The organism is Pseudomonas sp. LAMO17WK12:I5, assembly GCF_900215165.1.
Lineage (GTDB): Bacteria > Pseudomonadota > Gammaproteobacteria > Pseudomonadales > Pseudomonadaceae > Aquipseudomonas > Aquipseudomonas putida_A.
In genome coordinates, this window is the sequence record NZ_OBDS01000003.1 from 113064 (window position 1) to 170382 (window position 57319).

The following is a 57319-nucleotide window of genomic DNA, read 5'->3' on the forward strand; positions in this document are numbered from 1 at the left end:
GGGGATGAAGTCATCCAGGTCGTCTCGGTCAGCGCGCAGGTTGTCGTTTTTCATTTGGGTTCTCACAAAATTCCTGGATGTACGAAACCTGTGGGAGCGAGCCTGCTCGCGAATGCTGTCAGCCACCAACAATGGCGCCTGACCCACCGCATTCGCGAGCGGGCTCGCTCCCACAATTCAGATTTGTGTGCAGTTTAGAGGGAATGTTGGATTCCTTCGGACAAATAAAAAACGGGAAGCCCCAAGGCTTCCCGTTTTTCATTGCCAGGCGAAATCAGATGACCTGAACGATCGCATCCGTGACCGCTTTGATGTTGCTCTGGTTCAGTGCCGCGACGCAGATGCGGCCGGTGTCCAGGGCGTAGATGCCGAACTCGTTGCGCAGGCGATGCACCTGTTCGGTGGTCAGGCCGGAGTAGGAGAACATGCCGCGCTGACGGCCGACGAAGCTGAAGTCACGCTGCGGGGCTTTTTCGGCCAGCAGGGCGACCATCTGCTCGCGCATGCCGCGAATGCGCAGGCGCATTTCTGCCAGTTCCGCTTCCCACTGGGCGCGCAGTTCCGGGCTGTTCAACACGGCGGCGACGATGCTGGCACCGTGGGTCGGCGGGTTGGAGTAGTTGGTACGGATCACACGCTTGACCTGCGACAGCACGCGCGCGCTTTCCTCTTTCGATTCGCTGACGATCGACAGGGCGCCAACGCGCTCGCCGTACAGCGAGAACGACTTGGAGAACGAGCTCGATACGAAGAAAGTCAGGCCCGATTCAGCGAACAGTCGAACAGCCGCGGCGTCTTCGTCGATGCCGTCGCCGAAACCCTGGTAAGCCATGTCGAGGAACGGTACGTGACCTTTGGCCTTGACCACGTCCAGCACGTTTTTCCAGTCGGCCGGGGTCAGATCGACGCCGGTCGGGTTGTGGCAGCAGGCGTGCAGCACAACGATCGAGCCGTTCGGCAGGGCGTTGAGGTCGTCGAGCATGCCGGCACGGTTCACGTCGTGGGTGGCGGCGTCGTAGTAACGGTAGTTCTGCACCGGGAAGCCAGCGGTTTCGAACAGCGCGCGGTGGTTTTCCCAGCTCGGGTCGCTGATCGCCACAACGGCGTTCGGCAGCAGTTGCTTGAGGAAGTCGGCACCGATTTTCAGCGCGCCCGTACCGCCGACAGCCTGAGTGGTGACGATGCGACCGGCAGCGATCAGCGGCGAGTCGTTACCGAACAGCAGCTTTTGCACCGCCTGGTCGTAGGCCGCGATGCCGTCGATCGGCAGGTAGCCACGGGAGGCGTGCTGAGCAGCGCGAATGGTTTCGGCTTCGATCACCGCGCGCAGCAGGGGAATTCGCCCCTCTTCGTTGCAGTAAACACCTACACCCAGGTTGACCTTGGTGGTCCGGGTATCGGCGTTGAATGCTTCGTTGAGGCCCAGGATTGGATCGCGGGGTGCCATTTCGACAGCGGAGAACAGGCTCATTATTACGGCGGCTCTGAATGGAGAGTGGAGGGACGTGTCGCGCTCCAGCCGAATGCACTAGAGCGGTGCACAAACGGGGAGCTAGTATAGAGGCCATCACTGAGCAATGGCGACAGGCGATTCAGCTTTTCCAGCAAGTTTTTCCGATTATTTCTTGACCGTTAGTCGATTGACTCTGTCAGAGACTTTACCGGATGTAGGACGTTTGCCTTGAAAGGCGAGGCAATCGGCTCCACATTGAGCACAATCTTCGTTTTTCCTTGGGCGACAACGGTCGTTTGCGGTCATCCCCGCGGCTCGGCTGTTTTCTGCGCGAGCCGCGATCCCAGAGGTGTGTATGTCCGAATTCCAGCTAGTCACCCGCTTCGAGCCCGCCGGCGATCAACCAGAAGCGATCCGCCAATTGGTCGAGGGTATCGAAGCCGGGCTGGCGCACCAGACGCTGCTCGGTGTGACCGGCTCGGGCAAGACCTTCAGCATCGCCAATGTCATCTCGCAGGTACAGCGCCCGACGCTGGTGCTGGCGCCGAACAAGACCCTCGCCGCGCAGCTGTATGGTGAGTTCAAGGCGTTCTTCCCGAACAACGCGGTCGAGTATTTCGTTTCCTACTACGACTACTACCAGCCCGAAGCCTATGTGCCGTCGTCCGACACCTTCATCGAGAAGGATGCGTCGATCAATGACCACATTGAGCAGATGCGTCTGTCCGCGACCAAGGCGTTGCTCGAACGCAAGGACGCGATCATCGTTACCACGGTCTCGTGCATCTACGGTCTCGGTAGCCCGGAAACCTATTTGAAGATGGTGCTGCACGTCGATCGCGGCGACAAACTCGATCAGCGTGCTTTGCTGCGGCGTCTGGCCGACCTGCAGTACACCCGCAACGACATGGATTTTGCCCGCGCGACTTTCCGCGTGCGCGGCGACGTGATCGATATCTATCCGGCGGAATCCGATCTGGAAGCGATCCGCATCGAACTGTTCGATGACGAGGTCGAGAGCATCTCCGCGTTCGACCCGCTCACCGGCGAAGTCATCCGCAAGATGCCGCGCTTCACCTTCTATCCGAAGAGTCACTACGTGACGCCGCGCGAGACTCTGCTCGACGCCATCGAACACATCAAAGTCGAATTGCAGGAACGTCTCGAATACCTGCGCAGCAACAACAAACTGGTCGAGGCCCAGCGCCTCGAACAGCGCACCCGTTTCGACTTGGAAATGATCCTCGAACTGGGTTACTGCAACGGCATCGAAAACTACTCGCGCTACCTGTCCGGACGTCCGGCCGGTGCCGCGCCGCCGACGCTGTATGACTATCTGCCGGCCGACGCCTTGCTGGTGATCGACGAGTCTCACGTCAGCGTGCCGCAAGTCGGCGCGATGTATAAGGGTGACCGTTCGCGTAAAGAAACCCTGGTCGAATACGGCTTCCGCTTGCCGTCGGCACTGGACAACCGGCCGATGCGCTTTGACGAGTGGGAAGGGGTCAGCCCGCAGACGATTTTTGTCTCGGCAACTCCGGGCAACTACGAGGCCGAGCATGCCGGGCGCGTGGTCGAACAAGTGGTGCGTCCGACCGGTCTGGTCGACCCGCAGGTTGAAGTGCGTCCGGCGCTGACTCAGGTCGACGATTTGCTCTCGGAAATCACCAAGCGCGTGGCGGTCGAGGAGCGGGTGCTGGTCACCACGCTGACCAAACGCATGGCCGAAGACCTCACCGATTACCTCGCCGACCACGGCGTGCGCGTGCGTTACTTGCACTCGGACATCGACACCGTCGAACGGGTCGAGATCATCCGCGACCTGCGTCTGGGCACCTTCGATGTGCTGGTGGGGATCAACCTGCTGCGTGAAGGTCTGGACATGCCGGAGGTGTCGCTGGTGGCGATTCTCGATGCGGACAAGGAGGGCTTCTTGCGTTCCGAGCGCTCGCTGATCCAGACCATCGGCCGGGCGGCGCGGAACCTCAACGGCCGGGCGATTCTCTACGCCGACCGCATCACCGGCTCGATGGAACGGGCGATTGGCGAAACCGAGCGTCGTCGCGACAAGCAGATCGCCTTCAATCTGGAAAACGGCATCACCCCGAAGGGGGTGTTCAAGGACGTCGCCGACATCATGGAAGGCGCCACCGTGCCCGGCTCGCGCAGCAAGAAGCGCAAGGGCATGGCCAAGGCTGCCGAAGAAAATGCCAAGTACGAAGCCGAACTGCGCTCGCCGAGCGAAATCACCAAACGCATTCGCGCGCTGGAAGAGAAGATGTACCAGTTGGCGCGGGATCTTGAGTTCGAAGCGGCGGCGCAGATGCGCGATGAGATTGCCAAACTGCGCGAGCGGCTTTTGGCTGTCTGAGCTTCATCGCCTGACCGGGCCTCTTCGCGAGCAGGCTCGCTCCCACATTGGATCTGTGTCGTTCACAAATCCCCTGTGGGAGCGAGCCTGCTCGCGAATGGCGGCAACGCGGTCTTAATGAGACTCCCCAGCCTTCAGCCCTTGCGGCAATTTTCTGGTCAGCAAAATCGCCAGCATGCTGATCCCCAACGCAATCCCGACAAAATGAAACGCGTCGTTGTAGGCCATGATCAGCGCCTGCTGATGCACGATCTCACTCAACTTGCCGAGCGCCGCCGTGTCACTGCCAAACCGGTCTGTCATCGACGCCAGCCGCTCGGCCACTTGCGGATTGGTCGGCACAACGGCTTCACGCAAATAATCGAAGTAGGTTTTGGTGCGTGCATCCAATAGCGTGGCGAGCAGGGCGATGCCGATCGCGCCGCCGAGGTTGCGCAGGATGTTGAACAGGCTCGATGCCGACCCCGCGTCCTGCGGCAGGATGTACGCCGTAGCGATCAGCGAAATGGTGACCATGATCAGCGGCTGACCCAGCGCGCGGATGATCTGGATCTGATTGAACTGCGGCCCGGCGAAATCCGGGTTGAGCACCCCCGACGAAAAACTCGCCAGCCCGAACAGCCCGAAGCCCAGGGTGCACAGCCATTTCGGCGAAACGAACTTCATCAGCTTCGGCACCAGCGGAATCAGGAACAGCTGCGGCACGCCCATCCACATGATCACTTCGCCGATTTGCAGGGCGTTGTAATTCTGGATCTGCGCCAGGTACAGCGGCAGCAGATAGATCGAGCCGTATAAACCGACGCCCATGCCCAGGCTGGAAATGCTCGACAAACCGAAGTTGCGATTGCGCAGGATGCCGAGGTTGATCAGCGGATTGGGTTTGGAGATCTGCACGATGACGAAGGTGATCAGGCTCAGCAGGGCAATGCTGCCCAGGGTCACGATCAGGTTCGATTCCAGCCAGTCCTTGCGGTGGCCTTCTTCGAGAAAGACTTGCAGGCAGCCGAGGCCGACACCCAGCGTGAGAATTCCGGTGTAGTCGGTGCTTTTCAGCACTTCCCAGTGCGCTTCCTTCTTCTCCAGCCCGTACATCAGCCCGGCGATCATGATCAGCCCCGGAGGAATGTTGATGTAGAAGATGTATTCCCAGCCCCAGTTTTCCGTGAGCCAGCCGCCAAGGGTTGGGCCGATGGAGGGGGCGAAGGTCGCGGTCATGGCGAACATCGCCATGCCTTTGGCGCGGTGGTGTTCGGGGAGTTTGATCAGGGTCAGGGTGAACGCCAGCGGGATCAGCGCGCCGCCGGTGAAGCCCTGCATGGCGCGAAAGACGATCATGCTTTCGAGGCTCCAGGCCATCGAACACAGCAAGGACGAAATCAGAAAACCCAGCGACACCCACACCGCCAGGCGTCGCGCCGAGAGCAACTGCACCAGCCACGCGGTCAGCGGAATCATGATGATTTCCGCGACCAGATACGAGGTGGAAATCCACGAGCCTTCTTCCAGCGTCGCCGACAGCGCGCCTTGAATGTCTTTGAGCGAGGAGTTGGTGATCTGAATGTCGAGCACTGCCATGAACGCGCCAAGCATCACGCTCATCACCGCAATCCAGTCCCGCCGCGTCGGTTCGCCAACGGGGCGGATCAGCGAATCACCGGCCATTGTCTGGAGCGTCTTTGATGTTCACGGTGGCGGTGACCGACATGCCCGGGCGGATCTTGCCATGCAGCGGGTTGTCGGCCTTGAAGGTGAGTTTTACCGGAATCCGCTGCACGACTTTGGTGAAGTTGCCGGTGGCGTTATCCGGCGGCAGCAGGCTGAACTGTGCGCCCGAGGCGGCGAACAGGCTGTCGACCCGCGCGTCGATCGGCGTGTCGCTGTAGGCATCGAAGGTCAGCTCGGCTTTCTGTCCGGGCTGCATGTGGCCGATCTGGGTTTCCTTGAAGTTGGCCTGCACCCAGATGTCTTCGTCCGGGACGATCGACAGCAGATACGCGCCGGCCTGCACCACTTGGCCATTGCGTGCGGCGCGCTGGCCGACCAGGCCGCTGATCGGCGCGTGGATTTCGCTGCGAGTCAGGTTGAGTTCGGCCTGGGCGATGTCTGCACGGGCGTTGGCAATCTGCGCGTCGAGGCGTTTGATCTCGGCCGTCAGTGCGTTGACCTGCTGGCGCTGGCTCTGTGCATCTGCTTGGGCCTTGGCTACCTGTGAGCGGGCGATATGGGCGTCAGCGGAGAGGGTGGTCACCCGCTCCTCGGAAACGTAACCGGGTTTGCGCAGGGTTTCAGCACGCGATAAGTCCATCTGCGAGCGGCCAAGCGTGGCCTGGGTGGTCGCCACTTGCGCGTCACTGGCGGCGATCAGGCTCGATTGCTGAGTCAATTTGCTTTGTGCCTGCAAACGCTCGGCTTCGCGGGTGGCGAGGGCGGCATTGGCGCGGTCAACGGCCAGGCGGAAATCATTGGGTTCGAGGCGCACCAGCAACTGGCCTTTTTCCACATGCTGGTTGTCCTGCACCAGCACTTCGTCGATGCGTGCGCTCAATTGGCTGGAAACGCGGGTGATCTCGCCCTGGACATAGGCGTTATCGGTGCTTTCATAAGAGCGCCCCTTGAAAAACCAATAGGCGAAGAAGCCCCCGGCAATCAACAGCACCAGGAGCAGGAAAATAAACAGGCGACGCTTGAGTTGGGCAGGCATGAGGCAAACTGTAGTCGAGGAATTGTAAGGAAAGTTATCTGCGGCTGAATCTGGCATACCGCCGATAAACGGTAAATGCCGATGGCTGATATTCGGCCCGTCACCACGGTCTATGGGCGTTACAGACGCAAACTTGGCTTAAATGCCCTGCCCGCTGGAGCGGGGCGGGTGTCGCCTGTTACCATTCGCCGCTTGATTGTTTTGCTTTTCATTCTTTTCGAGACATGCCATGACCACCGTCCGCACTCGCATCGCGCCATCGCCTACCGGGGATCCCCACGTAGGTACCGCTTACATCGCATTGTTCAACTACTGCTTTGCCAAGCAGCATGGCGGTGAGTTCATCCTGCGCATCGAAGACACCGACCAGTTGCGTTCGACCCGCGAGTCCGAACAGCAGATCTTCGACGCCCTGCGCTGGCTGGGGATCGACTGGAGCGAAGGCCCGGACGTTGGCGGCCCGCACGGCCCGTACCGGCAGAGCGAGCGTGGCGATATCTATCAGAAGTATTGCCAGCAACTGGTCGACATGGGCCATGCGTTCCCATGCTTCTGCACCGCTGAAGAACTGGATGAGATGCGCGCCGAACAAATGGCGCGCGGCGAGACCCCGCGCTACGACGGCCGCGCGCTGCTGCTGTCGAAGGAAGAAGTCGCCGCCCGTCTGGCCGCCGGCGAACCGCACGTGATCCGCATGAAAGTGCCGACCGAAGGCGTCTGCGTGGTGCCGGACATGCTGCGTGGCGATGTCGAGATCCCGTGGGATCGCATGGACATGCAAGTGCTGATGAAGACCGACGGCCTGCCGACGTACTTCCTCGCCAACGTGGTCGACGACCACCTGATGGGCATCACCCACGTGCTGCGCGGCGAAGAATGGCTGCCATCGGCGCCGAAACTGATTCTGCTTTACGAATATTTCGGCTGGGAACAACCGGAGCTGTGCTACATGCCGCTGCTGCGTAACCCGGACAAGAGCAAGCTGTCCAAGCGCAAGAACCCGACCTCGGTGACCTTCTACGAGCGCATGGGCTTCATGCCCGAAGCGATGCTCAACTACCTCGGTCGCATGGGCTGGTCGATGCCCGACGAACGCGAGAAGTTCTCGCTGCAGGAAATGGTCGACAACTTCGACCTCAAGCGTGTGTCCCTCGGCGGGCCGATCTTCGACATCGAGAAACTGTCGTGGCTCAACGGCCAGTGGCTGCGTGACCTGCCGGTGGAAGAGTTCGCCGCACGCGTGCAGAAGTGGGCGTTCAATTCCGAGTACATGATGAAGATCGCACCGCTGGTGCAGGGGCGCGTGGAAACCTTCAGCCAGGTTGCACCGCTGGGCGGCTTCTTCTTTGCCGGTGGCGTGAACCCGGATGCCAAGCTGTTCGAATCGAAAAAGCTTTCCGGTGATCAGGTGCGTCAGTTGATGCAATTGATCCTGTGGAAGCTGGAAAGCCTGCGTCAGTGGGAGAAGGACAGCATTACCGCGACGATTCAGGCGGTGGTCGAATCTCTTGAGCTGAAGCTGCGTGACGCGATGCCGTTGATGTTTGCCGCGATTACCGGGCAGGCCAGTTCGGTATCGGTGCTCGATGCGATGGAAATCCTCGGCCCGGATCTGACCCGTTTCCGTCTGCGCCAGGCGATTGACCTGCTGGGTGGCGTGTCGAAGAAAGAAAACAAAGAGTGGGAAAAGCTGCTGGGCGCGATTGCTTAAGCACGTCTGACTCTGCGGTTACCGCCGAAGGCCGGGATCGTTTGATTCCGGCCTTCGGCGTTTTTCCCCCGGATTTTCGGGGGGAGGGCGGTAAGTGATTGTTATGCCGACAAAAAACTTTGAAATTTTTCAAAAATAAGTTTGACAGGCTTTCGATACGCCCTTAAGATTCGCCCCGTACTCAGCGATGACATCAACGATGAGGGGCTATAGCTCAGCTGGGAGAGCGCTTGCATGGCATGCAAGAGGTCGACGGTTCGATCCCGTCTAGCTCCACCAATTTACACTTCGAAGCCTGGCCACACCGGCTCCGAAGCGATCAACACTCAGCGTTGATCAGTTGTATAGAAGGGTTTGCGTCCCCTTCGTCTAGTGGCCTAGGACACCGCCCTTTCACGGCGGTAACAGGGGTTCGAGTCCCCTAGGGGACGCCAGTTTTACAGAAGCGATGTTGCAAGATGTCGCTCCGCCGCGAGGCGAAAAATCCGGGGCTATAGCTCAGCTGGGAGAGCGCCTGCATGGCATGCAGGAGGTCAGCGGTTCGATCCCGCTTAGCTCCACCAATTTTACAGTTCAAGGTCTGGCCACACCGGCCTTGAATCAGATCAGATCTCAGCACTGATCAGCTGTATAGAAGGGTTTGTGTCCCCTTCGTCTAGTGGCCTAGGACACCGCCCTTTCACGGCGGTAACAGGGGTTCGAGTCCCCTAGGGGACGCCACGATTACCCGCTCTGCGGGATTTATAAGGGTCATTCAATTATTGAATGGCCCTTTTGTTTGTCTGGCGTTTGGCCAACTCTCCTTTTCCTTACACTGTGCTTCAGACCAGCGGTCATATCCTCGACTTGCGGAATATTATTATGCGAATAATATTCTAGTCGTAATATTCGGAGGCAACGATGAACGATAAAAAAGCTCAAACCCGCGAACGCATCCTCAAGGCGGCCAGCGCCGCGCTGATGCAGCGTGGCCCGGCGGATCCAAGCGTGGGCGAAGTGATGGGCGCCGCCGGCCTGACCGTCGGTGGTTTCTATGCGCACTTCGAAAGCAAGGACGCGATGATGCTTGAGGCGTTCAAGCAACTGCTCAGCCGTCGACGCGACCTGATTGCCGACATGGACTCCGAGCTGACCGGCGAAGAGCGTCGCGCCTTGGTCGCTGCGTTCTATCTGTCACGCAAGCACCGTGATTCCAGCGATGCCGCGTGCCCGATTCCGGCTTCCATCGGCGAACTGGGGCGTCTGCCGGAATCCTTCCGCATCGCGCTGAACGAACACTTGGAACTGATGATTGCGCAGTTGGCGTCCAGCCCCGAGGACACCGACAAAGCATTGGCTGATGTGGCGTTGATGGTGGGTGGTCTGGCGCTGGCACGTGCGCTGGGCCCGGGCGATTTATCCGATCGATTGCTGCGCGCTGCCAAGTCGGCGGTGCGTTGACCTGAAGGCAACACGCCTGAGGAGAAAGCGATGAACACGTTGAAGTGGGTTCGTGGCGTTAATGGCACCTTGGGCTGGATTGCACCGCAACGAGTAGCAAGCAAAATGCGTCAGGCGTTCATGACGCCGCGCACGTTGCCGCTGCGTGATTGGGAGCTGCCGCTGCTGGCGAGTGCCGAACGCATCACGCTGCGCTTCGGCCTGTCGGCGCTGCGTTGGGGGCAGGGGCCGGCGGTGCTGTTGATGCACGGTTGGGAAGGGCGGCCCACCCAGTTTGCGGCGTTGATCACGGCGCTGGTTGAGGCCGGTTACACCGTCGTTGCCCTCGATGGCCCGGCCCATGGTCGTTCGCCGGGGCGTGAAGCCAACGTCGTACTGTTCGCCCGCGCCATGCTCGAAGCGGCCGCCGAATTGCCTCCTCTTCAAGCCGTCATCGGCCACTCCATGGGCGGCGCCAGTGCCATGCTCGCGGTGCAACTGGGCCTGCGCACCGAAACCCTGGTCAGTATTGCAGCCCCTGCACGAATTCTCGGCGTGCTGCGCGGTTTTGCCCGCTACGTCGGCATGCCACCGCGGGCGCGCTCGGCGTTCATCCGCCAGGTCGAGCAGGACGTCGGCATGCGCGCCGCGACCCTCGATGTCGCGCACTATCAACTGGATATGCCGGGCCTGATCGTGCATGCCGAGGACGACACCTTTGTCTCGGTCAAGGAATCGCAATTGATCCACGAATCGTGGTTCGACAGTCGCCTGCTGCGCCTGGAAAGCGGCGGCCACCAGCGGGTGCTGGCCGACCCTCGGGTGGTTGATGGAGTGTTATCACTGTTGGCGGGGCGCAGCCTTCAGGCGCTGCAATCGGCCTGACATCCGTTACACTGCCCCGGTTGAATCATCTGACCGGGAGTGGGGCATGGGCTGGGATCGGGCAACGCCGTTCACCATTGATCTGCAAGTAGGCGCCGAGGACATCGACGGGCTGGGTCACGCGAACAACGCGGTGTACGTGACCTGGCTCGAACGCTGCGCCTGGCGCCACTCGCAGCGTCTGGGGCTGGATCTGGTCGAATACCGGCGCCTGGATCGGGCGATGGCCGTGGTGCGTCACGAAATCGATTATCTGGCGGCGGCCTACGAAGGCGACGAACTGCAACTGGCGACCTGGATCGTCGATTGGGATCAGCGCCTGAAAATGACCCGGCACTTCCAGCTGATCCGCCCCAGCGACAACGCCACCCTGCTGCGCGCCCAGACCACTTTCGTCTGCATCGAACTGTCCAGCGGCAAGCCCAAGCGCATGCCGGCAGAGTTTATCGAGGGCTACGGCCCGGCGATCCTGTCCCTGGCCTGACCCGATCCCTGTAGGAGCTGCCGCAGGCTGCGATCTTTTGACTTTGATTTTTAAGGATCACAATCAAAAGATCGCAGCCTGCGGCAGCTCCTACAGGTGGTCGTGGGTTTAACCGGCTTAATCCAGTAAACTGCCGCACGTTTTTTCTTCCTGAGTAGTGTTTTCCCCATGCAAATTGCCCTGGCGCCCATGGAGGGGTTGGTCGACGACATCCTGCGCGACGTGCTGACCCGCGTTGGCGGCATCGACTGGTGCGTGACCGAATTCATTCGGATCAACGATCAGTTGCTCACCCCGGCCTACTTCCACAAGTTCGGCCCGGAGCTGCTCAACGGCGCCCGCACCCGTTCCGGTGTGCCGTTGCGCGTGCAATTGTTGGGTTCCGATCCGGTGTGCCTGGCGGAAAACGCGGCGCTGGCCTGCGAGCTCGGCTCGGAAGTGATCGACCTGAACTTCGGCTGCCCGGCCAAAACCGTCAACAAGTCCCGGGGCGGGGCGGTGCTGCTCAAGGAGCCGGAGCTGCTCAACAGCATCGTCGAACACGTGCGTCGCGCCGTGCCGGCACATATCCCGGTCACCGCGAAAATGCGCCTCGGTTTCGACAGCCCGGACGGTTCGCTGGTCTGCGCCACGGCGCTGGCCGAGGGCGGCGCCGAGCACATCGTGGTGCATGCCCGGACCAAGGTTGATGGCTACAAGCCGCCAGCGCATTGGGAGTGGATTCCGCGGGTGCAGGACGTGGTCAAGGTGCCGGTGTTCGCCAATGGTGATATCTGGAGCGTCGAGGACTGGCGTCGTTGCCGCGAGATCAGCGGCGTCGAAGACATCATGCTCGGACGCGGTCTGGTATCGCGCCCGGATCTGGCCCGGCAGATCGCTGCCGCGCGCGCCGGTGAAGAAGTGGTCGAGATGAGCTGGGCCGAGCTGCTGCCGCTGATTCAGGACTTCTGGCTGCAAGCCAAGGCGCAGATGACCGCACGGCAATCGCCGGGTCGCTTGAAGCAATGGCTGGCGATGCTGACGCGCAATTATCCCGAGGCCACCGAGCTGTTTACCGTGCTGCGTCGCGAGACAGAACCGGATCAAGTCTCGCGTTTGCTGGGTTTGCCGGTCGCCGCCGCAGCCTGAAAAAAATCTGCAAATACTCTCTTGAAATCATTTTGGCGGTCCCTATCTAAGGGTTACGCGATGCCGAATTCGGGTCGCGGAGACACAAAACCTTGCTGATTGTTTTCAGGAGATTTGAACCATGAGTACTGCATTTTCCCTGGCACCACTGTTCCGTTCCTCGGTGGGTTTCGACCGTTTCAACGACCTGTTCGAAACCGCGCTGCGCAACGAGCCAGGCAGCACCTACCCACCCTACAACGTGGAAAAACACGGTGACGATCAATACCGCATCGTCGTAGCGGCAGCCGGTTTCCAGGAAGAAGACCTGGAGCTGCAAGTCGAGAAGGGTGTGCTGACCATCAGTGGTGGCAAGCGTGATGCCAACGAAGGCGTGACCTTCCTGCATCAAGGCATTGCCCAGCGTGCTTTCAAGCTGTCCTTCCGCCTGGCCGATCACATCGAGATCAAGGCCGCCGATCTGAGCAACGGTCTGTTGAGCATCGACCTGTTGCGGGTGATCCCGGAAGAAGCGAAAGCCAAGCGCATCCCGATCAACGGAGCGCAAAAGCCGGTTCTGCAATAAGGCCGAGCAAGAAAAAAGGGCGCCACTGGCGCCCTTTTTTTGTGCTCGTCATTCGAGCATCTTTTTCAACGCCTCCAACGCCACCGGCCGACTGTGCAGATAGCCCTGATACAAATGGCAGCCCAGCCCTTGCAGGAACGCCAGTTGCTCCGGCGTCTCCACGCCTTCGGCAATCACCTCCAGTTCCAGGCTGCGGGCCATGGCGACGATGGCGCGGATGATCTCGGCGTCGTTGGGGTCGGTGGTTGCGTCGCGGATGAACGACTGGTCGATTTTCAGGGTGTCCACCGGCAGGCGCTTGAGGTAGGTCAGCGATGAATAGCCGGTGCCGAAATCGTCCATGGCGAAGCTCACGCCAAGTTTTTTCAGACGGCGCATTTTGCTGATGGTGTCTTCCAGGTTCTGGATGACGATGCCCTCGGTGATCTCCAGTTTCAGCAGCGAGCAGGGCAGGCCGTGGCTGCTCATGCTGTGTTCGATGCGTTCGACGAAGTCGTTCTGGCGGAACTGCCGTGGGCTGATGTTTACGCACAGGCTGAAGTTGAGCGGGTTGACCAGTTTCAGCGCGATCAATTGTTTGAACGCCTCACAGGCCTCATCGAGGATCCAGGTACCGACCTCCAGAATCAGCCCGCTGTCTTCCAGCACCTTGATGAATTCAGTGGGCGATTGCGCGCCGAGTTCCGGGTGATTCCAGCGCACCAGCGCCTCGGCGCCAATGATGCGGTTGTCCTGCGCATCGACCTGCGGCTGGTAATGCACGTTGAACTCGCCGCGCGATAACGCCAGACGCAGGTCGGTCTCCATGCGCAGCCGCTCGCTGGCCGCTTTCTGCATGGTGTTGTGGTACATCTGCGTGGTGTTGCGCCCGGAATCCTTGGCCCGGTACAGGGCGATGTCGGCGCGTTTGAGCAGGTCGGTCGGGGTCGAGCCGTGATCGGGAATCAGCGCCACGCCGATGCTCGGTGTCACCTGCAGGCGCTGGCCGTCGAGGAACATCGGCTCCGAGAGCAGTTCGCGAATGGTGTCGGCCAGTTCCCGCACTTGTGCGCTGACCTCGTTGCGCGTGCCTTCAAGGCCACTGAGCAGCACCACGAACTCATCGCCGCCGAGACGCGCCACCGTGTCCTCCATGCGCACGCTGGCTTCGAGCCGTGCGGTGATGATTTTCAGCACCGTATCGCCGACCGGGTGGCCCAGCGAGTCGTTGATGTGCTTGAAGTGGTCAAGGTCGAGGAACAGCAGCGCACCGCGCAGGTTGTGGCGCTTGAGCAGGGCGATCTGCTGGCTCAGGCGATCCATCAGCAGGGCGCGGTTGGGCAGATTGGTCAGCGGATCGTGATAGGCCAGATGTCGGATCTGTGCTTCAGCGTTTTTCAACAGGCTGACGTCCCGGGCGGTCAGCAGCAGGCACGCCGTTTCGTTGAGGGTGATCGGTTCGATCGACACTTCAACGGTCAGCAACTCACCGCGCTTGTTGCGCCCGAGCATCTCCTGATGATGAACGCGGCCCTTGATCTGCAGTTCGGCAAGCAGCGCCGAGCGTTGTTTCTCTTCGGCCCAGATGCCGATCTGGTACACGGTCTTGCCCACCACTTCTTCAGCACGATAACCGGTGAGGCGGCAGAAACCGTCGTTGACCTCCAGATAGCGCCCGGTGTCACGTTCGGTGATGGTGATCGCATCGGGGCTGGAGTGAAATGCTTTGGCGAATTTCTCTTCGCTGGCCTTGAGTGCGGCCTCGGAGCGCTGTTGTTGGGTGATGTCGCGCAAGGTGGTGACGATGCACGGCTGATTGCCGACGCTGATCTGCCGGCTGGAAATCACGCACGTCAGCGACTGGCCGTCCTTGTGCTGGACGATGATCGCGACATTGCTCAGACCCTGTTCGCGGATCACCCGCTCGATGCGTTGCAGACTCTTCGCCGAGGCGTCCCACAGGCCGATGTCCTCGGCGGTGCGCCCGATGACGTCGGCGGCGCTCCAGCCGAAGGTCTGGGTGAAGCTGTTGTTGATCTCGATGAACTCGCCGCTGTCCTGGCGGGTGACGCAGATCGGGTCGGGGCTGACCTGGAACAGCGTGGCGAATTTCTCTTCGGAGGCGACCAGGCGTTGCTCGCGCTCGACCTGATCGGTGATGTCCAGCAAGGTCCCGGCCATGCGCAGCGGCGCGACGTTTTCGTCGCGATAGAGGCGGGCGCGGCTTTCCAGGTAGCGCGAGCTGCCATCCGCCAGTTGCACGCGATAGGTCAGTTGATAGTTGCCGGCCGGGCCTTCGCGCAGGCTGCGGTAGGCGTCGCGCATGCTGTCGCGCTCCTCGCCGGGCACGCCTTCGAAGAACTCCTCGAATGATTCGTGAAACGGGATCGGCTCCAGCCCGTGCAATTGCGCGGCCCGCGCCGAGCCGTAGAGCATGCCGCTGGGGATGTGCCAGTCCCAGGTGCCGAGTTGCGCCGAGTCCAGCGCCAGATCAAGGCGTTCCTGACTGTCTTTCAAGGCGTGTTCGGCGGCTTTGCGTTCGGTGGTGTCGAGAAACGTGCTGAGCAGATACGGCTGGCCTTCGAGTTCGACCTTCTGCGCGCTGAGGATGCCGTCATGAATCTGCCCGTTGCTGGCGCGGAACTGCACTTCCATGCTGATCAATTCACCTTTGGCCTTGGTCTTTTTCACCAGCTCGGCGCGTTGTTCGGGGTGCACCCACAGGCCCAGTTCCAGTGTGGTGCGACCGATGGCGTCCTGGACCGGCCAGCCGAACAGACTTTCGAAATACTGGTTGGCTTCGGTGATCAGGCCGTCTTCCTGGCGCGTCAGCAGCACCATGTTCGGGCACAGGTGAAAAAGTGTGGCGAAACGTTTCTCCGAGCTGCTCAGAGCCTGTTCGCGCTGGCGCTGGTGGGTGATTTCGCGAATCACCCCGATCATTCGGGGCCGGCCGTTTTTGTCCGGCAGCAGGCTGCCGCTGATTTCCAGCCAATGCAGGCTGCCGTCGGGCCAGCGGATGCGGTGGTGCATCGCCTGTTCCAGCGGGGCGCCGGCAATCACCGCGTGGAAGGCGCGCACGGTTTTCGCCCGGTCTTCGGGCGGCAGCAGGTCGAGATATTCCAGGTCCTGGGGCAACGGTTGACGTGGATCGAAGCCGAACAGCGCCTGAGTGCCCCGTGACCAGCTGATCTGCCCGCGCTCGATGTCCCAATACCAGGCGCCGAGCCGGGCGCCGTTGAGTGCGGCGAGCAATTGCGGCGCACTCTCCCAGCTCTGCTCGGAACGTCGCGGATCAATGGCCTGAATACGCGGCATCGGCGGAATTCGGTCAACAGATTTCGGCATTGTTAACGGGCCTTGAGCTGATGGTGGCGTTAGGCACAGGGACAGCGGCTCTATAGGAGTAGCACAAGTTAGCCTGGAGTCCCTGGCAGATCGATTTGCGCATCCAGCAAGGCCATGAAAGCCCTTGCCGCATTCGACAGCGTCCGTTCGGTGTGCACGATATAGCCTAGCTGGCGACTGAGCTGTATGCCCGGCAAAGGTATGCGCGCCACCTGTTCATCAAGCATGGTGCGGGGCAGAACACTCCAGGCCAGACCAATGGAGACCATCATCTTGATGGTTTCCAGGTAGTTGGTGCTCATGGCGATGTTCGGCGTCAGCCCTTGGGCTTCGAACAAGCGTTGGACAATGTGATGAGTAAAGGTGTTGCCTCCGGGAAAAACCGCCGGATGACCGGCAATGTCCGCCAGGCTCACCGCGCCATTGCTGATCAGCGAATGTTCCGGCGCCACCACGAAATCCAGCGGGTCGTCCCACACCGGCGCGGCTTTGACCAGTGTGTGCGGCTCTGGCGCCAAGGTGATCACCGCCAGTTCCGCACGGCCATGGAGAATCTCTTCGTAGGCCACTTCCGAATCAAGGAACTGAATATCCAGCGCCACCTGTGGGTAGCGGCGGGTGAATTCCCTTAACACGGGCGGCAAGCGGTGCAGGCCGATGTGGTGACTGGTGGCCAGGGTCAGCCGACCGCTGACTTCGCCGGTCAGGTTGGTCAGGGCACGGCGGGTGTCGTCCAGCACGTTGAGAATCTGATAAGCCCGGGGCAACAGGGCGCGGCCGGCCTCGGTCAGGCCGACTTCACGACCGAGTCGGTCGAACAGCCGCACCTTCAATTGTTGCTCCAGTCCGGCGATGCGTTTGCTGATCGCCGGTTGCGTCAGGTGCAGGCGTTCACCGGCGCCGGAGAAGCTGCCGGTCTCGGCAATCGCGATAAAAGCGTTGAGGTTGGCCAGATCCATGAATCGTATTCCAGTTGGTTATCCAAAGCATAAAAAATATGAATTTGAGTTATTTAATCTAACCCCATAGGATCGGCCTCACAAGCCAAAGGGTTATTGATAAGCCCAGGGCATAGAAACAAGCTGATGAGGAACCGTCTGATGGCCGGCAAAACGCTCTACGACAAGCTCTGGGATTCGCATTTGGTCAAACAGCGCGACGATGGCTCGGCGCTGATCTATATCGATCGTCACATCATCCACGAAGTGACCTCGCCGCAAGCCTTCGAAGGCCTGCGTCTGGCCGGGCGCAAGCCTTGGCGAATCGATGCCAACATCGCGACCCCGGACCACAACGTACCGACCACACCGGAGCGCAAGGGCGGCATCGCCGCGATTGCCGACCAGGTCTCGCGTTTGCAGGTTCAGACCCTCGATGACAACTGTGATGAGTACGGCATTGTCGAGTTCAAGATGAACGACATCCGCCAAGGCATCGTCCACGTGATCAGCCCGGAGCAAGGCGCAACCTTGCCGGGCATGACCGTAGTCTGCGGCGACTCGCACACCTCGACCCACGGCGCGTTCGGTGCCTTGGCGCACGGGATCGGCACTTCCGAGGTCGAGCACGTGCTCGCCACCCAGTGCCTGGTCGCGAAGAAAATGAAGAACATGCTGGTGCGCGTCGAAGGTCAGTTGCCATTCGGCGTGACCGCCAAGGACATCGTCCTCGCGGTGATCGGCAAGATCGGCACCGCCGGCGGTAACGGCCATGCCATCGAATTCGCCGGCAGCGCGATCCGCGACCTGTCCGTCGAAGGCCGCATGACCATCTGCAACATGTCCATCGAAGCCGGCGCCCGTGTGGGCCTGGTGGCTGCGGACGAAAAGACTGTCGAATACGTCAAGGGCCGTCCGTTCGCACCGACAGGCGCGCAGTGGGATCAGGCGGTTGAAGCCTGGAAAGACCTGGTCTCCGACGCCGACGCCAAGTTCGACACCGTAGTTGAGTTGGACGCTGCACAGATCAAGCCGCAAGTCAGCTGGGGCACTTCGCCTGAAATGGTGCTGGCCGTTGATCAGAACGTGCCGGATCCGGCGAAGGAAATGGATCTGGTCAAGCGCGATTCGATCGTCCGCGCCCTGAAATACATGGGTTTGACCGCCAATCAGGCGATCACCGACATTCAGCTGGATCGCGTGTTCATCGGCTCCTGCACCAACTCGCGCATCGAAGACTTGCGCGCTGCGGCCGTGATCGCCAAGGGTCGCAAAGTCGCTTCGACGATCAAGCAGGCAATCGTCGTACCGGGCTCGGGTCTGGTGAAGGCGCAGGCGGAAGCCGAAGGTCTCGACAAGATCTTCCTCGAAGCCGGTTTCGAATGGCGTGAGCCGGGTTGCTCGATGTGCCTGGCGATGAACCCGGACCGTTTGGAGTCCGGCGAGCATTGTGCCTCGACCTCCAACCGTAACTTCGAAGGCCGTCAGGGCGCCGGTGGTCGTACCCACCTCGTGAGCCCGGCCATGGCCGCTGCGGCGGCGGTGAACGGTCGTTTCATCGACGTTCGTGAATTGATCTGAAGGAGAGCGCAGCATGAAAGCTTTTACCCAGCACACTGGTCTTGTCGCGCCTCTGGATCGTGCCAACGTCGACACCGACCAGATCATTCCCAAGCAGTTTTTGAAGTCGATCAAGCGCACCGGTTTCGGCCCGAACCTGTTCGACGAGTGGCGTTACCTGGATGTCGGCCAGCCGTATCAGGACAACTCCAAGCGCCCGTTGAACAAGGAGTTCGTGCTCAACGCCGAGCGTTATCAAGGCGCCAGTGTGTTGCTGGCCCGCGAGAACTTCGGTTGCGGCTCCAGCCGTGAACACGCGCCATGGGCACTGGAAGAATACGGTTTCCGCAGCATCATCGCGCCGAGCTACGCCGACATCTTCTTCAACAACAGCTTCAAGAACGGCTTGCTGCCGATCATCCTGAGCGACGCTGAAGTCGACGAGTTGTTCAAGCAGGTCGAGGCCGAGCCGGGCTATCAATTGCAGATCGATCTGCACGAGCAGACCGTGACCAGTCCGAGCGGCAAGGTGTACCGCTTCGAGATCGACGCGTTCCGCAAGCATTGCTTGTTGAATGGGCTGGACGATATCGGCCTGACTTTGCAGGACGGCGATGCGATTGCCGCGTTCGAGGCCAAGCATCGTGTGAGCCAGCCGTGGTTGTTCCGCGACGCGTGATTGATTCGAGATTGATGTAGTCAGGGCCGGCCTCTTCGCGAGCAGGCTCGCTCCCACACTTGAAATGCATTCCCCTGTGGGAGCGAGCCTGCTCGCGAAGACGGCCGCTCAAACAACACAAATGCAGGATGTGACCATGACCAGCACCGCCCAACACAGTCAGGTTGTACAAAAGCAATTCGGTGAACAGGCCGCCGCCTACCTGAGAAGCGCCGTTCACGCTCAAGGCACCGAATTCGCGCTGCTACAGGCTGAACTGGCCGGGCAGGGCGACGCCCGGCTGCTGGACCTGGGTTGTGGCGCCGGTCATGTGAGTTTTCATGTGGCGCCACTGGTCAAGGAGGTGGTGGCCTACGACCTGTCGCAGCAGATGCTCGATGTGGTCGCCGCTGCGGCGGTTGATCGCGGCATGAAGAACATTGCCACGGTCAACGGCGCCGCCGAGCGCCTGCCGTTTGCCGATGGCGAATTCGATTACGTGTTCAGTCGTTATTCGGCGCACCATTGGAGCGACCTCGGGGTGGCCCTGCGTGAAGTGCGTCGGGTGCTGAAACCGGGCGGTGTGGCAGCGTTCATCGACGTGTTGTCACCGGGCAGTCCGTTGTTCGACACTTACCTGCAAAGCGTCGAAGTGCTGCGCGACACCAGCCACGTGCGCGATTATTCTGCCGGCGAGTGGCTGCGGCAGGTCAGCGAGGCCGGGCTGCACACTCGCAGCACCACGCGTCAGCGCCTGCGTCTGGAATACAGCAGTTGGGTCGAGCGCATGCGCACGCCCGAGGTGATGCGCGCGGCGATCCGCCAGTTGCAGCAGTCGATGGGCAACGAAGTACGAGAATATTTTGAGATTGATGCCGACGGCTCGTTCAGTACAGATGTAATCGTACTGATGGCTGAGCGCTAAGAATTTTTCCGGGCGCGCCCTGAGTGGCGCACCGATTGAAGACACGAGGAAAGCATGAGCAAGCAGATTCTGATTCTCCCAGGTGACGGTATTGGTCCGGAAATCATGGCCGAAGCGGTCAAGGTGCTGGAGCTGGCCAACGACAAGTACAGCCTGGGCTTCGAGCTGAGCCATGACGTGATCGGTGGCGCGGCCATCGACAAGCATGGCGTGCCGTTGGCCGACGAAACCCTCGAGCGTGCCCGTGCTGCCGACGCCGTGCTGCTGGGCGCAGTGGGCGGCCCGAAATGGGACACCATCGAGCGTGATATCCGCCCTGAGCGCGGTCTGCTGAAGATTCGTGCGCAACTGGGCCTGTTCGGCAACCTGCGTCCGGCGATCCTCTACCCGCAACTGGCTGATGCATCGAGCCTGAAGCCGGAAATCGTTGCCGGGCTGGACATCCTGATCGTCCGTGAGCTGACCGGCGGCATCTACTTCGGCGCGCCACGCGGCACCCGCACCCTGGAAAACGGCGAGCGTCAGTCTTACGACACCCTGCCGTACAGCGAAAGCGAAATCCGCCGTATCGCCCGCGTCGGTTTCGACATGGCCATGGTTCGCGGCAAAAAGCTGTGCTCGGTGGACAAGGCCAACGTGCTGGCGTCCAGCCAACTGTGGCGTGAAGTGGTCGAGCAGGTCGCCAAGGATTACCCTGAAGTCGAACTGAGCCACATGTACGTCGACAACGCCGCCATGCAACTGGTGCGCGCGCCGAAGCAGTTCGACGTGATCGTCACCGACAACATGTTCGGCGACATCCTGTCCGACGAAGCCTCGATGCTCACCGGTTCCATCGGCATGCTGCCGTCGGCTTCGCTGGATTCGAACAACAAGGGCATGTACGAGCCTTGCCACGGTTCGGCCCCGGACATCGCGGGCAAAGGCATTGCCAACCCGTTGGCGACCATTCTGTCGGTGTCGATGATGCTGCGTTACAGCTTCAATCTGCACGATGCGGCCGATGCCATCGAGAAAGCCGTCAGCGTGGTGCTGGATCAAGGCTTGCGCACCGGTGACATTTATTCGGCCGGTTGCACTAAAGTCGGAACGCAGGAAATGGGTGACGCAGTAGTCGCCGCGCTGCGGAATCTGTAATCTCTCGGGCCCGCTGCGAAATTCAATACAAAGCAGCGGCCCACTTTTCAAGAAGGTGTAGTTGCGATGAAACGTGTAGGTCTGATCGGTTGGCGCGGCATGGTCGGTTCCGTGCTCATGCAGCGGATGCTGGAAGAGCAGGATTTCGATCTTATCGAGCCGGTGTTTTTCACCACTTCCAATGTCGGTGGCCAAGGCCCGTCCGTGGGCAAGGACATTGCTCCGCTCAAGGACGCTTACAGCATTGAAGAGCTGAAAACCCTCGACGTGATTCTGACCTGCCAGGGCGGCGACTACACCAGCGAAGTGTTCCCGAAGCTGCGCGAAGCCGGCTGGCAGGGTTACTGGATCGACGCGGCTTCCAGCCTGCGGATGAACGATGACGCCGTCATCATTCTCGACCCGGTCAACCGCAAGGTCATCGACCAGCAACTGGACGCGGGCACCAAGAACTACATCGGCGGCAACTGCACCGTCAGCCTGATGCTGATGGGCCTGGGCGGTCTGTTCGAGGCCGGTCTGGTCGAGTGGATGAGCGCCATGACTTATCAGGCGGCCTCCGGTGCCGGCGCGCAGAACATGCGTGAACTGATCAAGCAGATGGGTGCGACTCACGCCGCTGTCGCCGATCAACTGGCCGACCCGGCCAGCGCGATCCTCGACATCGACCGTCGCGTGGCCGAAGCCATGCGCAGCGACGCGTACCCGACCGAAAACTTCGGTGTACCGCTGGCCGGCAGCCTGATTCCGTGGATCGACAAGGAACTGCCGAACGGCCAGAGCCGTGAAGAGTGGAAGGCCCAGGCCGAGACCAACAAGATCCTCGGCCGCTTCAAGAGCCCGATCCCGGTCGACGGCATCTGCGTGCGCATCGGCGCCATGCGTTGCCACAGCCAGGCGCTGACCATCAAGCTGAACAAAGACGTGCCGATCGCTGATATCGAAGGGCTGATCAGCCAGCACAACCCTTGGGTCAAACTGGTGCCGAACAACCGCGACATCAGCATGCAGGAGCTGAGCCCGACCAAGGTCACCGGCACCCTGAACGTACCGGTGGGTCGTCTGCGCAAGTTGAACATGGGCTCGCAATTCGTCGGTGCCTTCACCGTCGGCGACCAACTGCTGTGGGGCGCGGCCGAACCGCTGCGTCGCATGCTGCGGATTTTGCTGGAGCGTTGATCGCTTGATGCAATGAAAGAACCCGTGCCTTGTGAGAGGTGCGGGTTTTTTTATGCCTTGGATTTTCGGGTATCAGGTCTGGCCTCATCGCTGGCAAGCCAGCTCCCACAAGTTTCAGGTGTGTACAAACATCTGTGTCCCACACCGACCACTGTGGGAGCTGGCTTGCCAGCGATGAGGCCGGTACAGGCGCCACAAATCCCCGACAGAAATTGCCTGCATCTCACTCACCCGGTAAAGTGCCGCTCCCCCCGTTTCGCCAGAGGTAGAACCATGACCCAGACCCTTGATATTGCCGTCGTCGGCGCCACCGGTATTGTCGGCGAAACCCTCGTACAGATTCTCGAAGAGCGCGACTTTCCGGTCGGCAACCTGCACTTGCTGGCCAGCAGCGAATCCGCCGGCAGTTCGGTGCTGTTTCGCAACAAGAACGTGCGCGTGCGTGAAGTCGACGAGTTCGATTTCAGCAAGGTCAAACTGGTGTTCTTTGCCGCTGGCGCTGCCGTTTCCCTGAGTTACGCGGCGCGTGCCCACGCGGCCGGTTGCTCGCTGATCGATCTGTCCGGCGCATTGCCGGCCGAGCAGGCGCCGCAAGTGGTGCCGGAGGCCAACGCCGAGGTCATTGCCGGTCTGAAGGCACCGTTCCAGGTCAGCAGCCCAAGCCCTTCGGCGACGACGCTGGCCGTGGTGCTGGCGCCGCTGCTCGATTTGCTCGAACTGCAATACGTCAACGTCACCGCCAATCTGGCCGTGTCCGCCCAAGGTCGCGAAGCTGTGACCGAGCTGGCGCGACAGACCGCTGAGTTGCTGAACATGCGTCCGCTGGAGCCGACTTTCTTTGATCGGCAGATGGCCTTCAACCTGTTGGCCCAGGTCGGCACGCCCGACGCTCAAGGCCACACGCTGCTGGAAAAGCGGCTGGTGCGCGAGTTGCGTCAGGTGCTGAAGCAGCCTTTATTAAAGATTTCCGCCACTTGCGTTCAAGCCCCGGTGTTTTTTGGCGATAGCTATAGCGTGACCTTGCAGTCAGCGAGCGCGGTCGACCTGGCAAAGGTCAACGCTGCGCTTGAGGATGCGCCCGGCATCGAGCTGGTTGAGGCCGGCGATTATCCGACGGCGGTGGGTGACGCGGTGGGGCAGGACGTTGTCTATGTTGGCCGTGTGCGCAGCGGTGTTGACGACCCGGCGGAACTTAATCTGTGGCTGACGTCAGATAACGTACGCAAAGGCGCGGCCCTGAATGCTGTGCAGGTCGCTGAATTGTTGATAAAAGACCTGCTGTAAAAGATACTTGGCAACAATTTGTCGACTGATTCTAGGTGAGCGCTATGCTTGCCCGGAGCACTTGATAACGTGTCACCCTCCGGGACTTTCCGGGGCATCAAAGAAATGATCGCGCGCGGCAGTCTGTCGTCGTCGCGCGCAATGCCTTACGGCAGCGGCAATCAACATCTTCTCGCTGGCCGAGGAACGTTCAAACAAAGGATGAGGCTATGGTTCAAGTTCGCAAACTGGTGTTAGCAATAGCGGCCGCCTCGGCGCTGTCCTCCGGTATGGCGCATGCCCTCGGGCTCGGGGAGCTGACCCTGAAGTCGACCCTGAACCAGCCGCTGGTGGCCGAGATCGAGCTGCTCGACGTCAAGGATCTCACCGCTGCCGAAGTGGTGCCGAGCCTGGCTTCACCCGAAGATTTCGCCAAGGCCGGCGTCGATCGCCAGGCCTTCCTCAACGACCTGACGTTCACCCCGGTGCTCAACGCCAGCGGCAAAAGCGTGCTGCGCGTGACTTCGAGCAAGCCGCTGTCGGAACCGATGGTGAAATTCCTCGTGCAGGTGATGTGGCCCAACGGCCGTCTGCTGCGCGATTACAGTGTGCTGCTGGATCCGTCGAAATTCTCGCCACAGACCGCTGACGCCGCTGCGCAACCGGCACCGTCGCAGACCATCACCGCACCGACCACCGGCGCCACGCACCCGTCGCAATACACCACCACGCCGCGCGACACCCTGTGGGAAATTGCCGCGAAGGCGCGCACCGGCGGTTCGGTGCAGCAGACCATGCTGGCGATTCAGGCGCTCAACCCGGATGCGTTCATCGACGGCAACATCAACCGGCTGAAAACCGGTCAGGTGCTGCGCCTGCCGGACTCGGTGGAAAGCACCGCGCTGCCGCAATCGAAAGCGATTGCCGAAGTCGCCGCGCAGAACGAAGCGTGGCGTCAGGGTCGTCGCTATGTGGCCAAGCCTGGCACTGGCCAGCAGCAGCTCGATGCCACCAAGCGTGGTCGCAGCAATGTCGGCGCCGGCCAGAATGCCAAGGACAACCTGAGCCTGGTCTCCGCCGAAAACGCCAAGGGCCGCGGCAAAGGCCCGGCCGGCGATGCCAAGGCCTTGAGCAACAAGCTGGCGGTGACTCAGGAAAGCCTCGACACGACCCGTCGTGACAACGAGGAACTGAAAAGCCGCATGGCCGATCTGCAAAGTCAGCTGGACAAGCTGCAACGCCTGATCGAGCTGAAGAACAATCAACTGGCGAAGATGCAGGCCGAAGGCCCGGGCGCTGCGCCAGCCGCCACTGCTGCCGTACCGGCGATCACCGCCGAACTGGCTGCAACCCCTCCAGCCACCCCGGCAGAAGCGGCGCCAACACCAGAATCGGCGATTGCGCCACCGGTCGACACGCCAGCCGAGACGCCAGTGGTTGCGCCAAAACCGGTAGTTGATGAAGACAAAACCTTCAATGAACTGCTGACCAATCCGATCCTGCTGGGTCTGATCGGTGGCGGTGCGGTGGTGTTGCTGCTTCTGCTGTTGCTGCTGGCTCGTCGCCGCAAAGCCCAGCAGGAAGCCGAGAAACACCTGCGCATGGCCCGCGCTCTGGCGGAAGAGCAAGAGTTCTCCGCCGAGCAGGATCTGCCGGAAAGCAGCTTCGAAGGCCTGGAAACACCTGCTGCCAGCGTCAAGCTCAACACCCCGGCACCTGCGCCAGCGCCTGCTGCGGTAGTGGCTCCGGTGGTGATGGCCGAGCCGATTGCCGCGCCATTGGTCGCACCGTCCGCCGAGCGTTCCGATGACGTGCTGGACAAGGCTCAGTCGCACATCAACGCCGGTCGCCTGAATCAGGCCGCAGCGTTGCTGGAAGAGGGCGTCAGCCTCGAGCCGCAACGCAGTGATCTGCGTCTGAAACTGATGGAGGTTTACGGTCAGCAGGGTGACCGCGATGCGTTCGTGGGTCAGGAGCGTCAGTTGGTGGCCAACGGTGATAACTTCGCCAAGGTCGAAGAGCTGAAAAAACGCTTCCCGGCCATGGCGGTCGTCGCTGTCGCTGGTCTGGCTGCAGCGGCAGCCGCCGCCGAACTCGATGCGCAATACGTCAAGGAGCTGCTGCTCGACGAGCCGGAGGCGCCTGCACCTGAGCCTGCGGCAGACGATCTCGATAGCGCGTTCGACCTGAGCCTGGACGATCTCGACAACATTACTCCGGTTGAGCCTGCACCTGTTGTTGAGCCTGACGCGCCGGTGGAGCTGGACGAGTTCCCGGCCGACGACGATCTGAGCTTTGAATCGGTGCTGCAACAGCAGACCGAGATCAAAGAGAACCTCGACGACCTGTCGGACTTCGACCTCGATCTGGATCTGGGTGCCGAGCCTGCGCCAGCTCCGGCGGCGGATCTGGCGGATGATGATTTCCTGCTGGATCTGGACGAAGGCGTGAAAGATCTGTCGCCGGCCGAGCCTGTGGTCGCCAACGAAGTGCCGCAGGACGATCTGGAGCTGCCGGCGGATTTCGATCTGTCGCTGGCTGATGAAATGGACAGCAACCCGGCGGCCGAGCCTGACGCATTCGCAGCGGAACTGAATGACGTCAACGCCGAGCTGGATCGCCTGTCGCAGAGCATCGCCGAGCCGACCTTCACCGAAGCCGATGCGGCCATGGGCGATGATCTGGGCGAGGACGATTTCGACTTCCTCGCCGGCACCGACGAAGCCGCGACCAAACTCGATCTGGCCCAGGCCTACATCGACATGGGCGACAGCGACGGCGCACGCGACATCCTCAACGAAGTGTTGACCGAGGGTGACGAAAAGCAGCGTGGCGAAGCCAAGGAAATGCTTTCGCACCTGGCATGAGCCAGCGGTAAATAAAAACGGCAGCCCATTGAGGCTGCCGTTTTTGTTTGGGCTGGGTTTTGTAGCGGCAGTGCTATCGCCATCGCGAGCAGGCTCACTCCTACAGTTGGAATGCGTTCTCCTGTAGGAGTGAGCCTGCTCGCGATTGGGCCGGAACTACCCATAGAGAATTCTGGCATCCCCGACTCACAGCCTTATAATGCCCGCCTTTGTACCTCAGCAGGCTGTCCCACCTTGGCAAACATAGATAACCCGGTCGCCGAAATGGCACCCGAAGGCTTTTACCGTGTGGCACTGGGCGTCGAGTACAAAGGCTCGCGCTACAGCGGCTGGCAGCGTCAGTTGACCGGCGTGGCCACGGTGCAGGAAGAGCTCGAAAAAGCCTTGTCGAAAGTCGCTAATTCGCCGATTTCGCTGCAGTGCGCCGGGCGTACCGATGCCGGGGTGCATGCTTGCGGACAAGTGGTGCATTTCGACACGCCAGTCGATCGTTCGCTGAAAGCCTGGGTGATGGGCGCCAATATCAATCTGCCCCACGACATCAGTGTCAGCTGGGCGCGGGTGATGCCGGCGCATTTCCATGCGCGGTTCAAAGCCATCGCCCGGCGTTATCGCTATGTGATCTACAACGATCAGATTCGTCCGGCGCATCTCAACGAAGAGATCACCTGGAACCACCGCCCACTCGACGTTGAGCGCATGGCGCAAGCTGCGCAATATCTGATTGGCACCCACGATTTCAGTGCGTTCCGCGCTGGCCAGTGCCAAGCCAAGTCGCCGATCAAGAAGATGCATCACCTGCGTGTGACACGTCACGGCAAGATGATTGTTCTCGACATCCGCGCCAACGCTTTCTTGCACCACATGGTGCGCAACATTGCCGGTGTGCTGATGACCATCGGTGCCGGCGAGCGCCCGGTCGAGTGGATGAAGGAAGTTCTGGAAAGCCGCGAGCGCCGTTCCGGTGGCGTGACAGCGCATCCGTACGGGTTGTATCTGGTGCAGGTCGAGTATCACGATGAATTTCCGTTGCCCGAGCGTTTTATCGGGCCACATTTCCTTACGGGTTTCTCGGAACTTGACGGCTGACGCCCTCGAGCGCTTTTGTTACCATCCGGGACTTTCCCGAATTTGACGCGGAGTTTTTCTCGATATGTCAGCCGTTCGCAGCAAGATCTGCGGGATTGCCCGCATAGAAGATGCGTTGGCAGCGGTCGAGGCCGGGGCGGACGCGATCGGGTTCGTGTTCTACGCCAAGAGCCCGCGTGCAGTGAGCGTGCAGCAGGCAAGGGCGATCATCCAGGCCTTGCCACCGTTCGTGACGACGGTGGGCCTGTTCGTCAATGCCAGCCGCTGCGAGTTGGGGGAAATCCTCGATGCCGTGCCGCTGGATCTGTTGCAGTTCCATGGCGACGAAACCGCTGAACAGTGCGAAGGCTGGCATCGTCCGTACATCAAGGCATTGCGGGTCAAGGCCGGCGACGACATCGCGGCTGCCGTCGATGCCTATCCGAGTGCCAGTGGCGTGCTGCTCGACACTTACGTCGAAGGCGTGCCGGGCGGAACCGGCGAGGCGTTCGACTGGTCATTGATTCCGCAAGCGTTGAGCAAGCCGCTGATCCTGGCCGGTGGCCTCACCCCGGAAAACGTCGCCGACGCTGTGGCCCGGGTCAAACCGTACGCGGTCGATGTCAGCGGCGGGGTAGAAGCGAGCAAGGGCATCAAGGATCATGCGAAGATCCGCGCGTTCATCAATGCCGTACGTAGAAGCTCGCAGGGAGCGTCTACTTCGATGTGACGGCTGGCGAACTGCCGCCGTCCATCAATGCACTTGCACAAAGCAGGCGAGGCTGAGGGTTTCTGGAGTTGCACGCAGGTCATGTTCCGCGCTGACCGCGGCGTTCCATCAATCATCGCCACACACATGAATTTAGCTGAAGGGCATACGCGGGGCTGCGAACCAGAGCGTTCGGGCCGCCGGTACTGGAGAAAGAAAGCATGAGCAACTGGTTGGTAGACAAACTGATCCCTTCGATCATGCGTTCGGAGGTCAAGAAGAGCTCGGTGCCTGAAGGTCTGTGGCACAAATGCCCGTCCTGCGAGGCTGTGCTGTATCGCCCTGAGCTGGAAAAGACCCTGGACGTTTGCCCCAAGTGCAACCACCACATGCGCATCGGCGCACGGGCGCGCATCGACATCTTCCTGGATGCCGAAGGCCGCAACGAGCTGGGTGCAGATCTGGAGCCGGTTGACCGTCTGAAATTCCGCGACGGCAAGAAGTACAAGGACCGTCTGGTCGCTGCACAGAAGCAGACCGGCGAAAAAGACGCGCTGATCTCCGTCAGCGGCACCCTGCTGGGTATGCCGGTGGTGGTGTCGGCGTTCGAATTCAGCTTCATGGGCGGTTCCATGGGCGCCATCGTCGGTGAGCGCTTCGTGCGCGCCGCCAACTACGCCCTGGAAAACCGTTGCCCGATGATCTGCTTCGCCGCCTCCGGTGGTGCGCGCATGCAGGAAGCGCTGATCTCGCTGATGCAGATGGCCAAGACGTCGGCGGTACTGGCGCGTTTGCGTGAAGAAGGCATTCCGTTCATCTCGGTGCTGACCGATCCGGTCTACGGCGGCGTTTCCGCCAGCCTGGCAATGCTCGGCGACGTGATCGTCGGTGAGCCGAAAGCCCTGATCGGCTTCGCCGGTCCGCGCGTGATCGAGCAGACCGTGCGTGAAAAACTGCCGGAAGGCTTCCAGCGCAGCGAGTTCCTGCTGGAGCATGGCGCGATCGATCTGATCATCGATCGTCGTGAACTGCGTCCACGCCTGGGCAATCTGCTGGCGCAACTGACCGGCCAGCCGACTCCGACCTACGTCGCCGCTCCTGTCGAGCCAATCGTCGTTCCACCGGTGCCTGCCAACGTATGACCGAGCGTACCCTTGGCGAGTGGCTCGCCTACCTTGAGCAGTTGCATCCATCGGCCATCGACATGGGGCTGGAGCGTTCGCAACAGGTAGCGTCCCGCATGGGACTGGGCCAGCCGGCGCCTCGGGTGATTACGGTCACCGGCACCAACGGCAAGGGTTCGACCTGCGCTTTCGTGGCTTCATTGCTGCGGGCGCAGGGCCTGAGCGTGGGTGTCTACAATTCTCCGCACCTGCTGCGTTACAACGAGCGGGTGCAGCTCAATGGCGTCGAAGCCACTGATGCTCAGCTGTGCGAAGCCTTCGCTGCGGTGGAGGCCGGGCGTGGCGACACTTCCCTGACTTACTTCGAAATGGGCACCCTGGCGGCGTTCTGGCTGTTTCAACAGGCAAAACTTGACGCTGTGGTGCTGGAAGTCGGGCTGGGCGGGCGTCTGGACACGGTCAATGTGGTGGACGCCGATATCGCGCTGGTCACCAGCATTGGCGTCGATCATGCCGAATACCTGGGCAATACCCGCGAATCCGTGGCCTTCGAGAAGGCCGGGATTTTCCGTCAGGGCAAACCAGCCTTGTGCGGCGACCTGAATCCTCCGCAACCGCTGCTCGACAAGGTCCGTGAACTCGCGTGCCCGTTCTCGCTGCGCGGACGCGACTTCGATCTGGGGATCACCGATCACAACTGGCAATGGCGCGGCACTGACGCGCAGGGTCAGGTGGTCGAATTGCATGATTTGCCGCTGCTCGATCTGCCGATGGAAAACGCCGCGCTGGCGTTGCAGGCGTATCTGCTGCTCGGCTTGCCGTGGAATCCGTCGCAAATTGTTGCTGCCTTGCAGGCCGCTCGCGTGGTCGGCCGGCTGGATCGCCGCTCGTTCGAATTCGATGGCAAGCGCCTGAACCTGCTGCTGGACGTGGGGCATAACCCGCACGCGGCGGAGTATCTGGCACGGCGCCTGGCCAGTCGGCCGCCGGTAGGCAAGCGCCTGGCGGTGTTCGGCTTGCTGGCCGACAAGGATCTGGATGGTGTTGTCGGCGAATTGAATGCTAGTGTCCAGCATTGGGCAGTCGCGCCGCTGGATTCGCCGCGTTCGCGTCCGGTCAGTGAATTGCACGCCGGGTTGCAGAACCTTGGCGCGTCCGTCACGTCCTATGACAGTGTCGCAGCGGCGCTGGAAGGGCAGTGTGCGATCGCAGCCAGCGACGACGAGATTCTGTTGTTCGGATCATTTTATTGTGTCGCCGAGGCCCTTGAATGGCTGGCCCGGCGCTCCACGGAGGAAGCGGCAAATGGCTTTGCTGGATAAAGCGTACAAGCAGCGCATGGTTGGCGCCCTGGTGCTGGTGGCACTGGCGGTGATTTTCCTGCCGATGCTGTTTTCCCGCCAGGACGAGCAACGTCAAGTGACGGTCGAGGCGCCTGCCGCGCCGCAAGCCCCTTCGATGCCGCAGGTGCAAATGGAATCGGTGGCCGTGCCTGAGCCGCAGGCTTTGCCGCAAGAACCGGTGCCAGCGGATGAAGAAGTCGCAGAAGACACTGCGCCTGCTGCTCCAGTCGCGGCGGCCTCGGCCCCAACCCCGGCCCCAACGGCGCCCATAGCAATCGCCAAACCGACTGCGCCGCCTGCGGTGGCCAAGCCGATTCCGGCGCCTGCTCAGCCAATTGCTGCTGCGTCGAAGCCTGACACCACGCAAAGTCGCGTCGATGCCAATGGCCTGTCGGTCAGCTGGTCGGTGCAACTGGCCAGCCTGTCGAGTCGCGCCAGCGCCGAAAGCCTGCAGAAAACTCTGCGCAGCCAAGGCTATAACGCCTATATCCGTTCCGCCGATGGCAAGAATCGGGTGTTCGTCGGGCCGCTGATCGAGCGTGCCGAGGCCGATCGTCTGCGTGATCTATTGAGCCGCCAGCAGAACCTCAAGGGTTTTGTCGTGCGCTTCCAGCCCGAGCGCGGCTAGGATCTATCGATTCGATTGAAATGCACTGAAAATCGCAGCTTACCGACAGCGGTGCGCTCTGCTAAAATGCGCCGCCTTATCCGTCTGTAGGCTGCACTGTGCCATTTACCCTGGTTGACTGGGCGATCGTTGCAATCATCGCCATCTCCGCTTTGATCAGTTTGAGCCGCGGCTTCGTCAAGGAAGCATTATCGCTGGTGACCTGGATCATCGCAGGAGCGGTTGCCTGGATGTTCGGTGGCTCACTGTCCGAGTACCTCGCCGGATACATCGAAACCCCATCGGCTCGCGTGATCGCGGGCTGTGCCATCATGTTTGTCGCCACGCTGATCGTGGGCGCAATGATCAATTATCTTATCGGCGAGTTGGTGCGCGTGACCGGGTTGTCCGGCACCGATCGATTCCTGGGCATGGCCTTCGGCGCGGCGCGTGGCGTGTTGCTGGTGGTCGTGGCAGTCGGGCTTTTGAGCCTGGGGCCGGTACAGCAGGACGGGTGGTGGAAAGAATCACAGCTCGTGCCAAAGTTTCTATTGGTCGCCGACTGGTCCAAAAACCTGATTCTCGGGTGGAGCAGTCAGTGGCTTGCCAGCGGAATCAGCGTACCCGCTGATATTCCGTTCAAGGAGCAACTCTTGCCGTCGGCCAAAACGCCTCAGTGAGTGTTGTTCAGTTCAGATCCATTAAGTAGGGGTTGCGTCGCATGTGTGGCATCGTCGGTATCGTCGGTAAGTCGAACGTCAATCAGGCGCTGTATGACGCGCTAACCGTGCTCCAGCACCGCGGCCAGGACGCTGCCGGTATCGTGACCAGCCATGATGGCCGGTTGTTCTTGCGCAAGGACAATGGTCTGGTGCGTGACGTGTTTCAGCAGCGTCACATGCAGCGCCTGGTCGGCCACATGGGTATCGGCCACGTCCGTTACCCGACTGCCGGCAGCTCGACCTCGGCCGAAGCGCAACCGTTTTACGTCAACTCGCCTTACGGCATCACCCTGGCGCACAACGGCAACCTGACCAACGTTGAACAGTTGGCCAAGGAAATCTACGAATCCGACCTGCGTCACGTCAACACCAGTTCCGACTCGGAAGTGCTGCTTAACGTGTTCGCCCACGAGCTGGCCCAGCGCGGCAAGCTGCAACCGACTGAAGAAGACGTGTTTGCCGCCGTGACCGACGTGCACAACCGTTGCGTCGGCGGTTACGCGGTGGTGGCGATGATCACCGGTTACGGCATCGTCGGTTTCCGTGACCCGCACGGCATCCGTCCGATCGTGTTCGGCCAGCGTCACACCGACGAAGGCGTCGAGTACATGATCGCTTCCGAAAGCGTTTCTCTGGACGTGCTCGGTTTCACCCTGATCCGCGATCTGGCCCCGGGCGAAGCGGTCTATATCACTGAAGATGGCAAGCTGCACACCCGTCAGTGCGCGACCAACCCGTCCCTGACCCCCTGCATCTTCGAACACGTTTACCTGGCGCGTCCGGATTCGATCATCGACGGCGTGTCGGTGTACAAGGCGCGTCTGCGCATGGGCGAGAAACTCGCCGAGAAGATCCTGCGCGAGCGTCCGGAGCACGACATCGACGTGGTCATCCCGATTCCGGACACCAGCCGCACCGCCGCGCTGGAGCTGGCGAACCACCTGGGCGTGAAATTCCGCGAAGGCTTTGTCAAGAACCGTTACATCGGCCGGACCTTCATCATGCCGGGCCAGGCTGCCCGCAAGAAGTCGGTTCGCCAGAAGCTCAACGCGATCGAGCTGGAATTCCGCGGCAAGAACGTGATGCTGGTCGACGACTCGATCGTACGCGGCACCACCTGCAAGCAGATCATCCAGATGGCCCGCGAAGCCGGCGCGAAAAACGTCTACTTCTGCTCGGCGGCCCCGGCCGTACGCTTCCCGAACGTTTACGGCATCGACATGCCGAGCGCTCACGAACTGATCGCACACAATCGTTCGACTCAGGATGTGGCGGATCTGATCGGTGCAGACTGGCTGATCTATCAGGATCTGCCTGACTTGATCGAAGCAGTCGGTGGCGGCAAGATCAAGATCGAAAACTTCGATTGCGCGGTGTTCGACGGCAAGTACGTCACCGGCGACGTCGACGAGGCTTACCTGGACAAGATCGAGCAGGCACGCAACGATGCCTCCAAGGTCAAGACCCAGGCGGTCAGTGCGATCATCGATCTGTACAACAACTGAGTTTCTACCGGCCCTGAGGGGCCGGTTTTGTATCTGACTTTTAATTTTCAAGAACAGGGCAAGGAGTGACAGCATGAGTCAGGAATGGGATGCCGGTCGGCTGGACAGCGACCTCGAAGGCGTAGCGTTCGATACCCTGGCCGTACGTGCCGGTCAGCACCGTACGCCGGAAGGCGAACACGGTGATCCGATGTTCTTCACTTCCAGCTACGTGTTCCGCACCGCTGCCGACGCGGCCGCGCGGTTTGCCGGGGAAGTGCCGGGCAACGTTTACTCGCGCTACACCAACCCGACCGTGCGCGCGTTCGAAGAGCGTATCGCTGCGCTGGAAGGCGCTGAGCAAGCGGTCGCCACCGCCACGGGCATGGCCGCGATCATGGCGGTGGTGATGAGCCTGTGCAGTGCCGGCGATCACGTCCTGGTGTCGCGCAGCGTGTTCGGTTCGACCATCAGCCTGTTCGAGAAATACTTCAAGCGTTTCGGTGTGCAAGTTGACTACGTGCCGCTGGCCGATCTCTCGGCTTGGGATGCGGCGATCAAGCCGAACACCAAGCTGCTGTTCGTCGAGTCGCCGTCCAATCCGTTGGCCGAGCTGGTGGATATCACCGCACTGGCGGAAATCGCTCACGCCAAAGGCGCGATGCTGGTGGTCGACAACTGCTTCTGCACGCCAGCCTTGCAGCAGCCGCTGAAACTCGGCGCGGACATCGTCGTGCACTCGGCGACCAAGTTCATCGACGGTCAGGGCCGTTGCATGGGCGGTGTGGTGGCTGGTCGCAGCGAGCAGATGAAAGAAGTTGTCGGTTTCCTGCGCACCGCCGGGCCGACACTGAGTCCGTTCAACGCGTGGATCTTCCTCAAGGGCCTGGAAACCCTGAATCTGCGGATGAAGGCGCACTGCGCCAACGCCCAGCAACTGGCCGAATGGCTGGAGCAGCAGGACGGTATCGAGAAGGTTCATTACGCCGGTCTCAAGAGCCATCCGCAGCATGAACTGGCCCAGCGTCAGCAGAAGGGCTTCGGCGCGGTGGTGAGTTTCGAGGTCAAGGGCGGCAAAGAGGGCGCGTGGCGCTTTATCGATGCCACCCGGTTGATCTCGATCACCGCCAACCTTGGTGACAGCAAAACCACCATCACTCATCCGAGCACCACCTCCCATGGCCGTCTGGCGCCACAGGAGCGTGAAGCAGCAGGGATTCGTGACAGCCTGATCCGCATCGCGGTCGGTCTGGAAGACGTGGCGGACCTGCAGGCTGATCTGTCGCGCGGTCTGGCGGCGTTGTGATCGAGTTGTCTACTCCGAAGGCGGGCACCCATGGCCGCGTGGCGCTGGTTACCGGTGCTGCGCGCGGCATCGGTTTGGGTATCGCGGCCTGGTTGATCAGCGAAGGCTGGCAAGTGGTGTTGACTGATCTCGATCGTGTGCGCGGTTCGAAAGTGGCGAAGGTGCTGGGCGAGAATGCCTGGTTCATCGCCATGGACGTGGCGGATGAAAGTCAGGTCGCGCTCGGCGTTGCCGAAGTGCTGGGCCAATTCGGTCGTCTCGATGCATTGGTATGCAACGCGGCAGTCGCCGACCCGCACAACATCACCCTGGAAAGTCTCGATCTGGCGTACTGGAATCGGGTGCTGGCGGTGAATCTCAGCGGGCCGATGCTGCTGGCCAAGCACTGTGCGCCGTATCTGCGCGCGCACAACGGCTCGATCGTCAATCTGGCCTCGACCCGTGCGCGGCAGTCGGAGGCTGATTCCGAGGCGTATGCGGCGAGCAAGGGCGGGTTGTTGGCGCTGACCCACGCGCTGGCGATCAGCCTCGGGCCGGAAATTCGCGTCAATGCGGTCAGTCCTGGCTGGATTGATGCCCGGGATCCTTCTGCGCGGCGAGCCGAGCCTTTGGCCGATGCCGATCATGCTCAGCATCCGGCGGGCAGGGTAGGGACGGTCGAGGATGTGGCGGCGATGGTCGCGTGGCTGTTGTCGCGCAATGCCGGGTTTGTCACTGGGCAGGAATTCGTCGTGGATGGCGGCATGACCAAGAAGATGATTTACACGGACTAAGAAGCGAAGCCGCAAACCTGTGGGAGTGAGCCTGCTCGCGATAGCGGTTTCAGGGTTGTTGCTTTCTTCAGGGAATGAAGCAATTTCGTCTTTTTCAGAAAAACTTCAATCCTGCTATTGACTTAGGTTCGCTACCTGCGTAAATTTCGCGGCCTCGGAGATGCAAACGGGTGATTAGCTCAGCTGGGAGAGCGTCTGCCTTACAAGCAGAATGTCGGCGGTTCGATCCCGTCATCACCCACCACTCCCCGAGAAACTTGCGAAAGCAAGAGGTAGGCTGAAAGTGCCTCCACCGACGCGCAGCGGTAGTTCAGTCGGTTAGAATACCGGCCTGTCACGCCGGGGGTCGCGGGTTCGAGTCCCGTCCGCTGCGCCATATTTTACGAGTCAGACATTGTCTGGTTCGCGATTGCAAAGCACCGAAGCTTTCAGTCAAAACGAGTTACTTGAGCGCAAGCTCAAAGCGATACGCAGCGGTAGTTCAGTCGGTTAGAATACCGGCCTGTCACGCCGGGGGTCGCGGGTTCGAGTCCCGTCCGCTGCGCCATATCTGTTTCAAGGACCACTGAACGCCTTGAAACACCGAAAGCAACCGTTGGTTGTTTCGGAATCGATAGCAAAGACCCTGGTCGAAAGGCCGGGGTTTTTTGTGTCTGAAATTTGGCTTTCCTCTCTTCCTCCCTCCTCAATCCAGCGCAAATCCCTGTGGGAGCGAGCCTGCTCGCGAAAGCGGTGTGCCAGCTAATAATGTGCTGGCTGACAGTACGCCTTCGCGAGCAAGCCCGCTCCCACAGGGGGTTGTCGAATTGCCCGGCGATCTGCTGCGGTGCCACGTCGCATTGATTTTTTGATTCTTTAGTCAAATTTTTGTAACTGGTTGTTTGCCGGACGCTCAGAAACCTTTAAAGTTAACCTTTCGGTCAGCTTTGCACTGTCAACACGCCCTTTGTTTCGCCAAGAAGGGCTTCTGCAAGACTCGAGATTCCCAGTAGATAACCAGAAGGGCGGACACATAACCGCCCAGAGGATGATCCATGTCCAACCGTGATATATCCCGGCGCTCGTTCCTCCAGGGCGGGCTGGTGGCGGGTGTGAGCGTTACGCTCACGCCGCTCAGCAGTCAGGCGCTGGCTGCCTTGATGGAAAACAGCGTCACCGTGCCGTCCGAGAAGTGGCTCGGCAACAACGGCAAGGCACGCCAACGTAACGACGCCCTGTCCAAGGTCTGCGGCAGCAAAGTATTTGCCCGCGACATTCGTTCCAAGGACATGCCGGGCTGGCCTGAACAGCAAGGCCACGCCATGCTGCTGAAAACCATCAAGGCCGACCGAATCTACGAAGGCTACGACCTGTCGTGGCTGGGCGCCGACTTGCAACCTGACCGTATCGTCACCGCTGCCGATCTGGACAAGGACGGCATCGTCTTCCCCGAAGAACACGCGCCAGACCCTTTGCTGCCGGAAGGCAAAGTGCCGATGTTCATCGGCCACCCGGTGGCGATCCTGATCTGGAACGATTTCGAGCGTTTCCGTCAGGCCAAGAACAAACTCAAATTCAATGACAAGGCGATTCGTTACGGTGCACAAGTGCCGTACTACGAAGGCGACCCTTATGGCAGCTTCCGCTACGTGCGCGTAGGTGGCCCGACTTCGGCCGACGAAGACGAATTCGCCAGCCTGAAAGACTCGATTCTGTTCCCGATGCTGAAAAACCGGCGTCCGGTGTGGAATTCCCAGCCGAACCTGCACGGCAACCTGACCGAGCGCGGCCTGTTCTACGCCGACCGCATGAAAAAAGAGATCGATACGCCGCCGGACAACTGGCTGGTGTTCGACGAGCGCTACAAGACTCCGTCGATCGAACCGGCCGCCATGGAGCCGGACAACGGCAACGGCTGGTACGACCCGAAAACCAAGACCCTGCACTTCGTGGTCGCCACTCAGTGCCCGCTGGAAGCGGCGACCGAGACCGCGAAAATGATCGCGCCGTCGCGCTTCGGCCTGGCCAACCTGAACATGCACCCGGGTTACACCGTGGGTTACGGTTCCAAAGACCACAACATCTTCGTTTACTACGCGGCCCTCGCTGCGCTGTACGGCGCCGGTGTCCCCATCCGTCTGGCCAACGACCGCTATGAGCAGTTCCAGAGCGGAATCAAGCGTCACGCGTTCGATATCCGCTATCAGCTCGCAGTGGACAAGAACGACTACAGCTTCAAGATTTTCCGTGCCGAGATGAGCGTCGACGGTGGTGGCCGTATCAACTACAGCCCGTCGGTAGCGGCAGTCGGTGCCACGGCAGCGCAGTCGATCTATTACATGCCGCAGAACGATCTGCAGGTCACCGCTTATCACTCGCGTGGTGTTGAAGCGGGTTCGATGCGCGGTTACGGCACCCTGCAAAGCATGGCGGCGACCGAAATGATGGTCGACGAAATCGCCAACCGCCTCGGCGTTGACGCGATTGATCTGCGTCGCAAGAACGCCTTGCGTTCGGGCATGAAAAACACCCAGGGCGCGATTCCGGCCGGTGCCCTGCGCCTGCACGAGATTCTCGACAAGGCCTCGGTGCACGAAGTCTGGAAAAACCGCGACGCGATCAAGAAACAGCGCGAAGCTGCCGACCCGGACAACTGGTACGGCGTGGGTTTTGCCATTTGCCAGAAAGACTTCGGCACCGGTTCCGAAGCGCCGATGGCCAGCATCGAATTCACTGCTGAAGGTCGCATCACCCTGCGTCACATCGGTATTGAAATCGGCACTGGCATGTCCACTTCGCAGGCGCTGATCGTTGCTGATTTCCTTGGCAGCCCGGCGCACGACGTGAAGACCGGCGAAACCGAATGGAAGGAAATGCAGCTGATCACCAGCGGCAACCCTTACATCATGAGCCAGGCAGAACAGGACAACCTGCTGCGCAACCCGCGCTGGGTTGGCAAGCTGGCCTCGGCGTCGTCCGCGACCAACTCGGCCTACTACTTCAGTCACGCCACCCGTGAAGCGGCGCGCGTGCTGTTCAACAACGGTTTGTGGCCGGCGGCCATGGAAATCTGGCGTCAGGGCCCTTACGGCGGTCAAGCCAACCCTTACGTGGTGCGTCGTGAAGATGCGCATTGGGTCGATGGCAAGCTCACTGCCAATGGCATGCAGCCATTGAGCTTCGAAGAGCTGGCCAAACGCGCTCACGAACGTGGTCTGGTCACCGGCGCCACCGTGCACGCGTTCAACCGCTGGAGCTGGGCCGAGGCCGAATACAGCATCGACGGCGTGCGCGAGCGTCTGCCGCTCGACGGTCTCGCAGTGAAGTACGGTGATGGCGCGCCGAAGGCGAAGAAAGCGTTGATGAGCACGGCGGGTTTCCACCTGCTGGATCGCCAGAACATCAACTATCCGGTGGTCCAGTTGAACAACGCGGCGGTGACTTACTACAGCCCGGTCGCAACTCTGGTCGAGCTGAAGGTCAACAAAGGCTCGGCGGAAGTCGAGGTGCTCAACCACCATTCTTGGGTCGAGTGCGGTCGGGTGCTGGTCGAAGAACTGGTCAAAGGCCAGCTCGAAGGCGGGATTGCCATGGGCATCGGTCACGCGCTGATGGAAGAGATGCCGCTGTACGAAGGCGGACCGGGGGAGGGTGACTGGAACTTCAACCGTTATCGCCTGCCGATGGCCCGTCACGTTGCGGTGTGGAAGCAGACCGCGGAGATTCTGCCGCCGCTGTCGCCAAGCGATCCGTCCAAAGGCATCGCCGAAGTGGTGATGATCCCGGTGGTTGGTGCCATCGGTAACGCCGTGGCGCACGCCATCGGTAAACGTGTTCGCGATCTGCCAATCACTGCTGCGCGCATCAAGGAGGCCCTCAATGGCTAACCGTCCGCTTCAACTGACCCTCAATGGTCAATCCGTCGGCCCGGTGGACATCCCTGATGACCTGCCGATGATCGACTATCTGCACGAATACAAGAACCTCACCGGTTCGCGTCTGGGCTGCGGCCAGGGTATCTGCCACGCCTGCGTGGTGATCGTCGACAATCCGGACGGCACCAGCGAAGAAGTGCGCACCTGCATCACCGGCGCACATTACTTCGAAGGCAAGAAAGTCCGCACCATCGAAAGTCATGCCAAGCGTGATGAGAGCGGTCAGGTCACCGAGCTGAACCCGATCCAGCAGCGTTTCGTCGACGAATTCGCCTTCCAGTGCAGCTACTGCGCACCGGGCTTCGTCAACGCCGCGACGGTGCTGGTAGAGAAGCTGCAGCGCCAGCCGATCGTCAAAAGCCAACTGGAAAAAGTCATCGAGGACAGCCTCGGCCACCACATCTGCCGTTGCACCGGGTACGTGCGTTACTACAACGCTACGCGCAACGTGCTGACCGATCTCGGCCTGGTCAAGGAGGGTTGAGCATGAAGCATCTATTGACCCGCCTGACCCTGGCGGTCGGGCTGGCTGCGCCGGTGTTGTTTGCTCACGCTGATGATCAGGTCAAGCGCGGCGAATATCTTGCTCGCGCCGCCGACTGCATGGCGTGCCACACCGCGCCGGGCGGCGCGCCGTTTGCCGGCGGGCTGCCGATCGTTTCGCCGTTCGGCACGATCTACGGCACCAACATCACCCCGAGCAAAGAGCACGGCATCGGTCTGTACAGCGATGACGAATTCTTCGCTGCACTGACCGAAGGCAAGCTTCGCGACGGCGCCAATCTGTATCCGGCGATGCCGTACACCTCGTATCACCTGGTGCCGCGGGAAGACTCGGATGCGATTCATGCGTACCTGAAAACCATCGAGCCGATCGAGCGCGCTGCGCCGGTCACCAGCCTGAGCTTTCCGTTCAATGTGCGTCCGGGCCTGATCGGCTGGAACATGCTGTACGGCAAGGCCTTGAAGCTGGAATCTGGCGAAGGCAAAAGCGAAGCCTGGAAGCGCGGCCAGTACATGGTCGAAGTGCTCGGTCACTGCGGCGAATGCCACACGCCACGCGGCCTGCCGGGCGCGATGCAATTGGACAAGCGCCTGACCGGCGGCATCCTCAACGGTTATCTGGCACCGAGCCTGCTCGCCACCGATCTGGCGGCGCGCGGCTGGAATCAGCAGGATCTGAGCACGTTCCTCAAGCACGGCATGAGCGCCCAGGGCACGATGTTCAACGAGATGTTCCCGGTGTTCCACAACAGCACTCAGGGTCTGAACGATCAGGATCTGGCGGCGATGGCGACGTTCCTGCTTGGCGACAAGCCGCCAGCGGCGAAAGAGCTGACTGAAGTGTCGCTGGACAAACTCAGCCCGAGTGCGCAACGCGGCCGTCAGGAATATTTGAACGTCTGCGCCGGTTGTCATGCCGCCGGTGGTGAAGGCAAACCGCACATCGCCGTGGCCATGCGCGGCAATACCACGCTGCGCCTGGAAGATCCGCGCAACCTGGTGCGGGTGATCGAGGACGGTATCGGTGAGCAGAAATTCGCTGGATTCGAACACATGCAACCGATGCCGGGTTTCGCCGACAAGCTCAAACCTGAGCAACTGACTGATCTGCTGAACTACCTGCGTCAAGGCTGGGGCGGTCAATCGGCAGAGTTGGCAGTGAGCGACGTGCAGAAACTGCAAGCTGACGCTCCAGCTGTCGAGCACAAGGCGCACTGACATGCAGCATCTCGATCTACAGGTTGTGCGGCGGGCACTGGAGTGGTCGGTGGCGGGGCAGCGCATCTGGCTCTGCACGGTGCTGACCACTTACGGCTCGGCGCCGCGTGCGCCGGGTTCGCTGCTGGCGGTGAACGATAGAGGCCAGTGGATCGGCTCGCTGTCCGGTGGCTGTGTTGAGGAAGACTTTCTCGAGCGCGTCGCTGAAGGTGCGTTTCTCGATGCGGTCAACGTGGTGCGTTACGGCGAAGGTGATGATCCGCGCTCGCGGGTCAGCCTGCCCTGTGGCGGCATTCTCGACGTGCTGGTAGAGAAATTTGACGCCGACTGCGAGGTGCAGGCGCATCTGCGTGAACTCGAATCGGCGTTGCTTGGTCAGCGCCGTTTGATTCGCGAAGTTGATCTGGCCAGCGGTGCGCGCAGTCTGTTTGCTGATCGCGAGCAGGGTGCGCGCATTGAGCGCGAGATTGATCGGGTGCGGATTCGCGTCGGTGCTGCTCAGCGTCTGTTGCTGGCGGGATACTCCAGCGTGGCGCAGGCCTGTGCCGAGTTCGCGGTGGGTCTGGGTTTCGAAGTGATTCTCTGCGATCCGCGCGATGAAGTGCTCGAAGGCGTGGTGCTGAATGGCGTGGAGATTCGTCGGCAACTGCCTTCGGTGTTCATCGCCGATGGTGGTTGTCATCGCGATACCGCGGTGGTGGCGCTGACCCATGATCCGCGCATCGACGATCTGGCGATGATGGAAGCGGTGCGCACCGAGGCGTTTTACATCGGCGTCATGGGTTCGCAGCAGACTTCGCAGAAACGCTTCGAGCGCCTGCGCAGGATTGGTGGGCTGGGGGAGGTCGAGTTGGCGCGGATTCATGCGCCGATCGGGCTTAACCTCGGCAGCAAGACACCGGCGGAGATCGCTTTGGCGGTGCTGGCGGATATCTTGCGGATTCGTAGCGGAATTGCCCGAGACCAGCTCTGATCTGGATTCTGCAAATTTGTGGCGAGGGAGCTTGCTCCCGCTGGACTGCGCAGCAGGCCTTCTTTTTAGATAAAAGAGAGTCCGCTGCGCGACCCGGCGGGAGCAAGCTCCCTCGCCACAGTTTCTTGTCAGTCAAGAAAACTGATCAGAACCCCAGCTTGTCACGCAACCCGTAATACCACGCACCCAATGCCGCAAAGGGCGTGCGCAGCAACTGCCCGCCCGGGAAGGGATAGTGCGGCAGATCGGCAAACGCATCAAAACGCTCGGCCTGACCGCGCAACGCCTCGGCCAGTACCTTGCCGGCCAGATGCGTGTAAGTCACGCCGTGGCCGCTGCAGCCTTGCGAATAGTAGATGTTATCGCCCAGACGCCCAACCTGCGGCAGGCGCGACAGGGTCAGCAGGAAGTTGCCCGTCCACGCGTAGTCGATCTTCACGTCCTTCAGTTGCGGGAACGCCTTGAGCATTTTCGGGCGGATGATCGCTTCGATGTTCGCCGGATCCCGCGCACCGTAAACCACGCCGCCGCCGAAGATCAGACGCTTGTCGCCGGTCAGTCGGTAGTAGTCGAGCAGATAGTTGCAGTCTTCGACGCAGTAATCCTGTGGCAGAAGAGATTTCGCCAGCTCATCGCCCAGCGGTTCGGTGGTGATTACCTGGGTGCCGCACGGCATCGATTTCGCCGCCAGTTCCGGTACCAGATTGCCGAGATAGGCGTTGCCGGCAACGATGATGAACTTGGCCCTGACCTTGCCTTGCGGCGTGTGCACCACGGGGTTGGCACCACGCTCGATACGCACGGCTGGCGATTGCTCATAGATGGTGCCGCCGAGGGACTCGACCGCAGCGGCTTCACCGAGCGCCAGGTTCAGCGGATGAATGTGGCCGCCGCTCATGTCGAGCATGCCGCCGACGTATTGATCGCACGCCACCACTTCGCGAATGCGGCGCTGATCGAGCAGTTCCAGTTGCGTGTGGCCAAAGCGCTCCCACAGGCGCTTCTGCGATTCCAGGTGTCCCATCTGCTTGGCGGAGAGCGCGGCGAACACGCCGCCGTCCTTCAGGTCGCACTGGATGTCGTACTTGGCCACGCGCTCCCGAATGATCCGGCCGCCTTCGAAGGCCATCTGCCCGAGCAGTTGCGCCTGCTTTGGGCCAACCGTGCGCTCGATGACGTCGATGTCACGGCTATAGCTGTTGACGATCTGCCCGCCATTACGCCCCGACGCACCGAAGCCGACCTTGGCAGCTTCCAGGACTGTCACGCGAAAACCGTTCTCCAACAGAAACAACGCCGACGACAGCCCGGTATACCCGGCGCCGATCACACAGACATCCGTCTCCACATCATCCTGCAAGGCCGGACGTGGCGGTACGGAATTGGCCGACGCAGCGTAATAAGACTCTGGGTAAGGGGTGTTCGCCATCCTGCAGCCTCTGTTTAATATATTTTACGAGTGCGTCGATCCTACCCGAGTTGAAAAACCTCCGCCAGCCACCGGAAAAATCTTATCTGCCGGCCCGAAATTAAATATTTTGCATATTCATAGGGTTAGGTGAAAAAAAGGTGTTGACACCCCTCCGGAATTCCGTAGAATGCCGCCTCACAGCAGGCACGTAGCTCAGTTGGTTAGAGCACCACCTTGACATGGTGGGGGTCGTTGGTTCGAGTCCAATCGCGCCTACCAAACAAAATCCGCTCTGCTGGGCGGTCTAGAAGGGCTCACCGAAAGGTGGGCCCTTTTTTGTTGTCTGCGATTTGCAAAACTTTTGCAAAGTTTTTTCAAAACCCCCACCTCAGCGCACCTCTCGACACTGCATCTGTTCCGTTACCCAAGCGCTTAGCGTGTTTCGAAATAACACGATCTGTTGATATTGCGTTCTGTTCTTTTTTTGGATCCGTCGAAAAAGTGTGGATATTGAAGGGGTTACCGGTATTTTTAACCGACCGGTTATCAAAAAAATGTTGTTGCTGATCGTGAAGTTCAGTAACATCTGCCCCGCGTTCACCACCACGGTTTATGCATTTTTAAATCCCAAGCTTCCATCAGCTGCTTGGGATTTTTTTTGCCTGCGATTTGGTGAATTGCGCTTTTTGTCTCCCGGCTTCCAGTGCGAAGCTTTCCAACCCCACGATCGTGTGCGGGCGAAACCGGTTTTTTTCGACTACTACTGACTGGCGTTTTCCAGGGCTTTCTCAAAGGAGTTCGTCGATGCTGGTTCACTGGTTTCTCGCCGCGATTCATCTCTTGGCTTTTGCACTGGGCTTCTGGGCCGTGTTGACCCGTGGCACGGCGTTCAGTCGTCTGGCCGCTGGCGTCGGTGAGGCCAGGCGGGTTTTGCTCGCTGATAATCTGTGGGGGATTGCTGCGCTGGTGCTACTGGTGACCGGTGGCATGCGCGCCTTCGGTGGCTTTGAAAAGGGCACTGACTATTATCTGCACCAGCCGCTGTTTCATTTGAAGATGACGTTGTTCGTGCTGATTCTGCTGACAGAGCTGGCGCCGATGATCACGCTGGTCAAATGGCGGATCGCATTGGCGCGGGGCAAGGCGCTCGATACCGGACGTGCAAAGCTGTTCGCACGGATCAGCCATGTCGAGGCGCTGCTGTTGGTACTGATGATGATTGCAGCTACCGGCATGGCGCGCGGCGTGACGTTCGGCTAGCAGGGAGCAATTCCCTGTGTCCTCTCGGAAATGTCTGACAGCCAGGCTTGGCAGTCGCAGGTAGTATCGCGCTGCTGGAGAAAGGAAGGGAAGCGAATGAAGCGGAGAAGGGATGTGTCAGGCGCCGTGCCAAGTGGACTGGGGAGCGGATGGCAGTACGGCGCGTGAATCTTTAGCCAGTCATTACGCAGAGGCAAACGGACTGGCTACTGACTGCAATGCGGCTCAGGGAGTTTGTGGCTTGTCCGGGGCGGTCAGGCCAGCCTGAATGCGCTGATAGATCTCTTCACGGTGCACGGCAACGTTTTTCGGGGCGTTGATGCCGATACGGACTTGCTGACCGCTTACGCCGAGGATGGTGATCGTAATGTCATCACCAATATTTATGCTTTCACCGACTTTGCGGGTGAGTATCAGCATGGTCTTCTCCTTGATTGCTTTGTAGGGCACCTGATTCAGACAGTGCAGAGGTCGGTGGTACGTATAGATTAGTGCGAAGTCTCACGGTTTGGGTGCCTCTTTCTGACGCGCAGATGCGGCATTAATTCCCAGGGCGTAACTATACAGAGGCTGCAATCATCAATCTCGTTGTTTTGTGCCCATTTTGCGGGCCTCGCGAAGTATTTATGAATGTTAAGATCGCCGCTTTGTGATTTTCGAGGAAAGCGTTGTGCGCAAATTGGTCTGGATGGTCGCGGCACTGGCATTGGCGGGATGTGGTGAAGGCAAGAGTGTAGACGTGCAGAAGCCGAAAACGGCCGTCGCGGCCGCACCTGCGGCAGCGTCCGCCCCGCAATGGGACCTCGAAGTACGCGGCGAAACGCCTCAGGCTGTCAGTGACCTGAGTGGCTGGTTGATCGAGCATGCGTTCGTGCCGACCGTGATCAAGGACAGCAGCGGCAAGACGCGGATCCTGATTGGCCCGTTCAACTCCCAGGCCGACGCGCAAGCGCGCAAGGTAGAGGTGGATGCGGCATTGGTGAAGGCCAAGAAGCAGAACGTCGAGTCGGTGCTCGTCGAGCATCCGCTCGCGCCGTAAGCAGCACTTTCAGCGGAGCGGCCTAAAGGACATCGCGGGCGATTCGTCTTATACGAGTCAATCACGATTTCCCGAAGGAGCTCCGCATGGCCTCCGCCGCTCCCTACAAACTCTTCAATGCGGTTTTGCACCGCAAGACGCTGGTGAGTCCGCACATGATGCGGATCACGCTCGCCGACCCTTCGATAGGTGGCATGGCCACTTGGGCGCCGGATCAGCGGGTCAAATTGTTCTTCCCTGCTGAAGATGGATCGCCTGCAAGTCTTGCGCAGGAGGAGGGCTGGTACGCGCGTTTTCGTTCGATGCTGGCGAGCCGGCGGCCAGCAATGCGTACCTACACCATTCGTCATTTGCGCGCCGAGCAAGGCGAGGTCGACATCGACTTTGTTCTGCATGGCGAAACCGGTCCCGCGTCGCGCTGGGCGCTGCGTGCGCAGCCAGGAGCGTCGATGCAGATTCTCGCTCCTGACAGCGGTTTTTCCGCGCAGGACGCCGGAGGGTTCGAATGGAAACCGCCGCAGGTGCTCAAGGAGGTTTTGCTGGTGGCCGATGCCACGGCATTGCCGGCCGCCATGGGCATTCTTGACGAGTTGGCTGCCATGGCTGAACCGCCTCAGACTCAGGCTTACTTTGAAGTGGACAGCGCACCAGACATGCTCCCGGTGCCGGATTGGCCTGGGCTGTCGGTGCAGTGGCTGATTCGCGATCAGGCGCCAGAAGTAGTGGCTGGGGCGCTGATGGTAAAGGCAGTGCAGCAGGCGTTCCTGCCGGCAGAGGATTCATCGGTCGGGCAAGCTGCCGAACTCGCCGAAGTCGATATCGACAAAGACATACTCTGGGAGATCGCCAACACGGCCCCTGAAGGGTTTTATGGCTGGATTGCCGGAGAAAGCGCGGCGGTCATGCGTCTGCGCAAATACCTGATCAGGGAGTGCGGTATCCCCCGCGAGTCACTCAATCTGATGGGCTACTGGCGCTACAACAAGGCTGGCAGCTAAAAACAAAAAAGGCCTCGAACATCACGTTCGAGGCCTTTTCTTTTGCGCTGAAGAATCAGCCGCAGGCTTTCAGGTTTACCGGCCCGACAAATTCATTGCCGCGTCCCATCACGCAAGCCACGCTCTGATTGCGTTGACGTTCCCAGTCCTGCACTGGATAAGTTTTGTCCCACGCTTCGTACAGTTGCCGATCCTGTTTCGACAGGCGCAAGCCGTACTGCTTGCTCATGTAGAAATAGGTGCGCGCGATCATGCCGCGAATCGACGGGCGCGGCATGACCTTCTTGGCCTTGAAGTCGACCTGGGTCAGGCACGAGCCGTACTGCCCGGATTGCACCGGCAGCCAGCCATAACTGAAGTTGCTGCGGTCACCGTTGACCTCACCAATGCTCGGCACCAGGTTGTGCAGGTCGGCTTCGGCTTTCTGGTAACTCGGGTCATAGCGGGTGCAGTTCTTGCGCCCGCCCGACTGCCAGCATTGACGCTGGTGACCGAACTCCCACGCCGGGACGATGTGTTCCCATTCGATGCGTGAAGCACGCTTGGCATTCTTGCGCGGCACGTAACCGCATGCCTTCAAGTCCACCTTGTTGCCGGTGTACTTGCAGCCGCAGTAAAACTCGGTGGACTGCGGTGCATAGAGTTTCCAGGCGGCCTTTTTGGCCTCGGTAAAAGTGCGGGGCGCGCCAGCCTGGGCGCCAAAAGCGATGAACAGCAGCAGCAAAGCAAAACAGCGGACACTCATTGAATCAATCTTCCTTCGGCACAACCCAAAAAATCTGCACGCCGCCATCGTCGCGATAGGCGAGTGTGACGTTGTCGTTCTCGTCGATTTCCTCGAGCAGTTGCTCCCATGCATCCACAGGCTCGTCCGGCAGACGGAAGATCAGTGCGGCTTTGGCTTTTTGTGCGGTAGGGGAATTGATGATTTTCTGAACGCGCATGCCCATGCGTTCGTAAGCGTCAGGAGCATCAGGAGAGGTGGCCACGAGGTTATCCTTATTAAGCTGTACGTGCATACAGTATTTGCCTGTAAGCATTTTCGCAACTGCTTAAAATTCAAGAAAATCCTCTGACAGCGCTTTTCCGCTTTTGGTGTAGGTCGGGTCGATTATTTTGTATGAAAAAGTCGCGCTCAGCGTAAGTGGCAGCACCACCCGCCGCACGGGCGAGTGGTGAGCAGGTTGCCCGACCCGAAAGGGTCAGGCGAGGGCCAATCAATATTCCCAGAACATCCGTTGCAGTTCTTTGCTGTCGTTGGTTTTGGTCAGGGCGACCATGGCCAGAATGCGGGCCTTTTGCGGGTTCAAGTCGTGAGCGACTACCCAGTCGTACTTGTCGTCAGGTTGTTCGGCGTTACGCAGAACGAAACCACCGGCGTTGACGTGGGACGAGCGGATGATCTGCACGCCGTCTTTACGCAGGGCTTGCAGGGATGGCACTACGCGCGAAGACACCGAACCGTTACCGGTACCGGCATGGATGATCGCTTTGGCGCCGGCCTGGGCCAGGGCCTTGTAAGCGGTGTCGTCGACGTTGCCGTAGGAGTAGGCGATTTCTACGTCAGGCAGGCTCTTGATGTTTTTGATGTCGAATTCCGAATCCATGGTGTGACGCTTGGCCGGCAAGCGGAACCAGTAGGATTTGCCTTCAACCACCATGCCCAGCGGACCCCAAGGGCTTTTGAACGCCTCGGTCTTGATGTTGATCATTTTGCTGACGTCGCGACCGGACTGGATCTCGTCGTTCATGGTTACCAGCACGCCTTTGCCGTGCGCTTCTTTGCTGCTGGCGACGGCGACGGCGTTGTACAGGTTGAGCATGCCGTCCGCCGACATGGCGGTGCCCGGACGCATCGAGCCGACCACGATGATCGGCTTGTCGGTTTTTTCCACCAGATTCAGGAAGTACGCGGTTTCTTCCAGGGTGTCGGTGCCGTGGGTGATGACGATGCCATCGACGTCTTTGCTGTCGGCCAGTTCCGATACGCGGCGACCCAGTTGCAGCAGGTTGTCGTTGGTGATGCTTTCCGAAGCGATCTGCATGACTTGTTCGCCACGCACGTTCGCCAGTTTGCTCAGTTCGGGGATGCCGGCGATCAGTTGTTCAATCCCGACTTTGGCCGCTTGATAGGTGGCGCTGTTGGCTGCGCTGGCGCCGGCACCGGCAATGGTGCCGCCCGTGGCAAGCACCACGACGTTGGCGAGTTTGGTCTGGGTTTCGACTTCTTTTGCCTGAAGGGCAGTGGGCAGGAGCAGGAGGAGGGCCAAAGCGCCCGGAACCAAGGTGTTGAAAGCAGATTTCATTATTTTTCTCTCTAGTAGTGAGACGGTGCTGATGCAGGTTCATCTAGATGCGCCCCGAGCCGATCTGAATGCCCGGGGTGCAGGCTAGGGAGCAGGATCTGTACCAGTGCTACTTTGCTTTAGAGAAATGTTTAACCTGATGATTTATATCAATATTTTGTAAGTTTGCGGATTATTGAGTGAATGGCTTATCCGGGTTTCCGAACAAAGGAAGCTTTCGTGTTCGGTTCACCGAAAGGGACTACACCTCCTGGCGACCGCAACGGCTTGCCGGTTCAGGTTTTCTGCTAAAGAAACCCGTCAGCAAGCCGATGGCTGTGGAAGGAAACGTTTATTTAGGGAGTTCACATGTCACTGACGATCGGTTTTTCAAATCCCGGCTCAGTCACCATTGGCGGTAAAACCGCAGCGACAATCAATGCAATGAACCAGGCGGAAGCGGATGCGGCCGACGAGGCGCTTGGCGTTGAAAAAGAACCGAGCAATCAAGTTCGCACCGGTGGTCCCGCGCAAGAAGCCAGCAAGGCGGATAGCGCTGACAGCGGCGACAGTCTGAGCGTGACCGTAAAAATGTTGCTCAAGCGCATGCAGGAATTGCAGAAGCAACTGCAGGAGCAGCAACAGCAACTGGCGGCGGCACAGGCGGCGAGCTATCCGACGCCCGAGGCCAAGTCACAGGCGGTGATGTCCGTTCAGGGGCAGATCGCGCAAACTAGCGGCGCGCTGATGGAAGTCGCAGCGGCACTGGTCAAGGAAATGTCCAAGGATTCCACCAGCGGCAACCTGGTCAGCACCACGGCTTAAGCGGTAAGGGGTGAATCAGACGATTGCGCCCCGCAATACAACGACGATTTCTGATTGTTGACAAATGTCGGCGGGATTCGCATAGTTCGGTCTACGCAAACGTTTGCGCGGCTTCCCCGGTGCACTATTATCCGGAAGAGAGCGCTGAAGCTTACGCCAGCGCGAGCGTTGCTCACAATAATCATAAGATCGGAGTGAACCCATGAAGCTGCCATTCGCTGGACGTCTTCTTGCTGTCGCTATGCTGGCTGCCGCAGCCGCCGCACTACCTGTCTCTTCGGCTTTCGCCGAGTCCCCGGAAAAACCCAAAGTCGCACTGGTCATGAAATCCCTGGCCAACGAATTCTTCCTGACCATGGAAGATGGCGCCAAGGCCTACCAGAAAGAACACTCCGCCGACTTCGACCTGATCTCCAACGGCATCAAGGACGAGACCGATACCGCCGGCCAGACCCGTATCGTCGAGCAGATGATTCTGGCCAAGGTCAACGCGCTCGTTATCGCACCGTCCGATTCCAAAGCCATGGTGCCGGTGATCAAGAAAGCCGTCGATGCCGGCATCACTGTGATCAACATTGACAACCAGCTTGATCCGCAGATCGTCAAAAGCAAAAACATCAGCGTGCCTTTCGTAGGCCCGGACAACCGCAAAGGTGCGCGTCTGGTCGGCGAATACCTGGCCAAGCAACTGAAGGCCGGTGACGAGGTCGGCATCATCGAAGGCGTGTCCACCACCACCAACGCCCAGCAACGCACCGCAGGCTTCAAGGATGCGATGGAGGCGGCGCAGATCAAGGTTGTCTCCTTGCAATCCGGTGACTGGGAGATCGACAAGGGCAACAAGGTTGCTGCGTCGATTCTCAGCGAATACCCGGATGTGAAGGCGCTGCTGGCGGGTAACGACAGCATGGCCGTTGGCGCTGTTTCCGCTGTGCGCGCTGCCGGTAAGGCGGGCAAGGTCCAAGTGGTCGGTTACGACAACATCAATGCGATCAAGCCGATGCTCAAGGATGGTCGTGTGCTGGCGACGGCCGATCAGTTCGCTGCCAAGCAGGCCGTGTTCGGTATCGAGACTGCGCTGAAAATCCTCAAGGGCGAAAAAGTCGACAGCGGCGTCAATGGCGTGATCGAAACGCCAGTCGAGCTGGTCACTAAGTAAGTCTTCCGGCGACACAACGGCGCTCGTCCGTCCGGACGAGCGCATGGAGAGTTTTTTATGTCAGTTTCCGCCCCGAACGCTGTCCTCTCGGTCAGCGGTATCGGTAAGACCTATGCGCAACCGGTGCTCACGGGCATCGACTTGACGCTGATGCGCGGTGAAGTGCTGGCGCTGACCGGTGAGAATGGCGCCGGTAAAAGCACGCTGTCGAAGATCATTGGGGGGCTGGTTACGCCCACCACCGGTCAGATGCAATTCCAGGGCAAGGACTACCGTCCGGGCAGTCGCACCCAGGCCGAAGAGCTTGGCGTGCGCATGGTCATGCAAGAACTCAATCTGCTGCCGACCCTGTCGGTGGCGGAAAACCTGTTTCTCGACAACCTGCCGAGCAACGGCGGCTGGATCAGTCGCAAGCAATTGCGCAAAGCCGCGATCGAGGCCATGGCGCAGGTTGGCCTCGATGCCATTGACCCGGACACCCTGGTCGGCGAACTGGGCATTGGCCATCAACAGATGGTCGAAATCGCACGCAACCTGATCGGCGATTGCCATGTGCTGATCCTTGATGAACCGACTGCGATGCTCACCGCCCGCGAGGTGGAAATGCTCTTCGAGCAGATCACTCGCTTGCAGGCGCGTGGCGTCTCGATCATCTATATCTCGCACCGCCTCGAAGAGCTGGCGCGCGTCGCGCAACGCATTGCCGTGCTGCGTGACGGCAATCTGGTCTGCGTCGAACCGATGGCCAACTACAACAGTGAGCAACTGGTCACCTTGATGGTCGGTCGCGAACTGGGCGAACACATCGACATGGGCCCGCGCAAGATCGGCGCCCCGGCCCTGACGGTCAAGGGCCTGACCCGCTCCGACAAGGTGCGCGATGTATCCTTCGAAGTGCGTGCCGGCGAGATCTTCGGGATTTCCGGGCTGATCGGGGCAGGGCGCACCGAATTGCTGCGACTGATCTTCGGCGCCGATCTGGCCGACAGCGGCACGATTGCGCTGGGTTCGCCGGCACAGGTGGTCAGTGTGCGTTCGCCGGTTGATGCGGTGAACCATGGCATTGCCTTGATCACCGAAGACCGAAAGGGTGAAGGCTTGCTGCTCAGTCAGTCGATCAGCGCCAACATCGCCCTGGGCAACATGCCGGAGATTTCCAGGGCAGGAATCGTCAATGCCAGCGACGAAATTTCCCTGGCGCAGCGTCAGATCAACGCCATGCGCATCCGCAGTTCCAGCCCAACTCAGTTGGTGTCGGAATTGTCTGGCGGCAACCAGCAGAAAGTGGTGATCGGCCGCTGGCTGGAGCGCGATTGCTCGGTGCTGTTGTTCGACGAGCCGACCCGCGGCATCGATGTCGGTGCCAAGTTCGATATCTACGCCTTGCTGGGCGAGTTGACGCGTCAGGGCAAGGCGCTGGTGGTGGTGTCCAGTGACCTGCGCGAGCTGATGCTGATCTGCGACCGGATCGGTGTGCTGTCGGCAGGGCGTTTGATCGATACCTTCGAGCGCGACAGCTGGACCCAGGATGATTTGCTTGCCGCCGCGTTCGCCGGCTACCAAAAACGTGATGCGTTGCTCAATGAAGCGGCGCCTAGGGATCTCCCATGAAAACTGCATCTTCCGCCGGCAAACGTAGTGGCAATTTCTACGGTCTGGGCACCTATCTGGGCCTGGCCGGGGCCTTGTTGGCGATGGTGGCGCTGTTCTCGATGATGAGCAGCCACTTTCTGTCCTATGACACTTTCAGCACGCTGGCCAACCAGATTCCCGATCTGATGGTGCTGGCGGTGGGCATGACCTTTGTACTGATCATCGGCGGCATCGACCTGTCGGTCGGTTCGGTGCTGGCACTTGCCGCTTCGACAGTCAGCGTGGCGATTCTCGGCTGGGGCTGGAGCGTGTTGCCGGCCGCGTTGCTCGGTATGGCGGTGGCGGCACTGGCGGGAACGGTGACCGGTTCGATCACCGTGGCGTGGCGCATTCCGTCGTTCATCGTTTCGCTCGGTGTGCTGGAAATGGCCCGTGGCCTGGCGTACCAGATGACCGGTTCGCGCACCGCCTACATCGGTGATTCGTTTGCCTGGCTGTCGAACCCGATCGCGTTCGGCATTTCGCCGTCGTTCATCATTGCCTTGCTGGTGATATTTATTGCGCAAGCTGTGCTGACCCGCACCGTGTTTGGTCGTTACCTGATCGGTATCGGCACCAACGAGGAAGCGGTGCGGCTGGCCGGGATCAATCCAAAACCGTACAAGATTCTGGTGTTCAGCCTGATGGGGCTGCTGGCCGGGATTGCCGCACTGTTCCAGATTTCCCGTCTGGAAGCTGCAGACCCGAATGCCGGCTCCGGTCTCGAATTGCAAGTGATCGCCGCCGTGGTGATCGGTGGCACCAGTCTGATGGGTGGCCGTGGTTCGGTGATCAGCACCTTTTTCGGTGTGTTGATCATTTCGGTACTGGCCGCCGGTCTGGCGCAGATCGGCGCGACTGAGCCAACCAAGCGCATCATCACCGGCGCGGTGATTGTCATCGCGGTGGTGCTCGACACCTATCGCAGCCAACGCGCCAGTCGACGGGGCTAACAGATGGCAACGATCAAGGATGTGGCGGCGCTCGCGGGGATTTCCTACACCACGGTTTCTCACGTGGTGAACAAGACGCGCCCGGTCAGCCAGGAAGTGCGGTTGAAGGTCGAGGCAGCCATCAAAAGCCTCGACTATGTGCCGAGTGCGGTGGCCCGTTCGCTGAAAGCCAAGACCACTGCGACCATTGGCTTATTGGTGCCCAACAGCCTCAACCCGTATTTTGCCGAGTTGGCACGAGGTATCGAGGATTACTGCGAGCGCAACGGCTACTGCGTGATCCTCTGCAATTCTGACGACAACCCGGAAAAACAGCGCAGCTATTTGCGCGTGCTGCTGGAGAAGCGCATTGACGGCCTGATCGTCGCCTCCGCCGGTGGCGACATCGGGCTCGCGCAAGGGCTGGCCGGGGTGAAGACGCCAATGGTCATCGTCGACCGCGGGCTGGATGGCGTCGACGCCGATCTGGTGCGCATCGACCATGAGTATGGCGCTTATCTGGCGACGCGGCATCTGCTGGAGCTGGGCCATCGCGACATCGCCACCATCGGTGGTCCGTCGAGCACCAGCGTGGCGCAAATGCGTCAGGCCGGTTTTTGTCGGGCGCTGCAGGAGGCGGGCATCAAGGTGCGGGCCGAGCGCATGCTGGAAAGCGATTTCACCAGCACTGGCGGTTACAACGCGGCGGCGATCCTGCTTGAAAGCAATCCGCCGAGTGCGATCTTCGCCGGTAACGACATGATCGGTATCGGTGTGCTCCGCGCGGCGGCCGAGCGCAATGTCCGCGTACCGAGCGAGCTGTCGGTGATCGGCTTCGACGATATCCAGATGAGTCGCTACGTGTACCCGGCGCTGACCACGGTCGGCCAGTCAATCCTGCAGTTGGGCGAGATGGCTGCCGAAGTGTTGCTGCGAAGGATTGCTACCCCGAGTCTGGTCACCGATCAACGGATCGTGACCCCGAGTATTGTCTTGCGCGAATCGACTGCGCCGCTGTCCGGCGTATTCACCGAGTACCGCTGAAACCGAATTGACGAGTAGTGATGTATGCCAGCAAATGTAGTGGTAATAGGCAGCCTGAACATGGATCTGGTCACCCGGGCACCACGGCTGCCCAAGGGCGGTGAAACGCTGATCGGTCATTCCTTTGCCACCGTGTCCGGCGGCAAGGGCGCCAATCAGGCAGTCGCTGCTGCGCGCCTGGGTGCGCGGGTGGCAATGGTCGGCTGTGTTGGCAACGATGACTACGGCGTGCAATTGCGTGATGCATTGCTGGCCGAGCAGATCGATTGTCAGGCGGTGAGCACGGTCGAAGATTCCAGTGGCGTGGCGCTGATCGTGGTCGATGACAACAGTCAGAACGCCATCGTGATCGTTGCTGGCGCCAACGGTGCAATGACCCCGGCAGTGATCGACCGTTTTGATGCGGTGCTGCAAGCGGCCGACGTGATTATCTGCCAGCTCGAGATCCCGGATGCAACGGTAGGGCATGCGCTCAAGCGTGCACGTGCGTTGGGCAAGACGGTGATCCTCAATCCGGCGCCAGCCAGTCGTCCGCTACCGGCAGACTGGTTTGCCGCCATCGACTACCTGATCCCCAACGAAAGTGAAGCATCCGCGTTGAGCGGGTTGTCGGTCGATTCGCTGCAAAGCGCAGAAAGCGCTGCCAACCAGTTGATCGCAATGGGCGCGGGCAAGGTCATCATTACCCTCGGTGCGCAAGGTTCACTGTTTGCCAATGGCAAAGGTTTCGAGCACTTCCCGGCGCCAAAGGCGCAGGCGGTCGATACCACCGCCGCGGGCGATACCTTCGTCGGCGGTTTTGCTGCGGCGCTCGCCAGTGGCAAATCCGAGGCCGAGGCGATCCGGTACGGGCAGATCGCGGCAGCGCTGTCTGTGACCCGTGCCGGCGCACAACCTTCCATTCCAACCATGTCCGACGTACAGGCGTTCAAACCCGCATGAAAAAGACTCCTCTGCTCAACGTCGCGTTGTCGCGGCTGATCGCCTCCCTGGGCCATGGTGACATGGTGGTCATCGGTGACGCCGGACTGCCGGTGCCACCGGGTGTTGAATTGATTGATCTGGCTCTGACCCACGGCGTTCCGGATTTTGTCAGTACCCTGAAAGTCGTGCTCAGCGAGATGCAGGTGGAAAGCCATGTGCTGGCCAACGAAATCCTCGACAAGCAGCCGACCGCCCTGGTCGCGCTGGACGAGTTGCAAGAAGAGGGTGCCCTCGGTCGGCGCGATCTGCTGACGCATGAGCAATTCAAGGTTCTCAGCCGACAGGCGCGGGCGATTGTTCGTACAGGCGAATGTCAGCCGTACTGCAACATCGTGCTGGTGGCCGGGGTAACGTTCTAATCGGGTTCCGACCCTTTCATTTTCATCAGCACAAGGAATGCGCCATGCACCGCTATGCTCAAAAACTCCACCAATTGCTTCGGAGTCTGCTGCTTTTGTCTTTTATTACCGCCACCGGCGCTCAGGCTGCTGAAAAGATCGACCTGATCATCGACACCGACCCTGGCGCCGACGACGTGGTCGCTTTGCTGTTCGCCCTGGCTTCGCCGGATGAACTGAACATTCGTGCACTGACCACCGTGGCTGGCAACGTGCGCCTCGACAAGACATCGCGCAACGCGCGCCTGGCTCGCGAATGGGCAGGGCGCGAAGACGTTCCGGTGTATGCCGGTGCGCCGAAACCGCTGATGCGTACGCCGATCTACGCCGAGAACATCCATGGCAAGGAAGGCCTGTCGGGTGTCACCGTGCATGAGCCGAAAAAAGGCCTGGCCGAAGGCAATGCGGTCAACTACCTCATCGACACCCTGAAAAAAGCCAAGCCGCACAGCATCACCATCGCCATGCTTGGCCCGCAAACCAATCTGGCGCTGGCGCTGATCCAGGAGCCGGAGATCGTCAATGGCATCAAGGAAGTGGTGATCATGGGCGGTGCGCACTTCAATGGCGGCAACATCACCCCGGTGGCCGAATTCAACCTGTTCGCCGACCCGCAAGCGGCGGAAGTGGTACTCAAGAGCGGCGTGAAACTGACCTACCTGCCGCTGGACGTGACCCACAAGATCCTCACCAGCGACGCACGCCTGAAACAGATCGCTGCACTGAACAACAACGCAAGCAAGATTGTTGGCGACATCCTCAACGAGTACATCAAGGGTGACATGGAGCACTACGGCATCCCGGGCGGCCCGGTGCACGACGCTACCGTTATCGCTTACCTGCTCAAGCCTGAGCTGTTCACCGGTCGTTCGGTGAACGTTGTGGTGGATAGTCGCGAAGGTCCGACTTTTGGCCAGACCATCGTTGACTGGTATGACGGTCTGAAGGCGCCGAAGAACGCCTTCTGGGTGGAAAATGGGGATGCTCAAGGCTTCTTCGATCTGCTGACCGAGCGTCTGAAGCGCTTGAAGTA

The 57319-nt window shown here is 60.3% G+C and carries 50 protein-coding genes and 8 tRNA genes (2 of these 58 only partly in view); 47 read left to right on the forward strand and 11 right to left on the reverse strand.

Translation table 11 applies throughout. The annotated features are described in order from the left end of the window. Both CRO59_RS05935 and CRO59_RS05940 read right to left on the reverse strand, forming a co-directional pair. Nucleotides 1–54, reverse strand: the start of a protein-coding gene (locus CRO59_RS05935; protein WP_097088650.1) for a hypothetical protein. 147 nt of this gene lie to the left of the window's left edge; 54 of the gene's 201 nt are visible here — the first part of the coding sequence; the start codon lies at nucleotides 52–54; its stop codon lies off the left edge, out of view. A 220-nt stretch (nucleotides 55–274) separates the two neighbouring features. Next, nucleotides 275–1471: an amino acid aminotransferase gene (locus tag CRO59_RS05940; RefSeq protein WP_027611521.1), complete on the reverse strand. Its 1197-nt coding sequence runs from the start codon at nucleotides 1469–1471 to the stop codon at nucleotides 275–277. Between the two features lie 337 nt (nucleotides 1472–1808). Here CRO59_RS05940 and uvrB point away from each other — a divergent pair, with 337 nt between their 5' ends. Beyond that, nucleotides 1809–3824: an excinuclease ABC subunit UvrB gene (gene uvrB, locus CRO59_RS05945; protein ID WP_007969222.1), complete on the forward strand. Its 2016-nt coding sequence runs from the start codon at nucleotides 1809–1811 to the stop codon at nucleotides 3822–3824. A gap of 114 nt (nucleotides 3825–3938) precedes the next feature. On the opposite strand, the gene CRO59_RS05950 is transcribed toward uvrB, so the two are convergent. Further along, on the reverse strand, nucleotides 3939–5429 hold the full coding sequence (locus tag CRO59_RS05950) for an MDR family MFS transporter (RefSeq protein WP_177408969.1): 1491 nt from the start codon (nucleotides 5427–5429) through the stop codon (nucleotides 3939–3941). A 49-nt stretch (nucleotides 5430–5478) separates the two neighbouring features. After that, complete coding sequence (locus CRO59_RS05955) at nucleotides 5479–6528, reverse strand: HlyD family secretion protein (protein WP_097088655.1); 1050 nt, start codon at nucleotides 6526–6528, stop codon at nucleotides 5479–5481. Nucleotides 6529–6757: 229 nt separating this feature from the next. Between CRO59_RS05955 and gltX the strand changes: the two genes are divergently transcribed. The 10 genes from gltX to CRO59_RS06005 all read left to right on the forward strand — a co-directional run bounded on the left by gltX (nucleotide 6758) and on the right by CRO59_RS06005 (nucleotide 12720). Continuing rightward, nucleotides 6758–8239, forward strand: a complete 1482-nt coding sequence (gene gltX, locus CRO59_RS05960; protein ID WP_097088657.1) for a glutamate--tRNA ligase — start codon at nucleotides 6758–6760, stop codon at nucleotides 8237–8239. 203 nt (nucleotides 8240–8442) lie between these two features. After that, nucleotides 8443–8518: transfer RNA gene (locus tag CRO59_RS05965), tRNA-Ala, on the forward strand. Between the two features lie 79 nt (nucleotides 8519–8597). Further along, nucleotides 8598–8673, forward strand: a tRNA-Glu gene (locus tag CRO59_RS05970). Nucleotides 8674–8726: 53 nt separating this feature from the next. Further along, nucleotides 8727–8802, forward strand: a tRNA-Ala gene (locus CRO59_RS05975). An 81-nt stretch (nucleotides 8803–8883) separates the two neighbouring features. Next, nucleotides 8884–8959: transfer RNA gene (locus CRO59_RS05980), tRNA-Glu, on the forward strand. 180 nt (nucleotides 8960–9139) lie between these two features. Then, nucleotides 9140–9679: a TetR/AcrR family transcriptional regulator gene (locus CRO59_RS05985; RefSeq protein ID WP_007969225.1), complete on the forward strand. Its 540-nt coding sequence runs from the start codon at nucleotides 9140–9142 to the stop codon at nucleotides 9677–9679. 30 nt (nucleotides 9680–9709) lie between these two features. Beyond that, complete coding sequence (locus tag CRO59_RS05990) at nucleotides 9710–10543, forward strand: alpha/beta fold hydrolase (protein WP_097088658.1); 834 nt, start codon at nucleotides 9710–9712, stop codon at nucleotides 10541–10543. 46 nt (nucleotides 10544–10589) lie between these two features. Beyond that, on the forward strand, nucleotides 10590–11027 hold the full coding sequence (locus tag CRO59_RS05995; RefSeq protein ID WP_097088660.1) for a thioesterase family protein: 438 nt from the start codon (nucleotides 10590–10592) through the stop codon (nucleotides 11025–11027). Nucleotides 11028–11195: 168 nt separating this feature from the next. After that, entirely contained in the window at nucleotides 11196–12155 is a 960-nt protein-coding gene (locus CRO59_RS06000) for a tRNA-dihydrouridine synthase (RefSeq protein ID WP_027611526.1), read from the forward strand. 121 nt (nucleotides 12156–12276) lie between these two features. Continuing rightward, on the forward strand, nucleotides 12277–12720 hold the full coding sequence (locus CRO59_RS06005; protein WP_007969230.1) for an Hsp20 family protein: 444 nt from the start codon (nucleotides 12277–12279) through the stop codon (nucleotides 12718–12720). 48 nt (nucleotides 12721–12768) lie between these two features. Here the strand turns inward: CRO59_RS06005 and CRO59_RS06010 are convergent, their stop codons facing one another. Further along, nucleotides 12769–16047, reverse strand: a complete 3279-nt coding sequence (locus CRO59_RS06010; RefSeq protein WP_097088661.1) for a PAS domain S-box protein — start codon at nucleotides 16045–16047, stop codon at nucleotides 12769–12771. A gap of 68 nt (nucleotides 16048–16115) precedes the next feature. Next, the gene (locus tag CRO59_RS06015; protein ID WP_097088663.1) at nucleotides 16116–17006 is read right to left on the reverse strand and encodes a LysR family transcriptional regulator; all 891 of its coding nucleotides are present in this window, start codon (nucleotides 17004–17006) and stop codon (nucleotides 16116–16118) included. Nucleotides 17007–17147: 141 nt separating this feature from the next. On the opposite strand from CRO59_RS06015, the gene leuC reads away from it, so the two are divergent. From leuC to CRO59_RS06130, 23 genes are all read left to right on the forward strand, one after another. Beyond that, nucleotides 17148–18566 carry a 3-isopropylmalate dehydratase large subunit gene (leuC, locus tag CRO59_RS06020; RefSeq protein ID WP_027611528.1) on the forward strand — a complete coding sequence of 473 codons (1419 nt, stop codon included), beginning with the start codon at nucleotides 17148–17150 and terminating at the stop codon, nucleotides 18564–18566. Nucleotides 18567–18579: 13 nt separating this feature from the next. Next, the gene (gene leuD / locus CRO59_RS06025) at nucleotides 18580–19224 is read left to right on the forward strand and encodes a 3-isopropylmalate dehydratase small subunit (RefSeq protein ID WP_096796154.1); all 645 of its coding nucleotides are present in this window, start codon (nucleotides 18580–18582) and stop codon (nucleotides 19222–19224) included. A gap of 136 nt (nucleotides 19225–19360) precedes the next feature. After that, nucleotides 19361–20128: a class I SAM-dependent methyltransferase gene (locus tag CRO59_RS06030; protein WP_097088664.1), complete on the forward strand. Its 768-nt coding sequence runs from the start codon at nucleotides 19361–19363 to the stop codon at nucleotides 20126–20128. Between the two features lie 54 nt (nucleotides 20129–20182). Then, on the forward strand, nucleotides 20183–21265 hold the full coding sequence (gene leuB, locus CRO59_RS06035; protein WP_027611530.1) for a 3-isopropylmalate dehydrogenase: 1083 nt from the start codon (nucleotides 20183–20185) through the stop codon (nucleotides 21263–21265). Between the two features lie 66 nt (nucleotides 21266–21331). Then, on the forward strand, nucleotides 21332–22444 hold the full coding sequence (gene asd / locus CRO59_RS06040; protein WP_003226428.1) for an aspartate-semialdehyde dehydrogenase: 1113 nt from the start codon (nucleotides 21332–21334) through the stop codon (nucleotides 22442–22444). A gap of 273 nt (nucleotides 22445–22717) precedes the next feature. After that, the gene (locus tag CRO59_RS06045) at nucleotides 22718–23728 is read left to right on the forward strand and encodes an aspartate-semialdehyde dehydrogenase (protein WP_097088666.1); all 1011 of its coding nucleotides are present in this window, start codon (nucleotides 22718–22720) and stop codon (nucleotides 23726–23728) included. Between the two features lie 209 nt (nucleotides 23729–23937). Then, nucleotides 23938–26574, forward strand: a complete 2637-nt coding sequence (locus CRO59_RS06050) for a FimV/HubP family polar landmark protein (RefSeq protein WP_097088667.1) — start codon at nucleotides 23938–23940, stop codon at nucleotides 26572–26574. A 264-nt stretch (nucleotides 26575–26838) separates the two neighbouring features. Further along, nucleotides 26839–27663: a tRNA pseudouridine(38-40) synthase TruA gene (gene truA / locus CRO59_RS06055; RefSeq protein ID WP_027611533.1), complete on the forward strand. Its 825-nt coding sequence runs from the start codon at nucleotides 26839–26841 to the stop codon at nucleotides 27661–27663. Nucleotides 27664–27727: 64 nt separating this feature from the next. After that, the gene (locus tag CRO59_RS06060; protein ID WP_027611534.1) at nucleotides 27728–28372 is read left to right on the forward strand and encodes a phosphoribosylanthranilate isomerase; all 645 of its coding nucleotides are present in this window, start codon (nucleotides 27728–27730) and stop codon (nucleotides 28370–28372) included. Between the two features lie 200 nt (nucleotides 28373–28572). Beyond that, nucleotides 28573–29493 (forward strand): acetyl-CoA carboxylase, carboxyltransferase subunit beta, encoded by a 921-nt coding sequence (gene accD, locus CRO59_RS06065; RefSeq protein ID WP_027611535.1) that lies wholly within the window; start codon nucleotides 28573–28575, stop codon nucleotides 29491–29493. After that, a complete protein-coding gene (gene folC / locus CRO59_RS06070) occupies nucleotides 29490–30797 on the forward strand; it encodes a bifunctional tetrahydrofolate synthase/dihydrofolate synthase (RefSeq protein ID WP_097088669.1) in 1308 nt (435 codons plus the stop codon). Before accD ends, folC begins: the two co-directional genes overlap by 4 nt. After that, nucleotides 30781–31446: an SPOR domain-containing protein gene (locus tag CRO59_RS06075; RefSeq protein ID WP_097088670.1), complete on the forward strand. Its 666-nt coding sequence runs from the start codon at nucleotides 30781–30783 to the stop codon at nucleotides 31444–31446. Before folC ends, CRO59_RS06075 begins: the two co-directional genes overlap by 17 nt. A 98-nt stretch (nucleotides 31447–31544) precedes the next feature. Continuing rightward, entirely contained in the window at nucleotides 31545–32105 is a 561-nt protein-coding gene (locus tag CRO59_RS06080; protein ID WP_007961197.1) for a CvpA family protein, read from the forward strand. Between the two features lie 41 nt (nucleotides 32106–32146). Continuing rightward, nucleotides 32147–33652, forward strand: a complete 1506-nt coding sequence (purF, locus tag CRO59_RS06085; protein WP_003226416.1) for an amidophosphoribosyltransferase — start codon at nucleotides 32147–32149, stop codon at nucleotides 33650–33652. A gap of 73 nt (nucleotides 33653–33725) precedes the next feature. Then, nucleotides 33726–34937 (forward strand): O-succinylhomoserine sulfhydrylase, encoded by a 1212-nt coding sequence (locus CRO59_RS06090; protein ID WP_027611539.1) that lies wholly within the window; start codon nucleotides 33726–33728, stop codon nucleotides 34935–34937. After that, nucleotides 34934–35710 (forward strand): SDR family oxidoreductase, encoded by a 777-nt coding sequence (locus CRO59_RS06095; protein WP_027611540.1) that lies wholly within the window; start codon nucleotides 34934–34936, stop codon nucleotides 35708–35710. The genes CRO59_RS06090 and CRO59_RS06095 overlap by 4 nt, the downstream gene beginning before the upstream one ends. A 168-nt stretch (nucleotides 35711–35878) precedes the next feature. Next, nucleotides 35879–35954: transfer RNA gene (locus CRO59_RS06100), tRNA-Val, on the forward strand. Nucleotides 35955–36009: 55 nt separating this feature from the next. Beyond that, nucleotides 36010–36086: transfer RNA gene (locus CRO59_RS06105), tRNA-Asp, on the forward strand. Between the two features lie 94 nt (nucleotides 36087–36180). After that, nucleotides 36181–36257 (forward strand) — tRNA-Asp (locus CRO59_RS06110). A 487-nt stretch (nucleotides 36258–36744) separates the two neighbouring features. After that, nucleotides 36745–39576: a xanthine dehydrogenase family protein molybdopterin-binding subunit gene (locus CRO59_RS06115; RefSeq protein ID WP_097088672.1), complete on the forward strand. Its 2832-nt coding sequence runs from the start codon at nucleotides 36745–36747 to the stop codon at nucleotides 39574–39576. Continuing rightward, entirely contained in the window at nucleotides 39569–40108 is a 540-nt protein-coding gene (locus CRO59_RS06120; RefSeq protein ID WP_003226408.1) for a (2Fe-2S)-binding protein, read from the forward strand. Before CRO59_RS06115 ends, CRO59_RS06120 begins: the two co-directional genes overlap by 8 nt. Before the next feature lie 2 nt (nucleotides 40109–40110). Beyond that, nucleotides 40111–41346, forward strand: a complete 1236-nt coding sequence (locus tag CRO59_RS06125) for a cytochrome c (RefSeq protein WP_097088674.1) — start codon at nucleotides 40111–40113, stop codon at nucleotides 41344–41346. Nucleotide 41347: 1 nt separating this feature from the next. Then, nucleotides 41348–42319 carry an XdhC family protein gene (locus tag CRO59_RS06130; protein WP_097088676.1) on the forward strand — a complete coding sequence of 324 codons (972 nt, stop codon included), beginning with the start codon at nucleotides 41348–41350 and terminating at the stop codon, nucleotides 42317–42319. Nucleotides 42320–42464: 145 nt separating this feature from the next. Here CRO59_RS06130 and CRO59_RS06135 read toward each other — a convergent pair whose 3' ends face one another. Beyond that, nucleotides 42465–43748, reverse strand: coding sequence for an FAD-binding oxidoreductase (locus tag CRO59_RS06135; protein ID WP_097088677.1), 1284 nt, complete (start codon nucleotides 43746–43748; stop codon nucleotides 42465–42467). 184 nt (nucleotides 43749–43932) lie between these two features. On the opposite strand from CRO59_RS06135, the gene CRO59_RS06140 reads away from it, so the two are divergent. From CRO59_RS06140 to CRO59_RS06145, 3 genes are all read left to right on the forward strand, one after another. Continuing rightward, nucleotides 43933–44009 (forward strand) — tRNA-Val (locus CRO59_RS06140). Nucleotides 44010–44233: 224 nt separating this feature from the next. Continuing rightward, the gene (locus CRO59_RS28505; RefSeq protein ID WP_143503098.1) at nucleotides 44234–44497 is read left to right on the forward strand and encodes a hypothetical protein; all 264 of its coding nucleotides are present in this window, start codon (nucleotides 44234–44236) and stop codon (nucleotides 44495–44497) included. A gap of 37 nt (nucleotides 44498–44534) precedes the next feature. Further along, nucleotides 44535–44990 carry a DUF2214 family protein gene (locus CRO59_RS06145; RefSeq protein ID WP_097088679.1) on the forward strand — a complete coding sequence of 152 codons (456 nt, stop codon included), beginning with the start codon at nucleotides 44535–44537 and terminating at the stop codon, nucleotides 44988–44990. Between the two features lie 225 nt (nucleotides 44991–45215). Here CRO59_RS06145 and csrA read toward each other — a convergent pair whose 3' ends face one another. Further along, nucleotides 45216–45410: a carbon storage regulator CsrA gene (gene csrA / locus CRO59_RS06150; RefSeq protein ID WP_003179932.1), complete on the reverse strand. Its 195-nt coding sequence runs from the start codon at nucleotides 45408–45410 to the stop codon at nucleotides 45216–45218. 250 nt (nucleotides 45411–45660) lie between these two features. On the opposite strand from csrA, the gene CRO59_RS06155 reads away from it, so the two are divergent. Continuing rightward, the gene (locus CRO59_RS06155; RefSeq protein WP_027611545.1) at nucleotides 45661–46029 is read left to right on the forward strand and encodes a hypothetical protein; all 369 of its coding nucleotides are present in this window, start codon (nucleotides 45661–45663) and stop codon (nucleotides 46027–46029) included. Between the two features lie 86 nt (nucleotides 46030–46115). Further along, entirely contained in the window at nucleotides 46116–47027 is a 912-nt protein-coding gene (locus CRO59_RS06160; RefSeq protein WP_097088680.1) for a siderophore-interacting protein, read from the forward strand. Nucleotides 47028–47082: 55 nt separating this feature from the next. Here the strand turns inward: CRO59_RS06160 and CRO59_RS06165 are convergent, their stop codons facing one another. The 3 genes from CRO59_RS06165 to CRO59_RS06175 all read right to left on the reverse strand — a co-directional run bounded on the left by CRO59_RS06165 (nucleotide 47083) and on the right by CRO59_RS06175 (nucleotide 49333). After that, nucleotides 47083–47772 (reverse strand): endonuclease, encoded by a 690-nt coding sequence (locus CRO59_RS06165; protein WP_003226397.1) that lies wholly within the window; start codon nucleotides 47770–47772, stop codon nucleotides 47083–47085. Between the two features lie 4 nt (nucleotides 47773–47776). Then, nucleotides 47777–48067 (reverse strand): DUF1654 domain-containing protein, encoded by a 291-nt coding sequence (locus CRO59_RS06170; RefSeq protein WP_097088682.1) that lies wholly within the window; start codon nucleotides 48065–48067, stop codon nucleotides 47777–47779. A 177-nt stretch (nucleotides 48068–48244) separates the two neighbouring features. Next, nucleotides 48245–49333, reverse strand: coding sequence for an asparaginase (locus CRO59_RS06175; protein WP_027611548.1), 1089 nt, complete (start codon nucleotides 49331–49333; stop codon nucleotides 48245–48247). Between the two features lie 348 nt (nucleotides 49334–49681). On the opposite strand from CRO59_RS06175, the gene CRO59_RS06180 reads away from it, so the two are divergent. The 8 genes from CRO59_RS06180 to CRO59_RS06215 form a co-directional block, all read left to right on the forward strand. Next, nucleotides 49682–50137 carry a hypothetical protein gene (locus CRO59_RS06180; RefSeq protein WP_027611549.1) on the forward strand — a complete coding sequence of 152 codons (456 nt, stop codon included), beginning with the start codon at nucleotides 49682–49684 and terminating at the stop codon, nucleotides 50135–50137. Between the two features lie 202 nt (nucleotides 50138–50339). Beyond that, a complete protein-coding gene (locus CRO59_RS06185) occupies nucleotides 50340–51296 on the forward strand; it encodes a sugar ABC transporter substrate-binding protein (RefSeq protein WP_003226388.1) in 957 nt (318 codons plus the stop codon). Nucleotides 51297–51353: 57 nt separating this feature from the next. Beyond that, on the forward strand, nucleotides 51354–52907 hold the full coding sequence (locus CRO59_RS06190; RefSeq protein WP_027611550.1) for a sugar ABC transporter ATP-binding protein: 1554 nt from the start codon (nucleotides 51354–51356) through the stop codon (nucleotides 52905–52907). Continuing rightward, nucleotides 52904–53881 (forward strand): ABC transporter permease, encoded by a 978-nt coding sequence (locus CRO59_RS06195; protein WP_007961238.1) that lies wholly within the window; start codon nucleotides 52904–52906, stop codon nucleotides 53879–53881. Before CRO59_RS06190 ends, CRO59_RS06195 begins: the two co-directional genes overlap by 4 nt. Nucleotides 53882–53884: 3 nt before the next feature. Further along, complete coding sequence (locus tag CRO59_RS06200) at nucleotides 53885–54904, forward strand: LacI family DNA-binding transcriptional regulator (RefSeq protein WP_027611551.1); 1020 nt, start codon at nucleotides 53885–53887, stop codon at nucleotides 54902–54904. A 24-nt stretch (nucleotides 54905–54928) separates the two neighbouring features. Beyond that, nucleotides 54929–55846 (forward strand): ribokinase, encoded by a 918-nt coding sequence (rbsK, locus tag CRO59_RS06205; RefSeq protein WP_097088684.1) that lies wholly within the window; start codon nucleotides 54929–54931, stop codon nucleotides 55844–55846. Further along, a complete protein-coding gene (gene rbsD / locus CRO59_RS06210; protein ID WP_027611553.1) occupies nucleotides 55843–56247 on the forward strand; it encodes a D-ribose pyranase in 405 nt (134 codons plus the stop codon). Before rbsK ends, rbsD begins: the two co-directional genes overlap by 4 nt. Nucleotides 56248–56291: 44 nt before the next feature. Then, on the forward strand, nucleotides 56292–57319 hold the 5' portion of the coding sequence (locus CRO59_RS06215; RefSeq protein ID WP_096796176.1) for a nucleoside hydrolase. Its footprint extends 1 nt past the window's final position; the window shows 1028 of its 1029 coding nt (coding positions 1–1028); it begins with the start codon at nucleotides 56292–56294; the stop codon is cut by the window's right edge — 2 of its three bases fall inside, at nucleotides 57318–57319.

Coding starts and splice junctions, on each gene's coding strand:
- CRO59_RS06195 (WP_007961238.1), top strand. CDS start 52,904: ATGAAAACTGCATCTTCCGCCGGCAAACGTAGTGGCAATTTCTACGGT.
- CRO59_RS06060 (WP_027611534.1), top strand. CDS start 27,728: ATGTCAGCCGTTCGCAGCAAGATCTGCGGGATTGCCCGCATAGAAGAT.
- CRO59_RS06200 (WP_027611551.1), top strand. CDS start 53,885: ATGGCAACGATCAAGGATGTGGCGGCGCTCGCGGGGATTTCCTACACC.
- CRO59_RS06075 (WP_097088670.1), top strand. CDS start 30,781: ATGGCTTTGCTGGATAAAGCGTACAAGCAGCGCATGGTTGGCGCCCTG.
- CRO59_RS05990 (WP_097088658.1), top strand. CDS start 9,710: ATGAACACGTTGAAGTGGGTTCGTGGCGTTAATGGCACCTTGGGCTGG.
- csrA (WP_003179932.1), bottom strand. CDS start 45,410: ATGCTGATACTCACCCGCAAAGTCGGTGAAAGCATAAATATTGGTGAT.
- CRO59_RS06145 (WP_097088679.1), top strand. CDS start 44,535: ATGCTGGTTCACTGGTTTCTCGCCGCGATTCATCTCTTGGCTTTTGCA.
- accD (WP_027611535.1), top strand. CDS start 28,573: ATGAGCAACTGGTTGGTAGACAAACTGATCCCTTCGATCATGCGTTCG.
- rbsD (WP_027611553.1), top strand. CDS start 55,843: ATGAAAAAGACTCCTCTGCTCAACGTCGCGTTGTCGCGGCTGATCGCC.
- CRO59_RS06000 (WP_027611526.1), top strand. CDS start 11,196: ATGCAAATTGCCCTGGCGCCCATGGAGGGGTTGGTCGACGACATCCTG.
- CRO59_RS06185 (WP_003226388.1), top strand. CDS start 50,340: ATGAAGCTGCCATTCGCTGGACGTCTTCTTGCTGTCGCTATGCTGGCT.
- rbsK (WP_097088684.1), top strand. CDS start 54,929: ATGCCAGCAAATGTAGTGGTAATAGGCAGCCTGAACATGGATCTGGTC.
- CRO59_RS06175 (WP_027611548.1), bottom strand. CDS start 49,333: ATGAAATCTGCTTTCAACACCTTGGTTCCGGGCGCTTTGGCCCTCCTC.
- CRO59_RS06045 (WP_097088666.1), top strand. CDS start 22,718: ATGACCCAGACCCTTGATATTGCCGTCGTCGGCGCCACCGGTATTGTC.
- asd (WP_003226428.1), top strand. CDS start 21,332: ATGAAACGTGTAGGTCTGATCGGTTGGCGCGGCATGGTCGGTTCCGTG.
- truA (WP_027611533.1), top strand. CDS start 26,839: ATGGCACCCGAAGGCTTTTACCGTGTGGCACTGGGCGTCGAGTACAAA.
- purF (WP_003226416.1), top strand. CDS start 32,147: ATGTGTGGCATCGTCGGTATCGTCGGTAAGTCGAACGTCAATCAGGCG.
- CRO59_RS06125 (WP_097088674.1), top strand. CDS start 40,111: ATGAAGCATCTATTGACCCGCCTGACCCTGGCGGTCGGGCTGGCTGCG.
- CRO59_RS05955 (WP_097088655.1), bottom strand. CDS start 6,528: ATGCCTGCCCAACTCAAGCGTCGCCTGTTTATTTTCCTGCTCCTGGTG.
- CRO59_RS06115 (WP_097088672.1), top strand. CDS start 36,745: ATGTCCAACCGTGATATATCCCGGCGCTCGTTCCTCCAGGGCGGGCTG.
- CRO59_RS05995 (WP_097088660.1), top strand. CDS start 10,590: ATGGGCTGGGATCGGGCAACGCCGTTCACCATTGATCTGCAAGTAGGC.
- CRO59_RS06005 (WP_007969230.1), top strand. CDS start 12,277: ATGAGTACTGCATTTTCCCTGGCACCACTGTTCCGTTCCTCGGTGGGT.
- leuC (WP_027611528.1), top strand. CDS start 17,148: ATGGCCGGCAAAACGCTCTACGACAAGCTCTGGGATTCGCATTTGGTC.
- CRO59_RS06120 (WP_003226408.1), top strand. CDS start 39,569: ATGGCTAACCGTCCGCTTCAACTGACCCTCAATGGTCAATCCGTCGGC.
- CRO59_RS06015 (WP_097088663.1), bottom strand. CDS start 17,006: ATGGATCTGGCCAACCTCAACGCTTTTATCGCGATTGCCGAGACCGGC.
- CRO59_RS05940 (WP_027611521.1), bottom strand. CDS start 1,471: ATGAGCCTGTTCTCCGCTGTCGAAATGGCACCCCGCGATCCAATCCTG.
- leuB (WP_027611530.1), top strand. CDS start 20,183: ATGAGCAAGCAGATTCTGATTCTCCCAGGTGACGGTATTGGTCCGGAA.
- CRO59_RS06180 (WP_027611549.1), top strand. CDS start 49,682: ATGTCACTGACGATCGGTTTTTCAAATCCCGGCTCAGTCACCATTGGC.
- CRO59_RS06130 (WP_097088676.1), top strand. CDS start 41,348: ATGCAGCATCTCGATCTACAGGTTGTGCGGCGGGCACTGGAGTGGTCG.
- CRO59_RS06165 (WP_003226397.1), bottom strand. CDS start 47,772: ATGAGTGTCCGCTGTTTTGCTTTGCTGCTGCTGTTCATCGCTTTTGGC.
- CRO59_RS06190 (WP_027611550.1), top strand. CDS start 51,354: ATGTCAGTTTCCGCCCCGAACGCTGTCCTCTCGGTCAGCGGTATCGGT.
- CRO59_RS06160 (WP_097088680.1), top strand. CDS start 46,116: ATGGCCTCCGCCGCTCCCTACAAACTCTTCAATGCGGTTTTGCACCGC.
- uvrB (WP_007969222.1), top strand. CDS start 1,809: ATGTCCGAATTCCAGCTAGTCACCCGCTTCGAGCCCGCCGGCGATCAA.
- CRO59_RS06010 (WP_097088661.1), bottom strand. CDS start 16,047: ATGCCGAAATCTGTTGACCGAATTCCGCCGATGCCGCGTATTCAGGCC.
- gltX (WP_097088657.1), top strand. CDS start 6,758: ATGACCACCGTCCGCACTCGCATCGCGCCATCGCCTACCGGGGATCCC.
- folC (WP_097088669.1), top strand. CDS start 29,490: ATGACCGAGCGTACCCTTGGCGAGTGGCTCGCCTACCTTGAGCAGTTG.
- CRO59_RS06090 (WP_027611539.1), top strand. CDS start 33,726: ATGAGTCAGGAATGGGATGCCGGTCGGCTGGACAGCGACCTCGAAGGC.
- CRO59_RS06170 (WP_097088682.1), bottom strand. CDS start 48,067: ATGCTTACAGGCAAATACTGTATGCACGTACAGCTTAATAAGGATAAC.
- CRO59_RS06135 (WP_097088677.1), bottom strand. CDS start 43,748: ATGGCGAACACCCCTTACCCAGAGTCTTATTACGCTGCGTCGGCCAAT.
- CRO59_RS06030 (WP_097088664.1), top strand. CDS start 19,361: ATGACCAGCACCGCCCAACACAGTCAGGTTGTACAAAAGCAATTCGGT.
- CRO59_RS06050 (WP_097088667.1), top strand. CDS start 23,938: ATGGTTCAAGTTCGCAAACTGGTGTTAGCAATAGCGGCCGCCTCGGCG.
- leuD (WP_096796154.1), top strand. CDS start 18,580: ATGAAAGCTTTTACCCAGCACACTGGTCTTGTCGCGCCTCTGGATCGT.
- CRO59_RS05985 (WP_007969225.1), top strand. CDS start 9,140: ATGAACGATAAAAAAGCTCAAACCCGCGAACGCATCCTCAAGGCGGCC.